We start from the raw sequence: 57,671 nt of genomic DNA on the forward strand, positions 1-57,671 counted from the left end.
TCTGTGGAAGTTGCTCGGCATTTCCGGCGGTTACCCGGTCACAGTCTGCGGAACGTGGAACGCGCTGGCTCTTACTCCGATCTCGGTTTTCACGGGAGGGCAGGTGATCGTGCTGTGAGTACATTGATCTCAGCGGCGCTCCTTGGGACAGCCAGAACAGCAACAACATTCGAGGAGCTGCCGGCTGAAGTGCGTGGCTACGCTCGCGAACTCGACGGCGATCCTGCCGAGATGCTTCTCGCAGGAGCAGCGTTGGAGAGGGCGTACCGCCGTGGCGGTGCGGGCTCCACCACGGCGGCGGTGCCGACACCTGCGCCAGACGATGTTCGATTCACGCTGCCGGAATCCTCATCGACGCATCTGCTGTCGATGCTCGCGGCCAAGGCGACCTTGCTCGACGAATGGTTCGCAGTTGCGTTGGAGCACAATTACCGTGCGCCTGATCATCTGGTCGCCGAGTTGCTTTCCTTTGCACGTGCAAGTGAAGCTCACCGGGAGAGCATCCTGCAGATGGTCGGCGAGCGTGGTCGATGGCTTGCCGCGCAAAACCCCGAGTGGAGCAAACTCGTCCGAACCAGGGATGCCAACCCGGACGTGTGGCGTCACGGAAGTTCGTCGCAGCGCACACAGTGGCTGATGGACACTCGTCGAACAGATCCCGCGCTGGCGCTGGCCGAACTCCGAAAGTCCTGGGCCACCGAGCGGGGCGAACAGAAGGCTGCCTTCGTCGCGGCGCTGGCAAACGGACTGAGCGCGGATGATCAACCATTGTTGGAGGAAGCCCTCGACGACCGTCGCAAGGACGTGCGACGCGCGGCAGTGGAAGTACTCGGACAACTCCCCGAATCGGAGTTCGGGGAGAGAATGGCTGCTCGGGTTCGGAAATGGGTGCGGGTGGAAAGGAAACTCGTTCGGTCCACGCTCGTCATCGTCCCGCCTGAGGAAGTCGATTCAGCGGCGAGGCGAGACGGCATCGAAGACCGGCCGAATCCACACACCGACTATCGTGCCGAGTATGTGCGTCAGGTGATCGGTTCTGCGCCGTTGTCTCTGTGGAACAACATGATCGGTGGACCAGGCAAGGTCTTGGGGATGAGCGTTGACGAAAGCTGGGAGCCGATCCTTCACGACGCGTGGTCCACCGCCGCAGTCGCGCAGAACAATACGGAATGGGCGCTGGAACTCTTTCGTATGCGCGGCACCGCCACCGATCGACGCGTGCTCCCGTTGGTGCCGGCCAAGGCGCTGGCTGATCTGTTGAGGTCCGGAAACGGCGACGCCAACGTTCTGCACCCGGGCCGGGCAGCGATCTACGACGCTCTGCGAGGTCCATGGCCCGAGGACATCACCCGGGCAGTGGTGGCCCAGTGGGAACGAGTTGCGGCCAGACGTGCCGACGGAGGCGCCAAGGCCGGCGAATTCTCACGCTACAAGTACGTCGCATCGCTGCGCCTGGCCGAGACTCGATTTCCTTACAGCGCAGTAACTTTGCTGGAGCGTGCGGCGGAGCGTGCTCGTGACCCCGACTGGCGGCAGACCTTCGCCAGAACTGCCAGCGCCATCACCCACCGCAAGACCCTGCTCGAGGAGCTCACATGACTGACAGCGTAACCGTGCCCACCACGGAACCGGAAAAGCTCGCGCAACCGGCAAAGCTCGCACAACCGGCAAAGCTGATGCGGCCCCACGCAGAGCAGGAGTACGCGCTCGAACTCGAAGCACTGGCCGCGCAGGACACCCGTCCGCGTCCACCGTCGTGGAACTTGTCGCCCTGGGCCGTGGTGACGTATCTGTTGGGTGGCACTCTCGACGACGGAACCGTCATTTCGCCGAAGTACGTCGGTCCACGGCGGTTGATGGAAGTGGCCGTCGCAACTCTTGCCACCGACCGGGCGCTACTGCTGTTGGGGGTTCCCGGTACGGCCAAGACCTGGGTCTCCGAACACCTTTCGGCCGCAATCTCGGGTGCGTCGACGCTCCTGGTTCAAGGCACGTCGGGTACGCCCGAGGAAGCTATCCGCTACGGCTGGAACTACGCACGTCTTCTCTCCGAGGGGCCGACCGCCGGTGCGCTGGTGCCTTCTCCCGTGATGACGGCGATGGAAACCGGGAAGATCGCCCGCGTCGAAGAGTTGACGCGTATTCCGGCCGACGTGCAGGACGCCCTCATCACCATTCTCTCCGAGAAGACGTTGCCGGTGCCGGAGCTGGGCATCGAGGTGCAGGCAGCCAAGGGCTTCAACCTGATCGCTACCGCCAACGATCGCGATCGCGGTGTCAACGACCTGTCGTCCGCACTGCGTCGACGGTTCAATACCGTAGTCCTCCCTTTGCCGGCCAGCGAGGAAGACGAGGTGGCCATCGTGGCACGTCGAGTCGAACAGCTGGGCGCAGCACTGGAATTGCCGACAACCCCCGCAGCAGCCGAGGAAATTCGCCGGGTCGTCACCGTGTTCCGGGAACTGCGATCAGGCACGACCACCGACGGCCGCACCAAGTTGAAGTCCCCGTCCGGAACTCTGTCGACGGCGGAGGCGATCTCGGTGGTCACCAACGGTTTGGCGTTGTCTGCGCATTTCGGGGACGGCGTACTGCGGGCATCCGACGTCGCTGCCGGAATCCTGGGCTCGGTGATCAAGGATCCGGTCGCAGACAAGGTGGTGTGGAACGAGTACCTCGAGGCAGTAGTGCGTGAACGCGGCGAGTGGTCCGACTTCTACCGGGCGTGCCGCGAGGTCACCGGGTGACCATCGTGATTCCGGACCTGCGTGTCCGGGTCTTCGGTATCCGTCACCACGGCCCGGGATCTGCTCGTTCGGTTCGGCAGGGCCTGGAAGAGTTCTCGCCTGACGTCGTCCTGATCGAAGGGCCTTCGGACGCAGACCCGTTGGTGATGCTGGCGGCGTCGGAATCGATGGAACCACCGATTGCGTTGCTCGCGTACGCCACTGGCGAACCGTCGAAGGCGGCATTCTGGCCGTTTGCGGTGTTCTCACCCGAATGGCAAGCGCTGCAGTGGGCTGCGAAGAACGGTGTGCAGCCACGGTTCTGCGATCTGCCCGCCTTCAACGTGTTGGCGGATCAGGGGATTCGTACTGTCCGCGAGGGCGATCCTCTGTCGGAACTGGCCGCGGCCGCGGGTTTCGACGATACCGAACGCTGGTGGGATTCGGTGATCGAATCTAGCTCGGGCGCAGATTCTTTCGATGCGATCACCGAGGCGATGGAGGCGCTGCGTGAGACAGTGCCGATCGACGAGGAGACAGCGCATCGCGAAGCGTATATGCGTCAGGTGCTGCGAAAGACGTTGAAAGATGGCGCTGAGCGGGTAGCGGTCGTCTGCGGAGCCTGGCACGCGCCGGCGTTGGTCGGAGCCTTGGGGCCGGCGGCACCCGATGCTCGCATCCTCAAAGGAATGTCCAAGGTCAAGACCTCGCTGACATGGGTTCCCTGGACTCACTCACGTCTGGCATCGGCATCGGGTTACGGCGCCGGAATCACCTCGCCGGGCTGGTATCACCACCTGTTCACCGCGAACGACAAGACGATCACGCGGTGGCTCACCAAAGTTGCGCGGGTGCTCAGGGACGAGGACCTTCCGATCTCGAGTGCTCACGTCATCGAAGCTGTCCGGTTGGCAGATACGTTGGCGGCACTGCGTTCTCGACCCTTGGCGGGATTGTCGGAGGTCACCGAGGCAACGAGGTCGGTGATGTGCGACGGGAACGACGTTCTTCTGGATCTGATCACGCGAAGATTGGTTGTGGGCGAAGCGCTGGGCGCGGTGCCCGAGGAAACGCCGACAGTCCCACTCGAAGCAGACCTGCGCGCACGCTCGAAGACCTTGCGGCTCAGACAACAAGCGGGAGCAAAGACTCTCGATCTGGACCTGCGACGCGATATCGACGTCGAGCGTTCCCAGTTCCTGCACCGACTGGGGATCCTCGAGATCGATTGGGGAACCCCGGCCGACAGTGAGGTCCGTTCCACCGGAACGTTCCGGGAGACTTGGGCGCTGCAATGGAAGCCCGAATTCTCGGTCTCGGTGATCGAGGCGTCGCTGTGGGGCACGACGGTGGCTGCAGCGGCAACATCACGTGTCGTCTCGAAGATCAACGAGCCGGACATCTCCCTCGCGTCACTGATCGGACTACTGGAGAACTCGCTCCTGGCGAACCTGCCGGCAGCGTTGTCCGCTGTGCTGGAAAGTGTGAAAACGGTTGCGGCACTGGATCATGACGTGTCGCACCTGATGGCGGCGCTGCCCACGCTGACGCGAACGCTGCGGTACGGCGATGTGCGCGGAACCGACGTGTCTGCCTTGGTCGACGTCGCCGACAGCCTGTTGATCCGCATTTGCACCGGCCTCGCAGTCGCCGTCACGGGCCTGGACGATCCCAGTGCCGAGGAGTTTCGCGAACACCTCGACAAGGTTCACTCGGCAGTCATGGTTCGTGACGATCGCGATGCGAGCGCACGGTGGCTGCAGGCCATGGCCGGCGTGATCGACCGTGACGACGTCAACGGATTACTCGTCGGACGGTTGGTGCGGCTACTGCGCGACAGCGGTTCGATCACGGAAACCGCTGCAGCCCAGCGCTTGTCTCGGGCCCTGTCCGTGGGAAGCACGCCGACCGGCAAAGCCGGGTGGGTCGACGGGTTTCTCGGTGGAGGAGGGCTTGTGCTCGTTCACGATCGAGCGTTGCTCACGCTGATCGACACGTGGGTTCGCCAACTTCGTGAGCAGGACTTCATCGACACGCTTCCACTGCTTCGACGTACGTTCGGAGCGTTCGAGGCGGGGGAGCGTCGAGCGATCGGTCAGGCGGTCAGAGGTGGACGACGCGTCGAAACGACAGTGGAGACCGATGCTCGACGCGGCAGAGCGGCAATGGCGGTCGTTGCGGACATCTTGGGGGTGGGCGCATGAGCGACGACGATCAGCGCCTTCGACGCTGGAGACTGATGCTCGGGGAATCCGCCGAAGAATCGACGGGTGGGCTGGGCCAGCCGGGCGAGCGTCGAATGGATGCAGCTCTTGCCGCACTCTACGATTCGTCCGGCCCGACCAAGGGGCGACGCCGCTCAGCCGGATTGGGGGCGTCGGCTCCGTCCGTCGCCAGATGGCTCGGCGATATCCGGACGTACTTTCCCAGCACGGTGGTGCAGGTGATGCAGAAGGACGCGATCGACCGACTGGGTTTGGCGCAGTTGCTGCTCGAACCGGAACTGCTCGATGCCGTCGAGCCCGATGTGCATCTGGTCGGGACGCTGCTGAGCCTCAACCAGGTCATGCCGGAGGCCAGCAAGGCAACTGCTCGAATGGTCGTCGGCAAGGTGGTTCGGGAAGTCGAAGAGCGAATCGCGCAGAAAACGAAGGCCGCGGTGACCGGGGCACTCAATCGTTCGGCCAGAACGTCGAATCCGAAGTTGCGTGACATCGACTGGGACCGAACCATCCGAGCAAATCTGTCGCACTACCTTCCGGAGTATCGAACCGTCGTCCCCGAGCGGCTCGTCGGATACGGCCGCAAGTCGAAATCCGTGCAGCGCGACGTAGTCCTGGCGATCGACCAATCGGGTTCGATGGCGTCCAGCGTCGTCTACGCATCCGTGTTCGGCGCGGTGTTGGCGTCGATGCAGGCGCTGAAGACTTCGCTCGTGGTTTTCGACACTGCCGTCGTCGACCTGACGGACAAACTGTCCGACCCAGTCGACGTCCTTTTCGGGACCCAACTTGGTGGGGGCACGGACATCAACCGCGCAATCGCGTACAGCCAGTCACTGATCTCGCGTCCTGCCGAGTCGATGTTCGTTCTGATCTCGGACCTCTACGAGGGCGGTATTCGCAACGAGATGTTGCGCCGCATGGCCGCCATGAAGAACTCCGGCGTTCAAGTCGTGGTTCTACTGGCACTCTCGGACGACGGGGCACCGTCGTTCGATCACGACAATGCAGCGTCGCTGAGTGCCCTCGGGATTCCCGCGTTTGCGTGCACGCCGGACAAGTTTCCGGAACTGCTGGCGGTGGCTCTGGAACGCGGGGACGTGTCGGCTTGGGCGGATCAGCTCAGCCTCGAACAGCACTGACCGGTCTGCTTCGAGAACCTGAACACCGGGTACACCCGCACGATGGGTGACGGACAGGTTGCTGGTTCGACGACGCAGGCGGGTTCAGGACTGGTTCTCACGGTGTTGGCATCGAGCCAATTCCTGATGACCTTGGACAGTTCGGTCATGAACGTTTCGATGGCAACCGTCGCCGAGGACGTCGGCACGAGCATCACCGGCATTCAAACCGCGATCACGCTGTACACCCTGGTCATGGCGACGCTGATGATCACGGGCAGCAAGCTGGGGTCGATGATGGGTCGTCGCCGGGCCTTCGCGCTCGGCTTGATCATCTACGGCGCAGGTTCTCTGACAACGGCGCTCGCTCCCAATCTTGCGGTCCTGCTGATCGGATGGTCGTTCCTCGAAGGCGTCGGTGCGGCACTCATCATGCCCGCGATCGTCGCGCTCGTCGCCACCAACTTTCCGGCGCAGAAGCGCCCGGCTGCCTACGGTCTGGTCGCTGCCGCCGGCGCGATGGCCGTGGCGGTCGGGCCGCTGATCGGCGGCGCCGCGACGACATTTGCGTCATGGCGTTACGTGTTCGTCGGCGAAGTCGTGATCGTTGTCCTGATCTTGCTGGTGCTCAGCAAGGTGGTCGACGTCCCACCGTCGAAGTCGCGCCTCGACTACGTCGGATCGATCTTGTCCGTGGTCGGGCTGGGCATGATCGTCTTCGGCGTACTGCGCTCGAGCGAGTGGGGTTGGGTGCAGGCCAAACCCGACGGACCGCAGCTGGTCGGGCTTTCCCCGGTGGTGTGGCTGCTGATCGCCGGGCTCCTGGTCGTGTACGGATTCCTGCGCTGGGAGGGACGCCTGGCCGCTGCGGGGAAGGAGCCGTTGCTTGATCCGGCGATGCTGCGAAACCGCGAGCTCAGTGGCGGACTTTCCATGTTCTTCGCGCAGTTTCTGGTCCAGGCGGGCGTGTTCTTCGCGGTCCCGTTGTTCTTGTCCGTAGTTCTGGAGCTCAGTGCCCTGGAGACGGGAGTTCGCATCCTGCCGTTGTCGGCGGCGCTCGTCGTGGCGGCGATCGGTATTCCGAAGCTACGGCCTACCGCGAACCCGCGACGCGTGGTCCGAGTCGGATTGTTGGTCATGGTCGTCGGCATTCTGATGCTCGTTGCAGGCATGGACCCCGGCGCCAATGCGGCGATCGTGATGATTCCCATGCTGTTCATGGGTTTCGGCTTGGGGTGCCTGTCTTCGCAGCTCGGAGCCGTCACGGTGTCCTCGGTCCCGGACGAGCGCAGCACCGAGGTCGGCGGGTTGCAGAACACCGCCACCAACCTCGGCGCTTCCTTGGGAACTGCCCTGATCGGATCGGTTCTCATTGCCACTCTCACGACGTCGGCGATCGCCGGAATCGAAGACAATCCGGCGGTTCCGACATCGGTGCAGCAGCAAGCGAGCACCGACATGGCCTCGGGCGTGCCGTTCCTGTCGACGACGCAACTCCGATCCGCTCTCGATGACGCCGGCGTCGCCGAGTCCACGGCGGATGCGATCGTGGACGTGAACGAAGAAGCCAGGCTGGACGCGTTGCGTGTCGCTTTTGCCGTGGCAGCGCTGCTCGCAATCGCCGCGTTGTTCCCGACCGCTCGAATCCCCCGCGTCGCGGTCGGCGACAAACGTGGTTCGAGCTAAGAATCAGCAATCGCGGATCGACCTGGACGATCGACGGAACGACCTCTGGATATAGTGATCTGCGCACAATCGATTCGTCAGATGGCTACCGTTGTGAAGGAAACAAGCAGCGAGTCTGAAACACTGACGTTTCACCGGATAAGGGTTCGGTGGGGAGCCAGGGGAGGTTCGGATGGCCAGGCGAGCGGATTCGACGCCCGCTGATGGCGCCTGCGCAGATGTCGGGATGCCTCGCTGATGAGCCGTCCGAGTCGATTGGGCAGGCAAGATCCTGCTTCGGAGGCCGACTGCAACAGCCTGTTTCGCCGTCAGATAGACGAAGCTGCAGCCGTCGCGCCGTTCGCCAATCTTGCGTACATGGCGAGTTTGGTCGTGATTCTGACCTACACCGTCCCGCCCGGACGTCAGACGCTCAGGTGGTTGGGTGGCGCCCTCATCTTTCTCGTCCTCGCGAATTCGATCCGAGTATGGATTCCCCTTCGCTGGCGGCCGTCGAAGCACACCCCGCGCTACGACTACGTGGGTCTGCTCGTCGAAGTGATCGTGGTCGCGACCCTCGACGTCACACTTTTCGCTCTGCTCTTTCACGACATGGACGTCTTCCGCGACTTGGTTCTGATCGCGACGATGGCCGGGATCATGGGCGCCGGGACCGTGACGTTCTCGAGTCTGAGATCGGTGAGCCTGACCTGGATCTACATTCACGGCCTCGGCGTCTTCACTGTTCTCGTCGTCCACGCCGAACCCCACTTTCGCATACTTGCGATTCAGTTGTGCATCTACATGTTTGCGCTCACCGTAGGGGCGGTCTATCTGTCGGCCTCTTTCCAGAGACGTTGTCTCGCAGAGTTTCAGGCGGAATCCGAGCGTCAGACTGTGGCGTTGTTGCTCGACGGTTTCGAGGGCGGTTCCCGCGACTGGCTGTGGGAGTGCGACACCAACGGCCGGTTCTCCCACACCTCGGCACGTCTCGCCGAGGTCGCAGGTATGACGGTGGACGAGTTGCAGCAACTCACCTTCGGACAGCTCCTCACCAGACTCCAGATCGCATCGAGTCCGGAGGGGCGTGCGGCCGCGGCCCAGATGATCGACAAACTCGAATCGAGTGCTCCCTTCCGGGACACTGTCGTGCCGGTGCATGTCGACGGTAGGCGACGCTGGTGGTCTCTTTCCGGCAATCCACGGGTCCTCGAATCCGGCGTGATTCTGGGTTGGCGCGGTGTCGGTTCCGACATCACGGAGAGGTATGTCCACGAGCAGGAGATCCTTCGCCTTGCGGCCACCGACTCGTTGACCGGGTTACCGAACCGTCGTGCGTTCGGAGTGGCGCTCGAGGAAGCGATCGATTCCCGCGTGCCGGAGAAGCAGGTTCTCGTCGGGATTCTCGACCTCGACAACTTCAAATCGGTGAACGACACCCTTGGCCATCCGATCGGGGACCAATTACTTCTCGAAGTCACGAAACGCCTTCGCGACGTGATCGGTTCGGACATGTGCTCGCGGATGGGCGGTGACGAATTCGGGCTGATCGTCTGTACGTCTTCGCGCGACGATCCCGGTGTGATCTTCGATCGGTACCTGGAAGTGCTGCACGAACCATTCTTCGTCGAAGGCAATCGGATCGAAGTGCGGGCCACGATCGGTTACTCGAGCGCGCCCGAGGATTCGACGGACGCCGACGGATTGGTGATGCTGGCAGATCTGGCTCTGTACGAGGCGAAGTCGACGGGACGCAATCGAGTGGGCAAGTTCTCACCGCTGCTGCGGGCGAGGGCATCGGCGCGGGCAACGGCGTTGCACGAGCTGGACAGAGGGATCGAGGAAGGGCAGTTCGATCTCCACTACCAGCCTCAGGTCGACACTCAGACCGGTGAAGTGGTGGCCTTCGAGGCTCTTCTTCGGTGGAACCATCCCAGCCGCGGCCTCATCGGGCCCAGCCAGTTCATCTCGGTGGCGGAGGAAACCGGAATGATCATTCCCCTCGGCGCGCAGGCAATGGCGATGGCGACCGCCGCTGCTGCGGGGTGGCCGACCGGAATTGGCGTCTCGGTCAACGTTTCACCAGTGCAGTTGGTGTCGCGAGAGTTCGGTGCGATGGTGAAGAAAGCGCTGACGGATTCGGGCTTGCCTCCGCAACTGCTGCAGCTCGAAATCACCGAGACAGGTGTTGTGGACGATCGCGCGATCCGGGATCTCTACAAGCTGCGTGAGCTCGGGGTTACCGTCGCACTCGACGATTTCGGCACCGGCTATTCGTCCTTCGCCACGCTCCAGAGACTTCCAATCGACGTTCTCAAGATCGATCGAATGCTGGTCACCGACTCGGACGATCCGAAGATGTCCGTGGTGAAGTCCATCGTCGAATTGGCCGCGGCCCTCGGTATGAAATCGTTGGCCGAGGGCGTGGAGACCATCGAGCAGTTCCGCCGCGTCCAGTGGGTCGGGTGTGACCTGGTCCAGGGTTACCACATCAGCAAGGCTCTGACCGCTGAGCGCGTCGATGTGTATCTTGCCGCGACGGACACGGAAACCGGGCGCAGCGTCCACCCACTTACGTGGCTGTGAATCAGATCTGAGCCGAGCGGATCGTATTACCGCCTGCCGCCTTCGCTTGATACATCATCGAATCCGCGACATTTGTCGCCGCCAGGATTGCGGAAGCACCGCCGCTCCACGCCTTCGATTCGGCGGTCATCATCACCGCTCCGACGCTCACCGTTGTGGGGATCGCGTCGGAACAATCCGACAGCGCCGCGTTTATCCCTTCGATCAACAGGGTTGTCGATTCGGGATCGCCGGCGATGACGGCCAGGTATTCTTCCCCGCCGGTTCGAGCGATGACTCCGCGTTCGCCGAGATGTGTGCTCAATCGGTTCGCGGTTCTCCTGATGACATGATCGCCTTCGGCATGACCGTGAAGATCATTCACCGTTTTGAATTTGTCGATATCGACGACGATGAAGGCGAGAGATGAAGAATCGTCTCGGGCGCTCTCGAAGAGATCGCCGACTGCCCCTTCCAGTCCCCGACGGTTGAACAGTCCAGTGAGGGGATCCCGGTCCGAATACTGGGCATCGCGGTAGAGAGTGCGCCAAGTCAGGTGCGCAAAAATGGGAACGAGTGTGACAGCTCCGAAAAGAACGGTGCCGCGGGCCAGAAGCGTCGTGATATCGACGTCGCCTTCCATATATGCAAGAACGAAAACGGTAGTCGTGACGGTCGTCGACCAAACGACATGAGCGACAAGCCACTTTGCGCTGACAAAAAGCGTCGCAAAGGTTCCGGTGACCGCAAAGACGATGCAACCGAACGTCCCGGACGAGCGATCCGGCACCAGGAGGACGGCAGCCGCGATCCCGAGATCTGCGAATATTCCGAATGCAAGCAACCCCCGGCGTCCGGGAAACGGTTGTGTGAACCAGCATGCGGCGATTCCCACACACGTACAGATCATGAAAATCGAAAGAGCTTTGCCGGGTGTGGTCGGCGGCGTATCCGGACCGATCAATTTGTAGAAAGCGGACAGTCCGAAGATGATCGTCATCATTCCGAGCAAGGTTCGGAAGATCGGAATGATTGCCCGGCCGGATCTCTGGTGCTTTATCCACTCGTAGTCGTGTGGTTCGTTGAACCATTCGTGAAGTGTTCGCCAAGAACTGTGCCCCTCGGAGGCGATGACAGGGCTCGGCATGCTGTCCATTTTGCCTTGAATTTAGGTAAAGAGAAAATCTATGTTCGACAGCTTCCATCGGATCGACTCTTTTCGGGGAAGAGGTTCAATTATCGAGTCGAGTGCTTACTCGATGCTTGTTTCAAGCCTTCTTCGAACTGCTGTGTGCGTTGTTCGAGCCGGTCGCGAACGATACGACTTTTCGCGTACGAGACTTTCTCACGCCGTAAGCGGCGAGGATGACCCCCAGCGCGACCAGGCTTTGGACGAATTCCGCGCGCGTGGGTTCGTTGAGCCCCATTCCCACCAGGATCACGAGAATCAGACCAGTGACCACTATCGGCAGGCCGGGATACAACCAGACACGGAATTTCAGAATCTCGGGGCTTTCGCGTTCCCATCGGCGTCGGAGGCGTAGTTCGGATACACAGATCAGGATGTAAACGAACAAGCAGATCGCGCCCGACGAATTCACGAGGAACAAGAAAATCGTATCCGGCCAGATGTAGCCGGCCGCGATACAGAAGTACCCGGCCACGGTGCAGGCGAGTACGCCCTTCACCGGCACGCCGCGGCTGTTGGTCCGTGTCATCCAGGCCGGCGCGTCGTTGTAGACGGAGAGTGCGAAGAGCATCCGTGACGCCGTGTACAGGCCGGAATTGAGGCAGGACAGCACCGCGACCAGAACCACGAGATTGAGAATGTCGGCGGCGCCGGGAATTCCGAGCAGGTCGAGTGCGGAGATGAACGGAGAATCGCCGACGACGAACGAATCCCACGGCAGCATCGTCACGAGGAGGAAGGTGGCGACAACGAAGAAGGCGAGAATGCGGAAGACGACCGTGTTCGTGGCCCGCCTGATCGCTCCGGCGGGTTCGGCGGATTCCGCTGCGGCGATCGTGACCAGCTCGGCTCCGGTCATGGAGAAGATCACGGCGACAACGCCCACCAGTACGGGGGTGAAGCCGTTCGGCAGAAATCCTCCGTGGCCGGTCAGATTGCTGAAATCGACTTCACTGCCGGGCCAGATGCCGAAGACGAACAGACTGCCGAGCACGATGAAGCCGATGATGACGGCGACCTTGATACCCGCAAACCAGTATTCAGCCTCGCCGAAGTTGCTGACGGAGAGAAGATTGACCCCGGTCATCACCAACAGGAGTACCGCTGACATGAGCCAGAGCGGGACACCATGGATCCACCGGGAGAGCAAGGTTGCTCCGACGACGGATTCGATGCCGACGACGATCACCCAGAAATACCAGTAGAGCCAGCCAGTGGTGAAACCCGCCCAGTCGCCCAACGCCATGCGCGCGTATTCGGTGAACGATCCCGTACACGGCTTGGCCACGGCCATTTCGCCGAGCATGCGCATCACCAGGAACACGATGATGCCGCAGATCGCGCACGTGATGACTGCGCCGGGGCCCGCCTGGTTGATGATTCCGCTCAGCCCGACGAAGAAACCGGCGCCGATGACGCCGCCCATGGAAAGCATGGTCAGGTGACGCTTCTTCAAGCCTGTTTTGAGTGTCGAATGAACGCTGGCGGCTTCGGCTGTTTCGGTGCTGCTGTCGGGCATCTGGGCTCAGCTCCTATTGCATGACGCGATCAGTTCTTTCGGAGAGACGCTAAGCTCATCGTGTGATCCAGAACATGGACTTGATGTACAAATCTGAACTGGAAACTGTCAGTTCTGTCCACTGCCTTTCTATTCACTGCCTTCGGAGGTTCCGGTAATGCCGATGACTGTCCGGCGCCTGGCTGCCACCACCTCGCTCGGCCTCACGATCGTTGCCGGTCACGACGACGTGGATCTGTCGATCAGCTGGGCGCACGCAATCGAATTGCAGGATCCGACCCGTTGGCTCGCCGGTGGAGAGCTTGTCATGACGACGGGGCTGCATCTACCGCGTTCGGCGACAAAGCAATACGAGTACGTCGAGCGCATCGCGCAGACCGGTGCGGTGGCACTGGCGTTCGACACCGGCACCGTGCACGAGAGGGTGCCGGACGCGATCATCAGGGCCGGCGACGAACTGGGTTTTGCCGTGCTTTCCGTCGCCAAGGAGACGCCGTTCATCGCCATTTCGCGGGCCGTGATCGACGAACTGACCGCCGACCAGATACGAACGGTGCAGGCAGTGGTCGACGCGCAGGAGAAGTTGGCGCGTGCCCTGCTCGACGGGGTGCCGACTCTGATCACTGCCCTGGGTCGAGCCGTTCACGCAGCAGTCTGTGTTCTCGATCGGGACGGCGCGGTGCTGGCTCTGACGGAAGGTGCGAGTTCGTCTCTGCCCGAACGCATCAGGGAGCGATCAGGTAAGGAGCGCAGCCGGATCGTGGTGGACGACGACGGCCACCTGGCCATTCACCGCCTTGCTGTGAGCGGCACGCTGGCCGTGGCGTCCGAGGCCGCCTTGGATCAGTCCGAGCGATTGTTGGTGGGCCACACGGTGTCGCTGTTGACCATCGAGCTTGCCAAGCCGTTGCGGGTTGTCGATGCCGAACAGCGGCTGAGGTTGGCCGTTACGACGATGGTGCGCCAGGCCGGCGGTGACGTCGACGAAAGTCTGTTGCGGTACTTCGGATTCGAATCCGAAACCACGGTGGTGGCAACTGCCTTGACCGATGTCGGACCTTTGCTTGCGGCCACCGACATCACTTCAGCGGCCCTGGAAGAAGAGTCGGTGCCGTACCTGTTGGCCCCGCTGACTGACGGAACCGGTGTGTGGTTCGTCGTGAAAAGTGAAGTTGCGGAGAAGGTCACGCGCAGTGTGTATGCGAGAGTACGGGAGAATTCACGCCGGAGTATCAACGGTGGAATCGGTGGCGTCCGGCCGATGAGCGGTGTTGCGGCCAGTCTGCGCGAGGCCGTCTCTGCTGCCAAAGTGGGGCAGGTCGAAGGACACACACTCGTTCCGTTCTCGGAACTCGGGACTTTCAGTCTCTTGTTGAGTGTGCAGTCGAGCGATGTTCTGCAGTCGATCGCGGCCAGCGGTCTCGGTGTGCTGGAAGGCTACGACGCCGAGAACGGTTCCCGTCTGGTGGACTCGATCGAAGCGTTCCTGCACCACAATGGTCAATGGGAATCCGCTGCAGCGCAATTGGGTGTTCACCGGCACACGCTGCGTAACCGCATGGACAAGGCTGCCGAGTTGATCGGGAGAGATCTCGATTCCGCCCACACCCGGTCCGAGTTGTGGATCGCACTCAAAGCTCGTGAACTGCTGCAGGCGGAATCGAATTCAGATCACGCTCGGCCGCCCCTGAGATAGACGGTGGTGGTGTGAGTGAAGAACTCTCGCGCCGCGTCGCCTTGTTCCTTGGGTCCGTATCCACTCCTCTTCGCGCCACCGAAAGGTACGTGGGGATCAGCGCCCGCCGATTCCGAATTCACGTGCAGGATCCCCACGTCCAGATCGTCGATACCGGCCAGTGCACTGGTCAGGTCTTGCGTGAACAATGCTGCGGACAAACCGAATTCGCCCTCGTTCGCCAAGCGGAATGCGTCTGCGGTTGTTGCTGCCCGCTGCACCGCCAGTACCGGGCCGAAGAGTTCCTCGAACCACAGTTCGGTGCTCGACGGTAGTTCCAGCACTGTCGGTTGGACGTAGTAGCCCGACTGCGGCGCTTCGGCGGTGGCCACAACCCTGGCGCCGCCGTCGACGGCTCGATTGATCCCCTCGATGATCGACTGCTGCGCGTATGCGCTGACCACGGGACCTGTCGTGACGTCGGGATCGAGTGGATCTCCGACTCTCAGTTGCTTGACTTCAACGGTCAGCCTGGCCAGGAATTCCTCGGCGATGGATTCATGGAGCACCAGACGTGAAGTGGCCGTGCATTTCTGGCCGGTTGACCGAAATGCGCCCAGCATCACCTGCTCGACCGCAAGCTCGAGATCTGCGTCGGCAAGTACGACGGCTGCGTTCTTTCCACCCATTTCCGCCTGTACCGGAACTCCGCGCGCCGCAGCAGATCCCGCGATCTTTCGGCCGACGCCGGTGGAACCGGTGAAGGTGACGGCGTCGAGGTCCGGGTGATCGACCAGCGCTTCACCGGCCGCGCTGTCGGCGAGGATCATGTTCAGGACTCCGTCGGGTAGGCCCGCTTCGGTCAGTGCCTGCGCGAGACGGAAGGCCAGAAGGGGCACCGCGGCAGCCGGTTTCCAGACGACGGTGTTTCCGTACACCAAGGCAGGCGCAATCTTCCATGCCGGGATCGCGATCGGGAAGTTGAACGGCGTGACGACGCCTACCACGCCGAGAGGTTTGCGAGTGACGAGAATCTGCTCGCTGCTACGTGGGGAGGAATACACCGTTCCGGTCTCGCGGTCGGCGGCGTTGCCGTGGTAACGCAGAATCTGCGCTGCGCGGCGCACCTCTCCGATACCCTCGGCCAGCGTTTTCCCTTCTTCGCGGGTGAGTTCTTCGCCCCAGGCCTCAGCGTTGGATTCGATGATTTCCGCTGCGCGAGTGAGGTATGCGCCGCGTGCGGACATCGGCAGGCGGGCCCAGTCGTTCGCGGCGATGCGGGCGACGCGAACACCGGTCGCCATTTCGGAGGCACCGGCGCGGCCTCCGGTGGCGACAACCTCGTCGGGACGGGCCGGGTTGGTGTCCGTCAGTGTGCCGTCGCTGCCCGTGACCCAAGCTCCGCCGATCAAGCTGCGCACTGCGACGCTCATCGGACTGCGGCCACAGCGTCGCGAAGAATACCGAGTCCTTCGGTCAGCAACTCGTCGGAGATGCTCAGCGGCGGGAGGAAACGGACGACGTTTCCATAGGTGCCGGCGGTGAGCAGAAGGAGACCGTGCGTGTGGGCGTAGCTGACGATCTGGGCGACGGCCTCGCGATTCGGAGCCTTGTCCTCGTCGTGGACGAGTTCGATTGCAATCATGGCGCCGCGTCCACGAATGTCGCCGATTATGTCTGTGTCCGAAGCGATTTCGGACAAACCTGTGGTCAGAATGTCGCCGATGTCCTTGGCGCGGTCGAGGAGCCCTTCCATCTCGATCGTCTCGAAAACTGCCAGGGCGGCCTCGCAGGCAACGGGATTGCCGCTGTACGTACCGCCGATACCACCGGGATGCGCGGCGTCCATGACGTCGGCACGGCCGGTCACGGCGGCGAGTGGCATTCCGCCGGCGAGACCTTTTGCGGTTGTGATGATGTCGGGGACGAAGTCCTCACTCTCGCTGGCGAACCAGGCTCCGGTTCGTGCGATACCGGTCTGGACCTCGTCCGCGACGACGAGAATGCCGCGCTCACGGCAGAATTCCGAGATTCGCTTCAGGAATCCCGGAGCGGGAACGATGAAACCGCCCTCACCCTGAATCGGTTCCACGACCACAGCGGCTACCGATTCGGCGCCGATCTGAGTGTCGATCGCAAGACGGAACTGGGCGAATGCTTCGTCGGCCGCGTTTTCGGGGCCGCTCGGCCAACGGTAGGGGTATGCCATCGGAACCCGGTAGACCTCTGGTGCGAACGGGCCGAATGTGGCCTTGTACGGCTGGTTCTTGGCTGTCATCGTCATGGTCATCAACGTGCGACCGTGGAATGCGTGGTCGAAGACGACAACTGCCGGGCGACCGGTGGCGGCACGTGCGTATTTCACGGCGTTCTCGAGCGCCTCGCTGCCGGTGTTGAACAGCGCTGTTCGCTTCTCGTGATCTCCCGGGGTCAGGCGGTTGAGCGCTTCGCAGACCTCGAGGTACCCCTCGTAGGGGTTTGCGAGGAAACACGTATGGGTGAACTGACCGAGCTGGCGCGTGGTGCGTTCGACCACGCGCGGCGCACTGTTTCCGACGGTGGTCACGGCGATGCCGCTGCCGAAGTCGATGAACGAGTTGTCGTCGACGTCGACGACAACTCCTCCGCCCGCTGCGGCAACGTAAATGCTGGATCCGCTGGTCAGCCCGGCCGGCAGTGCGGCGCTCCGGCGCTTTGCCAAAGCGCGCGAGTTGGGGCCGGGCACTTCGGTGACGAGGCGTCGTATCTGGGGAAGGGTCGGTCCACCGATGCACGTTTCCGTGCCGTGCTCGAGAATGGTCATCGCAGTGCCTCCAGTCGTTTTCCGAACTGTAGGACGGCGATGAATGATCCGGACATGGCCGGATTGTCGAGTGGCTTCTATCTCATAGGACGCCGCGTCCAGCAGGTTGTCCAGCAGGTTACTGTGCGAAACTGCCGAGGAATCGTTGCAACAGTGGGTTGTACACCTCAGGGGCTTCCCAGAACGCTGCATGCCCCACACCGGGAATTACGTGATACGTGCCCTCCCAGAGATTCGCGAAGGTCAACGACGCGACATACGACGTGTTCACGAACGGGTCCTCGGCGCCGTCGATCACCGCGAGAGGCACAGACGCCGTTGCAACCAGAGCCTTCTGATCCGATTCGCGGCCGGCGCCGAATGCGTCGAACATGATCTTGCGAGCGCGTCCGTCCGTGCGTATCGCGGCGTCGAGGGCAGCCTGCTCGAAGGGAACGGCGGTCATTCGTGCGTAGAGTTCGGCTTCTTGCGCGGTGATGACCTCGGTGCCGCCGATGGACAATCCGTCGCCGGCATTGAAGGCGTCGCCGAGCGTCTCGGGATTTGCCGGCGGCGTACCGGTGATGACGATTCCGGTAAGCCCGGGGAATTTCGCGATCAACTCGAGAGCGATGTGTCCGCCGAGCGACCAGCCGACGACAACGGCTCTTTCGACGCCGAGTTCGGTCAGAACATCGACGATGGCGTCGGCGTAACCGTTCTGCGTGTATGCGGCTTCGGGATCGCTCGCGTCCTCGGAGTCGCCGTGGCCGAGTAGGTCCAGAGTGATCATGCGGTAGTCGCCGGCCCAGTCGGCGTCGACCTGATGACGGAAGATGGAGCGGCTGGCCGAGTTCCCGTGGATGAAGACAACCGGAAAACCGTCGGTGGCACTGTCGTCGACTGCCATGACGCCATGCCGGGTTTTGATCTTGGTGGTTGTCATCGGAATCCTCATCGTTCGAAGTGCACGGTCAGCGGGTATCCACGCTACCGGGCATATGCGGCATAGAGTTCACCCGTGGACTTCGCATTGCGCTCGTGCAGTTGGCACGGTCACGAGACCTACGCTCCGGACGAACCTGAGCTGCGGGATCGACTACATGTGGATACTGCGGTGGGTCAGGCGTGGCGGTGCCTACGTTGCGGCAACTTCGTCCCGGGAGCGCCCCGAGCATCGGGACCGGCGGACGCCGCCCCCGAGGTTCCGCGGGGGAGGCTGCTTCGCGACCGGTTGATCATGCGACTTCTCGCCACCGAGAGAATGTTCCGCGCTCTGGGTTTGGTTCTTCTGGCGATCGGTGTGTTCGAACTGAGATCGTCGAAGGGTCGCGCCGAGGACGCCTTCGAGAACGAATTGCCGTTGATCAGGCCACTTGCCCGTCAATTGGGCTGGAACATCGACGATTCCAAACTGGTCCATCACATCGAGCAGGCGTTTTCGTTGTCCGCTACGACGCTCACCTGGATCGCAGTCGGGCTGTTGGTCTACGCCGGCCTTCAAGTGATCGAGGCAGTCGGCCTATGGATGGTCGAACGCTGGGGCGAGTACTTCGCGGTGGTGGCGACCAGCTTGTTCCTGCCCCTCGAAATCTACGAATTGACCGAGAAGATCACGTGGTTGAGGGCCGGGTTGCTGCTGGTGAACATCGCTGCCGTCGTATGGCTGATCTGGAGCAAGCGACTCTTCGGTGTCCGCGGCGGCGGCGCGGCGTATCACGCCGAACATTCGGAGGAGAGCTTGCTGACGGTGGAGAGGGCCGCGGTCAAGCAGGCTTCGTGAGACCAGCTTTCGACGCGGCAGCACCCGCCAGCGTTGCTGCACCGATCGTGATCATGGCGGCGAGGAGGATGGCTGCGGGTTCACCGTCGCCCATCACCCCCAATTGAGTGCCCACCGTAACTGCGGCAACCGGTACTCCCAGTTGTGCGGCGGACAGCACGCCGAGAGGGAGCGGGAGACCGAGGGCGCGTATCGCGGCGTGAACCACGAGAGTTGCTCCGCCCAAGACCAATCCGAGCCAGATGGCGGACGGATGGGTGACGAGGTCGCGCAGATTGATCGCCGCTCCCAACCAGACGAAGAAGAGGGGAGCGAAGAAGCCGTCGGTGATGGCGAAGAGCTGTTTGGCGAGGCGGCGGGGTTCACCGATCGCGGCAAGAACGAGCCCGAAGGCGAAGCCCGCGAGCATGATCGACACGTGAGTGCTCGACGCCAGCGCTGCCAGAGAAAAGAGGATCACCAGATTGATCCGGAGTTCGAGTGCAAACTTTCGTTTCTCCGAGAATTTGTGGAGCCTTCGCCAATGGCCGGACCGGTGGAAGGCTCGCAGTACGAAGAACAAGGCAACCGCACACGCCGCCACAGCCAGTGCGCCGACACCGGCACGAGGGGCATTGTCCGGATCGATCACCAAAGGCAGCGCAACAATGCAGACGGTGTCCGCGATCGCGACCTGGGCAGTCATCTGCAGAACCGAGGTTCCACCGAGCCCCAGCGAATCGACGATGGGGAGAATCAACGCCGCGGACGACGACGCGATCAGGACCGCGTACAGCGCGGCGTGACCGGTGCCGAATGCCGTCGCCGCACCGTAGCCGGCAACAACCGACAGAAGTCCGACGACAACCGAGCGAACGGCACCCTTGCCGATTGCCGCACGGACTGCCGGATCGCGGACCGGGACGTGTGAGCCGGCCACCATCATCGTGAGCGCGAATCCGATATCGGCCAGGAACGTGAAAGTCTGGTCCGAAGAGTCGAGCAGCCCGAAACCGGTGACACCGAAGACGACGCCCGCGGCAAGTTCGCCGACCACCACGGGGACATGCCAGCTGACGCGAGCGCCGAGCAGCGGGCCGAGAATGCCGGCCAGCGCGACGAGGGCAAGGATGCCGAAGGTCATCGACGACCTACGAGTTAACTGTCGAGGGTGCGATCTTCGCGGGGATGGCGGTGTTCTCGTCCACGTGGTAGCTCGCACAGACACGGTGGTAGCCGTCGGCGATCTGCGCCGGTACTCCGGCGCGGAAGTCTCCCTGCACCAGCAGGATCGGCGACAGCGCGATCCCCTTGCGGATCTTCAACAGGTCGGCAGCAACGTGTGGGTTGTCGACCGGAAGCAGAGGGAGCCCAGCAGCCCGCAGGATGTCTTTGGCCTTCTTCGAGACCAGCGTCGCCGTCTTGAGGGCGTACACGAGAGCTTGGACCTGAACCGGCGTCGCGCCCAACTGGAGGTAATCGCGGGCTGCCGGGTAGTCGTGCTCGTCCGGCAGGTCCTTCCAGAGAACGGCGGGAGCCTTCTCGGCTACCTTCGGCTCTGCTGTCTTGGGAGCCTTGGGCTGCGCTGCCTTCGACGCCTTCGGCTGGGCTGCCTTCGACGTTTTGCTCTTGGCCATCTGTGCTGTTTCCTTCAGTGTCGGTCCGCGAGTGGAGCTGGTGCAGAAATCGTGCACTATCAGCGCCGCAGGCACCACATCGGAGCTGTTTGGCCCCCTAGGCGGCGGGTAATCAGCAGACTGCGGGGGAACGAGCAGGAGGCGAAGCAATGAAGCGGATTCTCGCAGTGCTCGCAGCGCTGATCCTGGCGGTGTTCGCACTGACCGCGTGCAGTGACAACAACGATTCGTCGGACAACGATTCGGCCGATCACGACGGCATGGGGATGACCAGTATGCCGATGACCAGCATGCCGACCAGTATGTCGATGCCGAGCATGCCTCTGGGTATGTCGACGCCGGGAGCGTCGTCGATGGGAATCGTGATCAGCGGTTTCGAATATTCGACGCCGGAGTCGGTGATGCCCGGACAGGTACTGACCATTCAGAACAACGACACCGTCGAGCACTCGGTCACGTCCGATACCGCGGGGTTGTTCAACGAGGACATCGAAGCGGGTGAGACGGAAACCATCACGGTGCCGAACGAGCCTGGAACGTACACGTTCCACTGCACCTACCACCCGAGCATGCACGGCACCTTGACGGTCAAGTAGAGGTCGGCTCGGTCTGGCGTGACTTTCGCGAGAAAACGTTGGCGGCACGCGCCGGATTGAGCTGGTGGAGAACAGATCCGGGTGTACGGTTTTCAGGTGCGCCGGAGAACAGCGATCAGTGTCGTCACGCTCGTGGTTTGCGCCCTCGGCTTTTCGCCGCCGGCGCTCGCGGATTCACCGAACGGCTCGTATTCGTCACAGCTGCTGTACTTCTCGGTCGATGTCGGGCCTGAACTCTCGACGCCGTGCACCGTCGTCGGTGAACTCTTTGTTCCCGATGGTGTCGACTCTGACAACCCAGCTCCCGCGATCCTGACCACCAACGGGTTCGGCGGTTCGTACAAGGACCAGATTCCTGCCCTGCAGAACTTCGCCGAGAACGGGTATGTCGGACTGACGTATTCGGGATTGGGTTTCGGCGGCACGAGTTGCAAGATCACACTCGACTCTCCCGCATACGACGGTGTCGCCGCTTCCCAGTTGGTCAGCTTCCTCGGCGGCCAAGAAGGGATTGCCTTCACGGATCAGGCTCTGACGCAGCCCTATCCGGCGCTCACCACGGTGGTTCAGGACTCCGTCGATCACACCGGTGCACCGTCGACGAACGACCCGCGAGTCGGAATGACGGGTGGCTCTTACGGCGGCGGCATTCAATTCGCCGCCGCGAGTGTCGATCCCCGCATCGACACCATCATCCCCATGATCACCTGGAACGATCTCTCGTATTCTCTGGCGCCCAACAGCACGGGAATCATCTCCGGTGTGTCGACTGCGGAGCCGGGAGCAGCGAAGGTGCTCTTTGCATCGCTGCTCTTCGGCGCGGGCATCGCGAATCCCGGTGTGGACGGTTACATCGCAGATCCCGCACGGCTACCCGGCTGCCCGAACTACGTCCCTTACATGTGCAACGCGATCGCCGAGGCAGTGGTGACCGGCGACATCGGACCGCAAGTAGTGAGTGAGCTACGAGCGTCATCGGTCTCGTCGTTCGTCGACCGGATCAATATCCCGGTACTGCTTGCTCAGGGGCAACAGGACACCCTGTTCGATCTGAACGAGGCAACCGCGACTTACGACGCGCTGAAGGATCGTGGCGTCGATGCCAAGATGATCTGGCATTCGTGGGGGGCACAGCCACTTGGCCGCTGCGCCGGGCGAGTTCAGCTTCTCCGCACCCGACGAGGATACCCAGTACGAGACCGGTCGCTTCATGGACTGGTTCGATCACTACCTCAAGGACGAGAACACCGAGACCGGCCCGGAATTCGCGTATTTCCGCAACTGGATCGACTACGAGGGAAACGCGGCACCGGCCTACGCGACGTCCGACACCGTCGATGTCGGGACCGCTCGCGCCTTCCATCTGTCCGCTGACGGGGGACTGCTACCGGACGGCACGCCGGTGATACCGGGTTCGAAGACGATCGTCACCGCACCGGCTGGGCTGCCGACGGGCGTAGAGCCACTCAATATCAATCCGGCCGGAAACATTCCGAATGCACAGATTCCGGGAACCGAGGCGCTCTGGACCACTGCGCCGATGACCGAGGCTATGGACGTGGTGGGAGCCCCCACTGTGACGCTGCGTGTTGCGGCGCCCGGACAGCCGGTGGTGTTCGCGAAACTCTACGACGTGGCTCCGGACGGAACTTCCTCGCTGATCAATGGACTCATCGCGCCCATACGCATCAGTGATCCGTCGCAGCCGGTGCCGGTGACGATGCCGGCGATAGTGCACCGATTCGAGCCAGGGCATTCCGTGCGTCTCGCGATCACCGGTGGCGACATCAGTTTCCGTGGGGGACTGCAAGGTATGCCGGTGACGATCTTTGCCGACGGTTCCGGCCCCCTCGAACTTCCCGTCGTGGGCTGATACACCGTGGGCTGAATTTCAGCGGGTGATGGTTCGACTGTCGCCGCGGAACTCGGCCACGACGGCGTCGCCATTGCGAACGGTCACGTCGTAGATCCCACTTCGGCCGCCTCGAGCCTTCTCGGTGGCGACCGCGGTCAAGGTGTCGCCCAGACGGGTCGGACGCAGAAATCTGATGTCCGCGCGCACTGCAACGGCTGAATCCTCGTAGCCGTTGCAGGCGAGCGCAAACGCGGTGTCCGCGAGCAGGAAAACATAACCGCCGTGTGTGATTCCGTGACCGTTCACCATGGTTTCGCCCACGGTGACGGTCACGGTTGCGCTACCGGGCGCCAGCTCGGAAATCTCGATACCGAGTGCCTGCGATGCCTGGTCCGCGTCGAACATCTCTCTGGCGGTGATGCTTCCTGTACTCACGAGACAACTCCTGTGTGATCGGGAAATTGCAGGGGTCTAGAGGACCGAGACAACTTCCTGGACATACATGTCGACCGTGCCGGTGGCAAAGTTTGCGACATCTTTTCCAGCGGCGCCCATCTCCGGGGACTTCAGGCCGCTCTGCATCGTCTCGAGATCGGGAAACACGAGGTTGGCGACGGCATAGAAGACTGGATCGGAGCCGTCCAGCGTCGAGCACTTGCTGAACGTGAAGTCCGAGAGCCCTGGCACTGCGCTGGCGAGCGGGACGTGGATCTCGTTGTAGTACTTGTCGAAAGCCTCCGGATCGGTGGGGCGTCCGTAACACACTGCTACTCGATAGGTCATGTGCTTTCAATTCCCTTCGGGGCGAGTCTTGGCTACCAGAGTCAGGACGTCGTATGTCGCGACCGGATCGTTGTCCTGGTTCGTCACCACGGCGTCCCAACGAACCTCACCGTAGTCTGCGCTGCTGCGAGGTGTGATGGTCTTGGCTGTGAGGGTGACCGTCAGGCTGTCTTCGGCTTTGACCGGAGTCAGGAACCTGAGGCTGTCCACGCCGAAGTTCGCGAGAACCGGGCCGGGAGCCGGGTCGACGAACAGGCCCGCAGCGAGTGAGACAACAAGATAGCCGTGCGCGACGATGCCGCCGAAGAGTGGATTCGCCGCAGCGGCCACCGGATCGGTGTGAGCGTAGAAGGTGTCACCGGTGAACTCTGCAAAATGATCGATGTCTGCGAGTGTGACCTGGCGCGGACCGCCGACAACAGTGTCACCGATCTTCAACTCGGCGAGACTCTTTCGGAATGGATGTTCGGATCCGGTCGTGCGCTGCGATCCGGTGAACCAGCGCTCGCCGACTGCGGTGAGGGCGTCGGGTGTGCCCTGTACGGCGGTCCGCTGCATGTGGTGCAGAACTCCGCGGATGCCACCCAGCTCCTCACCGCCGCCGGCACGGCCGGGACCGCCGTGTACGAGGACTGGAAGGGGAGAGCCGTGGCCGGTGGATTCCTTGGCGTCGTCGCGGTTCAGCACGAGCACTCTGCCGTGAAAAGCTGCGAGACCCAGCACCAGTCGACGTGCGATGTCGGTGTCGGCAGTGACCACCGAGGCGACGAGGCTTCCCTCGCCACGGGCCGCGAGTTCGATCGCATGATCGATGCCGTCGTATCCGATGACGGTGCTGACGGGTCCGAAGGCCTCCAGTTCGTGTACCTCGTGCGCATTCTCTTCCGCCCGGAGAAGGACTGGGGAAAGGAAGGCTCCTGACTGGCCGTCGGCACCGACCACGTCGACGTTGTCCGGGTCTCCGAATACGATAGTTGCCGACTTCGTCAGACCGCGAATGGATTTCAAGACCTCGTCACGCTGTTCGATGCTGGCGAGAGCTCCCATAGTGACGCCATCAGCATCGGGGTGTCCCACGACCACTTTGTTCAGTCGCTCGGATGCGGCATCGACAACGGCGTCGACCAGCGAGAGCGGGACCAGGGCGCGCCGGATCGCCGTGCACTTCTGGCCCGCCTTGACCGTCATCTCGGTGACGAGTTGTTTGACGTACAAATCGAATTCGGGCGTTCCTGGTACGGCGTCCTCGCCGAGGATCGACGCGTTGAGTGAATCGGCTTCGGCATTGAAATGGACGCCCTTGCCGACGACGTTCGGGTGAGCACGCAGCGTTGCCGCGGTGTCGGCGGATCCGGTGAATGCCACTGAGTCCTGCCCGCCGAGGTGATCGAGGAGGCCGCGTGCACTACCGGAGAGCAGTTGGACGGAACCCTCTGGGAGCAAGCCTGACTCGATGATGCGCCGGAAGACGAGTTCGGTGAGATATGCCGTGGAACTGGCAGGTTTGACGATGGACGGCACCCCCGCGATGAATGCCGGTGCCAGCTTCTCCAGGAACCCCCACACCGGGAAATTGAAGGCGTTGATCTGCACGGCGACGCCGCGACGTGATGTATAGATGTGTTGCCCGAGGAAGGTTCCGCCCTTGCCGAGAGGCTCGACGTTTCCGTCCAGAAAGACTGTGCTGTCGGGCAATTCGCGCCGAGCCTTGCTCGCGTAGCTCAGCAGGGTCCCGAATCCGCCGTCGATGTCCACCCCGGAATCTCGCGTCGTCGCACCGGTGGCAGTGGAGAGTGTGTAGAACTCGGCTTTTCCTGCCATCAACGTGAGGGCGAGAGCCTTGAGCGCGCCGGCACGTTCGTGGAAGGTCATCGCGGACAGTGCAGGCCCGCCGACCTCGCGTGCGTACGTAACCATCTCGGCGAGGTCGATGCCGGTTGCGGAGATCCGGGCCACCTCCGATCCGTCCACTGCGCTCGGCAACGGGGTACCTGCGTCCGGTGCGGCGTACCACTGACCGGCCACATAGCTTTCCAACAGTCTGCTCACGACAACTCCATCTCACCGTACGTTCGGTCGGTAATTACGATCGCCCGGTAACGCCGCGTTGTCAAGGATTCGGCAGAACTGCCTGGAGTCAGGCCTTGCGAAGTCCGTCGAAAGTGACGGCGACGACCGCGTCGGCGATGTCGGAGACGGACTCACCCGCTCGGGGTTTGTACCACTCGATCAGTGAGTTGACGGTGCCGAACATCAGCTTGCTGGCGAGGGCTGGTTCGATGTCCGGGCGCAAGTCTCCCTCCGCTGCGGCGGACGCGACGAGACCTCCGACGAAGTTGTCGAATTCGCGTCGACGAGCTAGCGCGGCGCGCTCGACCGTCGTGTTGCCGCGGACGCGCAGGAGCAGGGTGACGTATGGAAGCTCTGCGACCAGCACCTCTACGCTGCGCCGGACCAGGTATTCGAGCCGGTCGATGTACGGACCGGTGGTGGCGCCCTCTTCGGTCGTGACCGCAAACAGGGCGTTGAGTGCACGCGAAAGGGCGAGTTCGAGAAGTTCTGACTTTCCGGACACATGGTGGTAGATCGAGGACTTCGTGATGCCGAGTTTCTTGGCGAGCACCTCCATGCTGGCGCCGTCGTAGCCCTTGTCGTTGAACACCTTCACGGCCACGGCCAGGAGCGAATCGAGGTCGTAGCCGGGACGTCCGGGGAGGCCGGTGCGTCGAGTGGGGCGTGCCGTAGTCATGTCCCCATCTTCTCAGTTCGGGCAAAGCTGCGCACCATCCTCGTTCTCACCCTTGCCAAACGACCGAATGTTCGGTTACTAATGGAGAAGAGCGAGAAGGAGCGAATGTGAACACCCTGCACGTGGACGAGCGCGAGGATCGCGTCGTGGTCACCCTCGACAGGCCCGCGCAACGCAATGCGATCAACGCGGAAATGATCGACGAACTGCATCAGGTTTGTGGACGCCTCGAACGGGATCCGAAGCTGCTCCTGCTTGCGGGGCGCGGCGACCACTTCGCAGGCGGCGCTGACATCGCGGAGCTCCGAGAGCGCGGACGAGAGGAAGCGTTCGCGGGTATCAACCGCACGCTGTTCGACCGATTCGGAAAGCTCCCGCTTCCCACCGTGGCCGCCGTGAGCGGCTACGCGCTCGGCGGTGGGGCAGAGTTGACCTACGCCTGCGACATTCGCATCGCGACAACGACGGCGGTCTTCGGGAATCCGGAGCCCAATCTCGGCATAATGGCAGCCGCCGGCGCCAGCTATCGATTGCCGAAGCTCGTCGGCGTCTCGATCGCGAAGCAGGTGCTCCTCGGTGCCAGGAACCTCGACGCCGAGTTGGCGCTACGAGCGGGCCTGGTTGTCGAGGTAACCGAACCGAACTGCCACGTCGACGCAGCGCATCGGCTGCTCGACCGCATTTCCCGACTGTCCCCGCTGGCACTGCGATTGACCAAGATCATCGTCGATGCGCCGGGATCGCATCCGTTTGCCGACGACATCGCCCAGGCCGTCCTGTTCGAGAGTTCGGACAAGCGCGATCGCATGACGGCCTTCCTGGAGAAGAAATCATGACTGAAGCAGTTGCACCGAAGACCGTCGGAGTCATCGGCGGTGGACGCATGGGTGCGGGTATCGCCCAGGTGTTCGCCAGTCTCGGCGGGGCGGTCACCATCGCGGAGAGTGGCGACACCGCGGCCGCGTTGCAGCGTGTTTCCGCCGGCCTCGACAGAGCTCACGAGCGAGGGAAACTCGACGACCAGGACCCCGCGACGGTGCTGGCGCGCGTGAGCACCGTGGACGCAGTGACCTCGTTGCCACCGTCGCTCGACCTGATCGTCGAGGCGGTCCCGGAAATTGCGGCCCTCAAGGTCGAGGTGCTCGCCGCTGCGGAAACCGTTGCCGGAGAAAGCACCGTGATCGCCAGCAACACCAGTTCCATGTCGATCGCCGAACTCGGCGCAGCGCTGACGGATCCGGGCCGGTTCATCGGTATGCACTTCTTCAATCCAGTCCCGGCGTCGCTGTTGGTCGAGATCGTCCGGGCGCCTCAGACCCGCCCCGAGGTTGTCGACTCGGTACGAGCATGGGTGTCGATGCTCGGCAAAGCCGAGGTGCTCGTCAACGACTCACCTGGTTTTGCAACCAGCCGGCTTGGTGTCGGTCTCGGGCTCGAAGCCATCCGCATGCTCGAAGAGGGTGTGGCGGACGCGGAATCGATCGACCGAGCAATGGAATTGGGGTATCGGCATCCGATGGGCCCGCTGCGTTCGACAGATCTGGTCGGGTTGGATGTGCGCCTGGCGATCGCCGAACACCTCGCGAGCACGCTCGGTGATCGATTTGCACCTCCAGCACTGCTGCGAGAGAAGGTGGCTCGCGGCGAGTTGGGGCGCAAGACGGGACAGGGTTTTCACACATGGAGCTGAACCGAACTTCCTGCGAAAGGAACATCGATGACTGACGTGATTCGCTTGGAGATCGAGCGAGGTTTGGCGACAATCACTCTCGACCGACCCAAGGCCGCCAATGCCGTCAACGGCGAAATGAAGTCTCAGATGCTCGAAGCGTTGCTGCAGGTCCACGCGGACGCAGAGGTTCGAGCGGTGTTGATTCTCGCCGAAGGCAAGAACTTCTGCGTCGGTCAGGATCTGGGCGAGCACGCCGCAGCGTTGGATGCTGATCCGGCGCACGCGATGGATACCGTCGAGGCGCACTACAACCCCATCGTCACGGCGCTGTCGACGCTCTCTGTCCCGGTGGTGGTGGGTATCGGCGGAGCCTGCGTCGGGGCCGGGTTGGGAATCGCGTTGGCCGGAGACATCCGTGTCGTGGGGGCTCGCGCGAGCTTTGCGACGGCATTCACCGGCATCGGTCTGGCCAGTGACTCCGGGCTCAGTCATGCGCTCGTGCACGCGCTCGGACCTAGCCGCGCCAGTGGCCTGATGTTGCTCGGCGACAAGTTCGACGCGCAGAGTGCGCTGGAGTGGGGCTTGGTTCATCGCGTGGTGGCCGACGAGGACGTCGCCGCTGAGGCTCGGGTACTCGCGCGTCGGCTTGCCGACGGACCCACCGCGGCCTTCGCCCACGTGAAATCGCTGATCCGTGCCGTTGCTCCTGGGCTTTCCCAGACGCTGGCGGCCGAGGCGAACGCACAGGTGGAGCTGGGTTCCACGGCAGATCATCGAGGCGCAGTCACGGCTTTCCTGTCGAAGCAGAAGCCGGTTTTCGAGGGCCGCTGATTTCTGGTGCGGCGAAAGATTCTCTTGTGTGCTGGGACACCTCGGTGCATACTAGTTACCAACCGATCATTCGGTAATAAAAGGTAGGTACGATGACCAACGTGGAAGCTCCACAAGATCTGCAGAACCTGTTCGACGAGACGATCGCGGCAGACCAGCGCATCGAGCCTCGCGACTGGATGCCGGACGGCTACCGCAAGACTCTGATCCGTCAGGTTGCCCAGCATGCGCACTCCGAAATCATCGGAATGCAGCCCGAGGGAAACTGGCTCACCCGTGCGCCTTCGTTGCGACGCAAGGCGATCTTGATGGCGAAGGTCCAGGACGAAGCCGGGCACGGTCTGTATCTCTACTCCGCGGCCGAGACGCTCGGTGCCGATCGTGGCGATCTGACCACCAAACTGATCGAGGGAAAGCAGAAGTACTCCTCGATCTTCAACTATCCGACGCTGACATACGCCGACGTGGGTGTGATCGGCTGGCTGGTCGACGGAGCTGCTATCTGCAATCAGGTTCCGCTGTGCCGCAGCTCCTTCGGGCCGTATGCGCGCGCGATGATCCGTGTGTGCAAGGAGGAATCGTTCCATCAGCGGCAAGGCTTCGAGCTGTTGGCGACGATGATGCGCGGCACGGAAGCTCAACGGGCAATGGTGCAGGAAGCCGTCGACCGATGGTGGTGGCCCGCTCTGATGATGTTCGGACCGCCGGACGACGAATCGCCGAACACCGAGCAGTCGATGAAGTGGCGCATCAAGCGGCACACGAACGACGAACTGCGGCAACGATTCGTGGACATGTCGATACCGCAGGCCGAGATACTCGGTGTGACCTTCCCTGATCCCGACCTGCGCTGGAACCCCGAGCGTGGCGCACACGATTTCGGCGAGCCGGACTGGAGCGAATTCATGGACGTGGTCCGCGGCAACGGAGCGGCGAGCGTCGAGCGGATCACCAATCGGAAAGCCGCACACGACAACGGGGCCTGGGTTCGCGAGGCCGCGTACGCCTTTGCACAGCGCGAGAGACTCGCGCACGATCGCACGACTGGGGAAACATCATGAGCGAGAACGATCAGGTACAGCGCGATCAGGTGCGGGGCGAATGGCCTTTGTACGAGGTATTTCTGAGGGGAAAGCGCGGACTGAACCACGTGCATGTCGGATCCCTGCGCGCGGCAGACGATCAGATGGCCCTACGCCACGCGCGCGACGTCTACACCAGACGTAACGAAGGCGTGAGCATCTGGGTCGTGCCGTCAGCGAACATCGTGGCTTCGAGTCCGGCAGAAAAGGATCCGTTCTTCGCGCCGAGCGGCGACAAGGTCTACCGGCACCCGACTTTCTACGACATCCCGGACTCCGTTCCGCACATGTGAGAATCACTTCGACTTCGAGGACCAACAGATGAACGATCACGACAGTGCCTACGACGGCCTGGTCGACGGCGACGGCCACGGTCAGTGGGCGTTCGGAACCAGCTTCGACGACCCCCTCGCCGGAGTCGACACCACGGTGCCGGATGACGTCGATCTCGGTGCGCTGGCGCGCTACTGCCTCATGCTCGGCGACGACGCGCTCGTCAGTTCGCAGCGCCTCGCCGAATGGTCGACGCGGGCACCGGAACTCGAAGAAGAGGTAGCTCTCGCGAATGTCGGTCTGGATCTGATCGGACAGGCCAGGCTGCTGCTGGCTCGCGCGGCAGCAGCCGATTCCACTGTCGTTCCGTTCATCTCGGACACGTCGCCGGTGCCGGCTGAAGATGCGCTTGCCTTCTTTCGTGATCAGTTCGGTTTCCGCAACGTGAGACTGGTGGAGCTCGCCAACGGCGACTTCGCGCACACGGTCGTTCGGCTACTCGTGTTCTCGACCTGGCGGCTGGCGCTGTTCGATCGGCTCCGCACATCGCGGGACCCGGTCCTCGCGGCCGTGGCGAACAAAGGCGTCAAAGAACTGACCTACCACCGCGACTACGCGGCAAGATGGGTCGTCACGTTGGGCGCCGGCACGGCAGAATCCAAGCGTCGGACTGCCGCGGCCCTGCTCGAGATCTTCCCGTTCGTGGACGAACTCTTTGTTCCCACCCAGGACGAACTCGTTTTGGCAGAAGTTGGCGTCGGAGTGGATCCGCGTACTGTTCGGCCGGAGTTCGACGCTGTTCTTGCCCAGGTCCTCCATGCAGCCGAAATGGAAGAGCCCCCTTCGCGTTTCTCCGGTTTCGTCGGCGGCCGCGGCGGGCGTGCCGGACTGCACACCGGGGCACTGGGGCTACTTCTCGCCGAAATGCAGAGCGTCGCTCGGGAGCATCCGGAAGGGGTGTGGTGACCGTGACTGCCGCTACCGTCTCTTCCGCTACTGTCTCTTCGGCGCAGGAGATCGTCGCCTCGGTGATGGATCCGGAGATGCCACTGTTGACCTTGGCCGATCTCGGCGTCATCCGATCGGTCGACGTCGAAGCGAACTTGGTCTATGTGACAATCACTCCCACCTATTCCGGGTGTCCGGCGATGGCGACGATGCGAGACGACATCGAGCACAAGCTGACCGACGCGGGGTACGGCAGCGTCCAGATCAAGACTCAACTGTCGCCGCCTTGGAGTTCGGATTGGATCAGCGAAGAGGGGCTCGCGAAACTTCGGACGGCCGGGTACTCGGTGCCGGGGGCCGCGCCGCGTCGCACCTCCGGCCCGATCGCCTTGACCTTGACGGCCAAGCCGCGCGACATCCTGTGCCCCCAGTGCGGTTCGGCAAACACCAGACTGAGTTCGGAATTCGGTGCGACCCTGTGCAAAGCGCTCTATCGCTGCCTCGACTGCCTCGAGCCGTTCGATCACGTGAAGGAGATCTGAACAGATGAGTACCGCAACGACGAACCGGAACAAACCATTTCACCCGTTGACGGTCGCCGGTGTCGAATCACTGTGCGACGACGCAGTTGCCGTCACCTTCGACGTGCCTGCCGATATTGCCGATCAATTCGACTTCGGCGCCGGGCAGTCACTGACACTGCGGCGGATGATCGACGGCGTCGAACACCGTCGCTCCTACTCGATCTGTGCACCGGTAGGGGCGTCTCCACGGGTGGGGGTTCGCGAGGTGGCAGACGGACTCTTCTCCTCCTGGTTGGTGCGAGACGTCAAGGCCGGGGATCGAATCGACGCCCAGGGCCCATCTGGCAATTTTGTCGCCGATCCGGCATTGGGTGGACGGCATGTTCTGATCGCGGCGGGCTCCGGAATCACGCCCATGTTGTCCATCGCTGCAACACTGCTGGTGAACCCCGAGGCCGATGTCACCCTGCTGTACGGGAACAGGCGCACCCGTTCGGTCATGTTCGCCGAAGAGATCGCCGACCTAAAGGACCGGTACGGTGCGCGCCTGGACGTTATTCATGTCCTCTCTCGCGAGCCGCGCGAGGTCGAGTTGTTCTCGGGCCGTCTCGACGCCGACCGGTTGCGTGAGATCTTCACCTCTCTCGTTCCGTGCGACCAGGTCGACGGCTTCTGGTTGTGTGGTCCGTTCGGGATGGTCAACGACGCCCAGGAAGTACTGGCCGGCTTGGGAATTGCCAAGGATCGCATCCATCACGAGCTGTTCTACGTCGACGACGTCGCTCCGCCGGTTGCAGTGCATCGTGAGCCCGGAATTGTGGGACCAGGCAGCGAGGTCACCATCACGCTCGACGGTCGATCGACCACCGCGACACTTCCGCGAGACCAGTCGATTCTCGATGCAGCGGAACAGTACCGATCGGATCTGCCCTTCGCGTGCAAGGGCGGGGTCTGTGGAACGTGTCGCGCCAAGGTCACCTGCGGTGACGTCGAGATGCGCAGGAACTACGCACTCGAAGACTACGAAGTCGACGCGGGTTTTGTACTGACCTGCCAGACCTTCCCTGTCGGTGAACAGATAACAGTCGATTTCGACGCCTGACCGCCCGCACAGCGCCCTCACTGAGCCCACCGGAGACAATCATGACCGAACTCGTCACTGCTACTTCGCAAGAAATCGAATTTGCCAGTCGGGACCGCATTTCGACGCTCCAACTCGAGCGGATGCAATGGTCCCTGATGCACGCGTACACCAATGTTCCGCACTACCGCAAAGCTTTCGACGACGCCGGCGTCCACCCGAGCGACTTGAAGGATCTGAGCGATCTCGCGAAGTTTCCCTTCACCACCAAAGCGGATCTACGTGAGAACTATCCGTTCAAGATGTTTGCGGTGCCCCAGGACCGGGTCTCGCGAATTCACGCGTCTTCGGGGACCACCGGTCGCCCGACGGTGGTGGGGTACACGAGCAACGACCTGAACAACTGGGCCGATCTCATCGCGCGCAGTCTCTCGGCCGGCGGCGTGCGGTCTTCGGACAAGGTTCACGTGGCTTACGGGTACGGTCTGTTCACCGGTGGGTTGGGAGCACACTACGGTGCGGAGCGCTTGGGCTGCACGGTCATTCCCATGTCCGGTGGCATGACCGAGCGGCAGATTCAACTGATCGAGGACTTCGAGCCCGACGCCATCATGGTGACTCCGTCGTACATGTTGACCATCGTGGATGCGATGATCAAGAAAGGCATCGATCCCGCGAAGACCTCACTGAGGGTGGGAGTTTTCGGAGCGGAGCCGTGGACCGAACAGATGCGTACCGAGCTGGAACAGCAACTCGACATGCATGCGGTCGACATCTACGGACTCTCCGAGATCATGGGCCCGGGTGTGGCAATGGAATGTGTGGAAACCAAAGACGGGCTGCATATCTGGGAAGACCACTTCTACCCGGAGATCATCGATCCGGTCACGGGCGAAGTGCTGCCGGACGGTGAAGAAGGTGAGCTGGTTTTCACCTCTCTCACCAAGGAAGCGCTGCCCATCATTCGCTACCGAACCAGGGACCTGACCCGACTGTTGCCGGGTACGGCGCGCTCGATGCGTCGGATGCAGAAGGTCACCGGCCGGACCGACGACATGATCATCCTGCGTGGGGTCAATCTGTTCCCCACACAGATCGAAGAGCTGATCTTGACCGTCCCCGCCCTGGCACCCCAATTCCAGTGTGTGCTGGAGCGTCCGGACCGGATGGATACTCTGACAGTGCGCGTCGAGGCTCGCCCTGACGCGGCAATTTCCGATCATGCGGCAGCGTCTTCGGCGTTGCAGAAGCTGGTGAAGAACAAGATCGGTGTCACGGTCGAGGTGAGCGTTCTCGAACCCGGCGGACTCGAACGCTCGATCGGCAAAGCGCGTCGTCTGATCGACCAACGTCCGAAGGACTGAAACTACTCCAGGGCCATGCGGGTGGCGAAGATTCCGAGAATGCCACCAGCTAGCCATTTCTGAGCCCGCATCCACACCGGACGCGCCATGAGGAAGGTCGACACGGCTGCCGCACAGCACACGATCAACGCGTTGACGGTGACTGCGACCAGGATCTGCACGCCGCCGAGTACGAGTGCCTGTTGCCAGACCGGACCCGCAGTGGGATCGACGAACTGGGGGATCAGGGCCGCGTACATCAGCGCAATCTTGGGATTGAGCAGATTGGTGGTCAACCCCATCCCGAACAGACGGCCGCTACCGTGGCGGTCGACCTCGCCCACCTCGAAGGCGGACTTCCCACCTGGTCGGAGTGTCGACCAGGCGAGATAGGCCAGGTACAGGGCACCACCGATTTTCACCGCGGTGAACACCGTTGGTACGGCGAAGAGAACCGCCGTCAGCCCTGCACACGTGGCGGTGAGGTAGACCAGGAAACCGGTTGCGACTCCGCCGAGCGAGATCAAACCCGCCCGGCGGCCCTGGCTGATGCTGCGGGACACCAGATAGATCATGTTGGGGCCCGGTGTCAGAACCATCGCCAGGGCGATCAGCGCGACTCCCGTCATCGACGCTGACGTGATCATGTCGGTCTCCCACTACTCGATGCGTATGTTTCGTCGAGTACACAAGGGTTTGCAGTCGCGCGCCAAGGTCCAGTTCGCAGGCAGTGGTCCGCTCAGGTGTTGGCCCAGCTGTCGGGCCCGAAGACCTCGTAGTGGATATTCTGTGCCGGGACGTCCCTTTCGAGCAACGATGCGCGCATCGCCAACATGAACGGCATCGGCCCGCAAAGGAAAGCTTGGGTATCGGGCTCCACTGCAATACCTTGCAAATCCGCCCGTCCTTCGTGAACCGATCCGAACGCAACGTGCGTGCCGAGATCCTCGTACCAACGGTGCAGGGTTGCGGCGGGAATCTGGTCGACGAGTGTGCTGAGTTCTGCGCGGTGCGCGTGATCCGCAATGGATCGATCCGCATGGATGACAGATACCGAACGGTCAGCGCCGGTGTCCACGAGATGATTGAGCATCCCGATCATCGGTGTGCAACCGATTCCGGCCGACGCGAGCAGGAGCGGTGAGTTGTCGTCCGGCATGGTGAGATCGCCGAAAGGTGTGGTGACGGAGAGTTCTTGACCTTCGAATACGTTGTTGTAGAGGAAGTTCGACACTTCGCCATCGGGAGTTCCGGAGATTCGCTTGACGCTGATCCGCCAGTCTGCGCTGCTCGGTATCGAACACAGGCTGTATTGGCGGATCTGGCGGGCGCCGTCGGGCAGTGTAACCCCGACCGAAAGGTACTGTCCGGGAGCGAAGGTGGGGAGTGCGCTACCGTCGAGCGACGTGAGTGTCAGTGAGACGGTGTCGGCGGACTGAAGAACTCGTTCACTGATCCTGACTGTGCGCCAGACGTCACCGGCGTCCACGCCGGCGAGTTGGTAGAGGCCACGCTCCATCGTGATGAGGGTTTCCGCCATCAGCCAGTAGACCTCGTCCCAGGCTGCTGCGACGTCGGGAGTGACTGCATCGCCGAGTATTTCGACGATCGCGGCAAAGAGGTGTTCGTGCACGATTGCGTACTGGTCGGGCGTGATTCCCAGCGACGCATGCTTGTGGGCGATACGTGAAAGTATGAGATCGACCTTGGCGCTGTCCGGCTCGAGCTGAAGCGTCGCGAATGCCGCGATGGCGCCGGCGAGAGCCTTCTGCTGTTCGCCCTGCTTCTGATTGCCGCGATTGAACAAATCGCGTTCGAGTTCAGGATGCGCGTCGAACATCCTGCGGTAGAACAGGGTTGTGATATCGCCGATGGCAGCGCCGACCACGGGAAGGGTGGCGCGAATGACCTCGGTTGACTGTGGGGAAAGCATGAGCTGCTCCGTTCGGTCGAAATTCGATTGATCAGCCTGCTTCGTCGCTCCGGGTGGTGAGGCGTAGCAGGACAGTTTTGGACGGCTGCCGGATGACGTCTTCGATCGTGACCGCGTCGAGTGAAACGAAGAACGCTTCCTGTGCTTCGCGCAAAGCGCTCCGAAGGAGGCAACCTCCGCGCAGTGGGCACGGTTTGTCGCCTTCGCAGTCGACGACTTCACCCGGGCCTTCGAGGCGTCTGGCCAGCCAGCCGATGGTGGCGGTGCGGCCGAGTTCGGTGATGGAAAGCCCACCGCCGCGGCCGCGCCTGGTTGTCACGATGCCGAGCTCACCGAGCCGTGTAACCACCTTGGTGGCATGGGAATACGACACGTTGAGCTGCTGCGCAACATCCCGAGTGCTGGGGGAGGCATCCGCGTCGAGTACGGCCAACCGCATGACGACGCGCAATCCCAGATCGGTGAACTGCGTCAGTTGCATGATCTGAACCTACATAATTCGCATCTGAGATGACTATTTATGTGAGGGGGATCTCGAGGTGCCCCAACCAGGGCGAACGGTACGTTCGGCACCTCCAGTGCGCTGAACGTGCCGTTCGCTCAGAGACGGGCGGCCGAACCCCCGGCAACGACGCCGAGAAAGTGTGGTGCTCGCCAACCTCGCGCCGCAAAGTCGCGGCTCACCGACGCGATGACCTCCGCTCCGCTTCCTTCCGGAACCAGCGCGATGGCTGAGCCTCCGAATCCGCCGCCGGTCATCCGCGCACCGATCGCGCCGCCGCGTCGTGCTGCGGCAACGGCGACGTCGAGTTCATCGCACGAGACCTCGAAGTCGTTGCGCAACGAGGCGTGCGAGTTGTCGAACAGTTCGCCGACGTCACTGAATCTGCTGCTGCGCAGAAGTTCTGCGGTCTTCCGCGTCCTCTCGATCTCGGTCACGACGTGCCGTGCCCGCGCCCGGAGGATCGGGTCTCGCACTGTCTCGGCCTGGTCTGCTGTAGCCTCTCGCAAGCTGCCGACGCCGAGAGCTGCTGCTGCAGCGACGCATTGAGAGCGCCGCATTCCGTACTGTCCGTCTGCGAGCGAGTGTTTGACCCGGGTGTCGATGGCGATCAGTTCGTACCCTGCACCGTGGAGTTCGAAAGGTATGGGTTCGGTGGATCCGTCCTGGCAGTCCAGCAGGAGCGCGGTCGAGGGCTGAGCAAAGAGGGCAATGGTTTGATCCATCCCTCCGGTCGGTGCGCCGACGCCGTCGTTCTCGGCCTGGATGCACACCTGTACCAGCTCATCGCGGGCGAAAGGTGAATCATGAAGTTCATTGACGGCCAACGCAACCGAACAGGTGAGGGCAGCGGAACTCGACAGTCCGGCCCCGACCGGTACCGACGAGTCGACGGCAAGATCGATTCCTCCGATCGGGAGGCCTCTGCGCGCAAGAGACCACAGAACGGCTGTGGGGTAGGCGGCCCACCCTGTGGCGATGTCGCCGAGGGGCCCGGTGTACGTCTCGGCGGATTGCCGACTGTGCACGCGGACGACCCCGTCGCTGCGCAGTGCGACGGCAACCAGTGTTCGCTGCTCGAGAGCGACCGGTAGGCACAATCCACCGTTGTAGTCCGTGTGTTCACCGATCAGGTTGACTCGACCGGGTGCCGCCCACACTCCGGTTGCCGGATAGCCGTAGGTGGCGTGAAACTGTTGGAGCACAGAATTGTTCGAGACCGTATCCACTATTTCAACTCCCGTAGGCGGGCCGCGACTGCCTCGGGAACGGTGTCGTTCACCCAGGCGCCCATGGCGGACTCGGACCCGGCGAGGTATTTGAGTTTGCCCGGTGCGCGCAAGATCGAGAACAGCTGAAGATGCAGTCGGCCCAGAGGTCGGTTGATGCGGACGGGAGCTTGGTGCCAAGCCGCGATGTACGGTACCCGGTCGACGCCCGGATAGAAGCGATCGATACGGCGTAGGAGATCTTGGTAGACGACCGCAAGCTCTTCGCGCTCTTGGTCGTTCAGCGAGGGGAGGTCCGGGACGTCTCGGTGCGGTGCCAGGTGAATCTCGATGGGCCATCGTGCGGCGGTCGGGACGTAGGCGCTCCAGTGATCGCCGTCGTAGATCAACCGGGCCTTGTCCTCGCGCTCGAACGCCAGAACATCGGCGAGTAGTGAGCGACCGGTGCGCTCGAAGTGTTTGTGCGCCTGCGTCAGCATCGATCGGGTGCGTGGCGTGACATACGGGTATGCGTAGATCTGTCCGTGTGGATGGGTGAGTGTCACCCCGATTTCTTCGCCGCGGTTCTCGAAGCAGAACACTTGTTCCACAAGCGGATCCGCCGACAACTCTTCGGTCCGAGAAATCCAGGCACCCACAATCGTGCGCATGCGTTCGAGTGGAAGCTCGGCGACGGACGCCGTGTGATCGCTCGAGAAGCACATCACTTCGCAGTGACCGGCCGCTGGGCGATCGCCCGCACCGTCTCCGGGACTGTCAATGGCTTCCTCGGGCGCCGCGGCAAAGCTCGGAAACCGATTCTCGAACACCGCGACGTCGTAGTCTCCGTCGGGTATCTCTGTGGGCGTGCGTGTTTCGTCGGTCGGGCACAATGGACATTCGGCGGCGGAGGGGAGATGTGTCCGTGTCATGCGATGCGAAGCCATGGTGATCCACTCCCCGGTGAGAACGTCGAATCTCATCCGAGACGAGTGGTCGAGAGCCGGCAATTCGCGGGAATCTCGCGCAGAGTGGGTGCGGGTACTGCCGGCATCGTCGAAGTAGAAGATCTGACGCCCGTCGGCGAGGGTGCGACGGGTCGGATCCTGCTTGGGTGTCATGCGTCGACTTCCCATTCCAGAACACCCTTGCTGACAACGGGTTTCCACACTCCGATCGTTGATCCTGTTTCCAGCGCTACGGCATGGGCGGCCAGCATTACCGAGATGGACGCCCAGATCGGACCGCCGTTGTCAGTGGCGTCCGACGCATACTCGGTCACACAATGGTGGAGTGCGCCGCTGCGGGTGTCCACGAAGTAGTGGTACTCGTCCAGTCCGGCGAAGGGAACGAACGAGGGGATGAACATGGTTGCGGCAGTGCCTGCGTCGCGTTGATCGTGTCGATCCATCTCGTCCTCGGCGTAGAGGTCTGGATTCTCGTAGATCGTCTCATCCCACGTTTCGAGCAGAGTGAGACGAACTTCTGTTGCGACGTCGATGGGGTAGAAGAATTTGTCCGGGAGCACGCTGCCGAGAAAGAGGCCGGTCCGGTCGTCGTGGGTCAGGCTGCCGTTGTGGACCCGATACAGGTCGCGAAGTTCCTGGGGCCACGTGACGCCGGTCGAGGCTTCGAATTCCTCGATAACGGCGTCACCGAGTCCTGGTTGAAACGCTGCAGCCGTCACCGGTGCGTGTGTACGGCACCACGCTTCGATTCGGCTCCATTCGTTTGCAACGCTCATGGGCTTTACGATACGTCCGAGTCAGGACCCGTGAATCAGGTACTGCAGTGTGTCCACGAGCTTTCGGTCCGAAGCCTCGGACTTTCGGCCGGTGATTCCCGATCGGAGAATTGCGGAACCCTCGAGCAGGCTCACGATGGTCTGCGCTGTCGCGCCAAGTTCAGTCGCATCCAGCTCCGGTTGTGCACACGCGACTGCGCGCTCTACGTGTGCGATGTACTGGGCGTAGAAGTCTCGAAGCACGACCGCGACTTCTTGGTCCGCCGCTGCAATGGCCCATACTTCGACGTACAGACGCACCGTGGCCTGGTCGTCCTGTTCTCCGAGCAGGACTCCGATGAAGTGTTCGGATTCCTCGCGGGAAAGGCTCTGATCCGTATCGGGGACGACGGCAAGGCGATCCAGTGAGCGGGTCAATGCACGTGACATCACTGCGCGTATCAGATCTGCACGGGTGGGGTAGTAGTGCTGCAGATGTCCTACCCGCACTCCGGCCGCGGCTGCGAAATCGCGCATTGCCGAGTTGGCATTGCCCTGAGTAGTGAGGACCTGTTCTGCTGCGTCGAGAAGTGCTGCCGCACGGGCGGCGCCCTTGGAGAGGGTCATGGTCGCAATACTGCCACCCCGAAGCTCTCCAACTCGGAGACGGTGCGGCGAGGGTTCGGAAGCGATTCGGGGAAAGTGACTCCAGGCCGGGCATCGTCGGCCAAGGCTCGTCTGACGGCCAACGCGCCGCCCACCGCGGTGAGGTGAGCCTGGCCCTGCCGGTCGACGATTGTCGCGCTTGTCGTGCCGCTCGGGCCGGTGACATCGATGCGTACTTGCGCGCTCCCGCCCTTGCCCGGCGAGTACAGGAGTCCGCGTCGTAGCGGTGTGAAGCGGTCGCCGCGACCCCAACGGAACAGTCCCACCTTCTTGGCGGCGAGCAGCGCAGTTGTGGATGCATTCGAACTGAAACCTATTCGAGTGCTGGCAGTTTCGGCGCCCAAGGTCATGGGGAACGTGAATTGTTCCGGAGTGTCGATTCTTCCGACCTTGGTGCGCGATCCGGGGAAGTCGACCCAGCGTGTATCCGTCAACGGGCTGACGGTGATCGGGTTTCCTTGCTGCATCACCTCGAAATCCTGCCCGAGCCGATCGATGAAGTCGACGGAGTCCAGCCCGGCAATGTCGTTGACGTCGTAGCGAATCGAGACGTCGATCGTGCTCGCGCCACCCAGTTCCTCGGCCAGCGCTGCGGCGACGATATTGGTGACTCCGCCCATCCATCCGGACGACAGGTACACCGGTGCGCTCGGCGACTTCTGACCCGCCAGAGTGGCGGCGCGAGCGACGCGGGTTGTCCAGCGGGTGATGTCCACGTACGGAATGCCGGCCTCGACGGCGGCGGACAGGACACGATCGTGGGGATCGTTGACCGTCGACACGACCGCGCGTACGGACGCGTCGAAGGGTGTCGGGTCGAGGAGGTCCCAGCGGCGGACGGAAGCGCCGTGACGGCCGGCCAGTTCGTCGCCTCGCTCGGGGGTGCGTCCGGTGAGGAGTAGTGGGAAGTCGGGGGCGAGCAACGCTGTCAGGGCGCTGCCCACGGTTCCGTATCCGCCGGCCACGAGGATCGGGCCGTCGGCTGAATACTGCAATGAATCGGTCATGCACCTAACTCTAGGTCAAATGACCTAAAACGTCGAATGGGGTTCTTTCCGCTGCTCAGTCCCGGTGTCGCACGATGTTGACGACGTTGCCATCGGGTGCCCGGACGAGGAATCGGCGAACACCCCACTCTTCGGTCGTTATGGGGTGCACGATTTCGTAGCCGAGCCTGCGGGCCTCTTCGTAGGCGCCGTCGACGTCGTCCGTGTGGACTGAGATGACCGAGTCCTCGGTCGCAGTGGCGTCGTGCGTGACGAGCTGTACGTTCGCGCCGGTGTCGGGAGAGGTGTAGCGAGCGACCCACCCCATGTTGAACTCTTCGGTGCTCAGGCCGAGAAAGTCGGAGTAGAAGCTCTTGGCGGTTCCGACATCGGCGACTTTGAGATTGGCGGTGATGCGTCGAGCGCGCATGTGGTTCTCCTACCCTCGGTAACAGATGCGCTCGATGATCGTCCGAAAGCGGAGCCATGTCGACTGTGCCGTCCGAAGATGCGGGTCGCCTGGTTGATTCGATCTGTCACTGCGGATCGAACGAGCTCACAGTTCCCCACCGTGAGAAGGGAAGGACGATCAATTGAACCTTGCCGATGACATTGTCGATCGGCACCGTTCCACTGTGTTCGTCATCGAGATGGAAACGTGAATCCTTCGAATGGGCGCGGTTGTCGCCCATCACCCACAGGTTCCCGTCGGGAACCGTGACCGGCCCGAAATACCTTCCTTGACAAGAGGTATCGTTGCCCGGAATGCGCTTGTCGAGGTACGGTTCGGTCAGCGGCTTGCCGTTCACCCGAAGCCCCTCTTCCTCGGACAGGCACTGTACGGTTTGGCCACCGACCGCGACTACCCGCTTCACCAGGTCGTTTTCGTCCGGCGGGACCAAGCCGACGATGGACCCGAGTCCCTGAAATGCGCGAACAATCGAATTGTCGGATCGAATGGATTTGTACTCGTCGTTCCAGGACTCGGGTCCCTTGAACACGACCACATCCCCAGGCTGTGGATCCCCGAATCGATAGCTGATTCTGTCGACGAAAATTTTGTCTCCCGTGCAGCCGGTGCATCCGTGAAGTGTCGGTTCCATGGACTCCGACGGGATCAGAAAAATGCGTCCGACGAAGTTCTGAATGACAACACTCAGGACGAGTGCGACGACAAAGAGGATCAGAATCTCACGCCACAGTGGACGTTTCCTCGGGTGACCGGCCACTTCCGATTCAGTGGAGTCGGTCGAGTCCTCGTGGGCGTCGGATTCCGTCACATTCCCGACAATAGATGGCGCAACCACTCGTCGGCCCGATACGAGTCTTCTCGGTTCGTGGGTCTGTCTGTCGGCTGACATGCTTCGGAATTGGATCACATCACGCGCGAAGATCCGGTCGAGGTCGGCAATCCGCGCAGTCCTGACCCAAACATCTTGCCGACGAATACCTTTCGCAGAAGCAGGTTGAACAACTCTCGGAGATTCAAGCGTGCAGCACGCCCGCGCCTCTGTTGATCGATTGGCACAATCTTTTGCGAGATGGGCATTCTCCCACTGAAGCGTCGGTGCGAGACAGCGCCTCGTAAGGACGACTGTACTTCCGGGCATTTTCTCTCGAACTTGGATTGACCGCACGAAAACCTGATGTTTGGGGGACAATCATCTGGGGCGATCACCTGGGGCGACAAGTCGAGGAGATGCAAATGTCCGAGGCCAAATCCGAAAGCACTGAGTCTTTTTCTGAGACGACACCGCCGGCGGAGCCGTCGAAACAATCGGTGCTCAGGCGGTACTACCCGGCTGCGGTGCCCGTCGTCCTCGGCTTGATCATCTATTTCATGCCTGTTCCGGACGGTGTGGATCCCAAGGGCATGCACATGCTCGGAATCTTCGTCGGCACCATCGTGGCGTTGATCTTGCAGCCTCTGCCGACGGGTTCTGTGGCGCTGGTAGGCCTGTCGATCGCCATGATCACCCAGACCGAGACGCCGACGGAAGCGTTGTCCGGCTTCAGTAACACCACGATCTGGCTGATTGTCGCATCGTTCTTCATTGCGGAGGGCTTTCTGGTCACTGGACTCGGCAAACGGGTTGCGCTCATGTTCGTGACCAAACTCGGCAAGTCGAGTCTCGGATTGTCCTACGGAATGGCGTTGACGGACTTGATACTTGCTCCGGCGACGCCCTCGAACACCGCCCGTGCGGGTGGCGTCGTCTATCCGATCATCGTCTCGCTGAGCAAGTTGGAGGACTCCAATCCCGAGCCCGAGGACTCTCGCAAGAAGCTCGGAGCATATCTGCTGCTCACGTCGCTGCAAGTCAACGTCGTGACCTCCGCGATGTTCATCACCGCCATGGCGGGTAACCCTGTGGCCGTCGATGCGGCTGCCAAGATCGGCATCGACATCTCGTGGGGCAAATGGGCGCTGGCAGCATCGGTTCCGGGAATTGCGAGTCTGATCGCGATCCCGTGGGTGATGTCGAAGATCTTCCCGCCCACGATGTTGAAGACTCCGAAAGCACCCGAGCAAGCCAGGGAGGAACTGCGCAAGGCAGGTCCGATCAGCCGCAACGAGAAGATCATGGCCGCCACCTTCGTTCTGCTGCTGGTGCTCTGGTGCCTGGGTTCGCAGCTCAACGTCAATGCCACTACAACAGCATTCGTCGGAATCGGCATCCTGTTGGTGACCAAGGTGCTGACGTGGAACAACCTGGTCCACGACACCGGGGCGTGGCAGACGCTCGTGTTCTTTGCCGTTCTGGTCGGTATGGCAAGCCATCTCGAAGAACTCGGCGTGATCTCGTGGATCGGAACCCAGGTCTCCTCGAGCGTCGACGGTTTGCCGTGGATCTGGGCTTTTGCGATCCTGACCTTGGTGTACTTCTACGCGCACTATCTGTTTGCGTCGAACACCGCGCAGATCGTCGCCATGTACGCGGTGTTTCTCGGCGCGGCGGTGGCAACCGGTGCGCCGCCGCTGTTCTCGGCCCTGGTATTCGGCTTCATCGGCAGCCTGTTCGGCGGTATCTCGCACTACGCGTCCGGTCCGGCCGGAGTGATCTACGGTTCCGGATACATCAAGACCTCGGAGTGGTTCCGAATCGGTTTCGTGATGAGCGTCGTGATCATCCTGATCTGGACGATCATCGGCGGCGCGTGGATGAAGCTGATCGGCGCCTGGTGACGATCAGTTGTCCTTGCGCCGCAATCCGAATCGCATCGATTCCTTGTTGACAGCGGCAATCGCGGTCAGCGGTATCTCCGCGGGACACACCTGCGCACATTCACCGTAGGTCGAGCACGGCCCGAAATCGGCCTCCATCTGGTGCGACATCGCTCGGGCCCGCTTGCCACGTTCGTTGCGGCCCTGCGTGACGAGAGACAGGTGGGTCAGTTTGGACCCGGTGAAGAGGTGCGCGGCACCGTTCGGGCAGGCTGCCACGCAAGCGCCACAGCCGATGCACGCGGCGAAGTCCAGTGCAGCTTCGGCACTTTGATGCGAGAGCGGCTGACTGTCTGCGTCCGGCGCGGTTCCTGCATTGACCGAAACGTATCCACCGGCTTCGAGCACCCGGTCGAGCGCAGAGCGATCGACGACGAGGTCTCGGACCACGGGAAAGGCCGCGGAGCGGAACGGCTCCAGTTTGATTCGGTCACCGTCGGAGAAGCTGCGCAGGTGCTGACGGCACGTGGGAGTGTTCGCAACCGGCCCATGGGGAACGTCGTCGACGGTGATGCCACAGGACCCGCAGATCCCTTCTCGGCAGTCGGAATCGAAGGCGATGGGTTCGTTGCCGCTCTCCACGAGTTGGTCGTTGAGTCGGTCGAGGAGCTCCAGCAGCGACATCTCCACCGTCGCGTCGTCTATTTGGTAGGTGTCGAATGCGCCGGACGACTCAGGTCCGGATTGGCGCCACACGTCCACGGTGATTTTCATACGTAGTTCCTCGTCTGCAGTGGAACAGCGGTGAAGGACAACGGCTCGTCGTGTCGAACGTGTCTGCCGTCCTGGGCGGTTTCCCACGCGGAGACGAAGCACCAGTCCTGATCGTTTCGCTGCGCTTCGCCGTCGGGAGTCTGATGTTCGGCACGAAAGTGCGCTCCACAGGACTCGTCACGATCGAGAGCATCGACGCACATCAGTTCGGCGAGCTCGAGGAAATCGGCTACCCTGCCGGCCCTTTCCAACTCCTGGTTGAACTGGTTTCCGCTGCCGGCAACTCGCAGGTTCGACCAGAAATCGGTTCGCAGTGCGCGGATTTCGGCGATCGCCTTGGTCAAGCCCTCGGCCGTTCGGGTGACACCGCAACCCGCATAGAGGATCTCTCCCAGTTGTCGATGGAACCTGTCGGGGCCGTGTGTTCCGCCGACCGAGAGCAGCAGGTCCACCCGACCCCTCACGTCAGTGAGCGTCGACGTCACAGCGGGATCGGACAGTTCGAGTGGAGTGGATCCGAGTAGCGGCGCAAGATAATTCGGAATCGCGTACGGGAGGGTGAACCAGCCGTCGACGCATGCCGAGAGCAACGAATTGGCGCCGAGGCGGTTGGCCCCGTGGTATCCCCAGCCTGCCTCACCACCGACGAACAAGCCGGGGATGGAGGTCATCTGGTCGTAGTCGTTCCACAGTCCGCCCATGGTGAAGTGGGCTCCGGGGGCGATGCGCATCGGCACCGTATAGGGGTCTTCGCTGGTGGCGTCGCGATACATCGAGAACAGATTTCCGTATCGCTCCTCGATGGTCTTGCGGCCGAGCCGTGCCAATGCGTCGCGGAAATCCAGGTACACACTGTTTTTCAGAGGGCCGACGCCGTGACCGGAGTCGATTTGCTCGCGGGCGGCCCGTGAAGAGACGTCGCGGGGAGAGAGGTTCCCGAACGCCGGATATTTGCGCTCGAGGTAGTAGTCGCGTTCGTTTTCGGGAATGTCGCCGGGCTCACGATCGTCTCCGGGCTTGGCCGGTACCCAGATCCGGCCGTCGTTGCGCAGGGATTCGCTCATCAGAATGGTTTTCGACTGCCACTCGGAGTTGACGGGAAGTGCCGTTGGATGGAATTGGATGAACGAGGGTGAAGCCATCAACGCACCGCGTCGGTGCGCTCGCCAGGCGGCCGTGGCGTTGGAATTCTTCGCAAGTGTGGACTTGTGGAATACGGTTCCGTAGCCGCCGGATGCCAGTACGACGGCATGGCCTGTGGTGGCGCCGATCTCACCGGTCACGAGATCGCGTGTGACTATCCCTTGTGCTCGCCCGTCCGAAACGATGAGATCGAGCATCTCGGTTCGGGTGTGGAGGTTGACCGTTCCGGCTGCGATCTGACGTTGCAGTGCCTGCGACGACGCTATCTGCAACTGCTGGCCTGTCTGCCCGCGCGTGTAGTACGTGCGCGACACCTGAACGCCGCCGAAGGATCGGGTGGCCAGAGTGCCGCCGTACTCGCGAGCAAACGGTGCCCCGATGGCATTCATGTGATCGATGACGCGTACGGATTCTTCGGCGAGACGGAAACAGTCGGCCTCACGGCCCCGGAAATCACCGCCCTTCACCGTGTCCTTCACGAAGCGGGCGAGACTGTCGTTGTCCACTTTTCGAGCGCGAGCGGCGTTGATGCCTCCTTGCGCGGCGACGCTGTGTGCACGGCGGGGTGCATCGTGGAAGGTGAAGGACTCGACGTGGTAGCCCAGTTCACCGAGGGAGGCGGCGCAGGCCGCGCCGGCGAGGCCGGTACCGACGACGATGACCGTGAACTTGCGCCGGTTGAGTGGGCTGACGAGCTTGTAGTCGAGTTTGCGAGTGGGCCAGGCCGTCGCCGGATCGCCGGCCGGGACCTTACCGTCCACCGGTGTCCCGATGCTGCGCAGATCATCGAGTTCGAAGCTGTTCACTTATGACGCTCCTGTCTTCGAGATGGCGCCGGTCATGACCGCGATGGGGATCGACATGTTTCCGACCATCACGACGAGCGCAAAGATTCCGGAGAGTGCAACGCCAATCTGGCGCAGTCGTTGGCCGGTCACGCCGAGATCGTTGACCGCGCTCCAGAGTCCGTGCGCGAGGTGCATTGCCAGCAGAGCCATCGCGACGATGTAGAACGCTGCCACCAGCGGACGCTCGAAGCTGGCAATCAGATTGTCGTATGCGTAACTCTGTGTGCGCGTGGCCGCTTCGTACTCGCTGCTGCCGATGGGTCGGGTTCCGGTCGTGAGGTCGAGTATGTGGAAAATGACGAATAGCAGCAGCACAGCTCCGGTGACGGGCATCGTGCGCGCTGTAAAGGACTTGATTCCCAGACCTTTACGTCGAAATTTTCCTCGAGCTCGGCGTCCGCGGACGGTGAGCAGCCAGGCACACCAGACGTGTGCGACCAATGACGCGAGCAAGACGATGCGAAGAATCCACAGAAGTCCCTCGTAGGGCAGGAAGGGTTCGAACACCGTTCGTAGCCAGTGTGCGTAGTCGTCGAAGTGATCGGCACCGGTGTAGACCTTCAGGTTTCCGATCATGTGAACGAGAACGAAAGCGGCGAAGATCAGTCCTGTCACGGCCATCAGAATCTTGCACGTGATGTTGGACGGCCGCGCTCGAGCTTGGAGTGAATCGCCGGTAGCTCGCGATACACGGGTCGGAGCACTCACAGACAAACCTCCCACGCCAGACTTGCCGGACAGGTGCCGTCAGCCTAAGCCCGATCGAGGTTTTCGGCCAACGGATGGGTGCCCGACTTGTCTGTTAATGCAGGTGAATGGGAGTGTAGGGGTGCTCATTACCCGAAAGTAAGGAACTCGTGAACGATGTTTGACTCGACGTGGCGACGGTGGTCATGGCGCGCCGGAACGGCATCGGCCCTGGCAGTGGCCTTGTTTGCGGTGGGGTCGCCGGCTGGCGCGCAGGAGACCGTCGACCTGGCCGACGTGTTCAACCCGTTGGTCGTGAAGGCACTCCAAGGCGCTGACATTTCCACCGAATTGACTCCACTCGGGCTCTCGTCCGGTGATCCGTGGTTCGACGAACCTGAAATCGAGCCGGGTACCGCCCCCGGCACACTTCTCAAAGCGCGTCCGGTCAGCGTGCAGGTCTACCAGGTCCGTCCCGACGTGGTCTCGGCTCACCAACTCATGTACACCACCACTGATCACTTCGGTCGGCAGGTGATCAGCACCGGAATTCTGATGATTCCCGAGGACGGAACTGCGCCAGGTGATCGCAAGATCATCGGATACGCCGAGGCGAACGACAGCCTCGGCGCGAACTGCGCACCAAGTCACCAGTGGACCGGCGGCAATCAGAGCGACCCGGCGATGTTCTCGGCGCTCGGCCCGGTGGCTCAGATGTTCGGCCACGGCTGGGCAGTGATGATGAGCGACGTCGGCAACGACGGCGACACTGCTCCCCATCCGTTCTCGATCGGACAGTTCTCAGGGAAGGCAACGCTCGACGGCGTTCGGGCAGCACTCGCGCTTCCGGAAGGTGGCCTCGAATCAGACACCCCTGTCGGCATCTACGGTGTCGCCGGAGGCGGTGTCGCAGCGGGCTTTGCCGCGGAACAAGCCCATGATTATGCGCCGGAACTGAACGTCCAGGCCAGTGCCATTCAGGCGATGATGATCGACCCCGCAACGTTCGAGGAAACAGCGGCCGGTGGGATCGGTTCCGGATTCGTCTTCTCGAGCATTCTCGGATTCGACGCGGGCTACCCCGACGTTCGGCTCGACGATCATCTGACTCCGATCGGTCACAACGTCGCCGCAGCCTTCCGCGCGTCCTGCCAGGCGCTCTACCTCGGACTCCCATTCGTTCCATTCGACGTCCTACTCACCAACCCTTCGCCCCGAACGATCCCTGCGCTGGCCGCGGCGTACGCGGACAACACGTTGGGAAAGCAGGCGCCGGCTTCCAAGCTTCTGATTTCTTCCTGTGAGGACGACTTTCTCATTCCCTTCAGTGAGGCAGAGCACTTGGCGCAGACATATCGAGCAGACGGCGGCAACGTGGACCTGCTCCCGTCGCAGTGCGGGCCGCTCGATTACGTGACCAACCTGTACAAGACGGTGACCGATCAGCTGGGTATGCAGGACATCGCCTGGCTGGCAAAGACGTTCGACGAAGCCGAGGGGCGATGAGCTTGCGGAAGTCTCTGACGCGCAGGGATTTTGCGCGCACGGTTCTCGTTGCTTCGGCAGGTATCGGCGGTGCCGTCGTACTGGGAGGCAGGGCGTCCGCGGGTACTGGTGAGCTCGACAGGTACCTCGACCTGGAAGCAGTGAACGCAAACGCCGAAGCCACGGGCGGTCTGCATCCTTCTCTGCCATCGGATTCCGCGACGCTGCGGTCTTTGGTGGATACCGCCCGAGCCTCGGGAGTGGATCCGCATCGCTATCAGACACTGCTCAAGCAGTACTGGCTCGCGGTCGGGACGGAGTCGGCAGGTATCGATCTCGCTTCGTGGACTCCGTTCGACGGTGTGCACGCGAATCTCGGAAACCTCACCAACACTTTCCAATTCTACGAGCGACTCCAGCTCGAGCATCGAGAGCTGCAGTGGGCAGGTATGGGAGGAATGGTCGGGCCCGCTTTCGCCGGTGGACTCCTCGACTTGGACTACGGGCGGGTTGTGCTGGAAGTCCAAGCGATCAGCGAGGCGATGGCACTGGTGTGGCGAGAGATCGACCGCATCGGGGCGCCGGTTGCATCGTCGATGGGAGCGCCCGAGGACATTGCGGCACTTGTCCAGGTCGGCCACGAGATTCGCCCCGAGGACGTGATGTGGTTCCAGGGGAAAGTGATTGCAATGAGCAAACACATCTTCTCGGACCTGATTCCCATGCACATGGCGTGGGTTCACGACGGTGTCGACGGCATCGCCGAACTCGATCGCGCAGGGCTGCTCGACGAGAACGCCCGTATCGCGTGGAACAACATTGCTTCGGGGACACCGGAATCGGTCTTCGACGGCAATGTGCGTCTGCTGCGAAGGGAGCAGTACCAGTCGGTGGGTGATCAGTGGGACGAGGCGAAGGCCTACCGCGGTAGCGTTGGTCGCTCGTTGACTTACCTGACCACCTTCGCCGCATCACCGTCGATGCCTGGCGTCGTGCCGCCACGCGAGTCGAACCCGCTCTCGTTCGCGGTGGGAAATGATGTTGTGCAAACGCCGCTTCCGGACTTCAACTGGGCGGACCGGGATGGTCGTTGGACCTACATCAACGATCAGTTGCTCCCGGACTACAACAACCTGATGAAGAATCAACCGGAACTGTGGCGAGCGACGCTGGCCGCGCCCGTCTCCGTTCGGATAACCGAGCAGCGAATGATCGCTCGCTTGCCGGACATGTTGCGGTCCATGTTGTCGACTCTGGCGATTACGGTCAACTGAACTCGGCGGTGGCGGGGCCTCAGGGTCCCGCCACCGCCCGTGAACTTGTCGGTCAGGCCTGGCTCAGCTCCGCTTGCATGCGCGCGGAGTCCTTGCCGACAGTGCGGGTAGCCAGGTAGATGAATACCGCGGTGAGTGCCAACATGATCGGCACGAGATACATGGCCGAGTTCAACCCGTCGCCGGCGTACTGAGCCAACTTCCCGGTACCGGCATCTGCAAGTGCACGCTTGGCGAACCAGTCCGAGATCGCTCCAACGGCAACCGGTCCGGAGAATCCGCCGAGAAGGTACATGGCAGCGAAGAACAGCGCCGTCGCAGTGCCGCGGAGCCTGGGAACCACGACGTCGTGAATGGCAGGGTAGACGCTGATGTAGAAGCCGTAGGCCAGAAGCCACCCGGCCGAGAACAAGAGCGTGAACATCACGACGTTTCCGCCGTGTTGCAACAGTGCCAGCGCCGTCAAAGGTGCCGCCAATGCCGAGGTTCCGACACCGATCATCAACCGTGCGCGCGGTGAGCGTGCGCTGGCCTTGTCAGCGTAGCGAGCGCCGAGAAGCAATCCGATCAGGCCCGTGATTCCGACGATGATGCCCGTGACCGATGCCGCCGCAGTCAGTTTCAGGTGGTACTGGCGCATGAGCAGCGGGACGACAAACGAATTCACTGCGTAGGCGGCGAAGTTGAACGTCAGCCCGGCAAGGATGAGCCAACGAAGCGTGGGAATTGCGAGCAGACGACGGATCGGGCGGGTGATCGGTGCCTGTGAAACAGCGGCTGCGCGGGCCTCCGGACTTTCGGAACCACCACGAACCGGATCTGCCATGCGGTAGAGCACGACTGCCAGCAGGACACCGGGAATCGCCGCGAGGAAGAACGGTGCACGCCAGCTGTCGAATGCCTCGGCGATCTTGCCGACGGTGAAGTAGGCGAGCATGAGGCCAATCGGCAAACCGAGCATGAAGACACCAAGTGCGCGTGAGCGTCGTTCCGCCGGGTAGATATCGCCGATCATCGAGTTTGCTGCGGGTGTGAAGGTCGCTTCGCCCACACCGACGCCGAGACGCGCGAGGATGAACAGCACGTAGCTGCCGGCGGCACCGGTTGCTGCCGTCAGTCCGCTCCACACCAGGAGTCCGATCCCGATGATCTTGGGACGGTTCTTCGTGTCGGCCAACCGGCCCAGAGGCAGTCCTGCGACTGCGTAGACGAGGGTGAATGCAGAGGTGATCAATCCCAATTGCAAGTCACTGAGCGAAAACTCGTTCTTGATCGGCTCGGCAACGACCGAGGGGATCGCCCGGTCGAAGAAGTTGAGCATGTTCGCGAGAAACAGGGCGACGAGTGTGCCGCCGAGAAGTTTGTCACGTGTTCCGACAGGGGCGCCGTCGACGGACGGCAGCGGCGGAGCGTCTCGTTGAATTGACATGATTGTTCCACCCTTTTCGCGAGTGCTGAATGAATTGTGCTGGGGGAGAAGCTCAGGACAGAGCGTCGGCGACCGTTTTCCCGATCGCCTGCATCCCGGCCGCAGTGGGATGCAGTGGAACCGCCGGCTGGGTAGGGACGATTCCCGTGTAGTAAGCAGTGGCGGGGTCCGTGCAGATGTCATGCCCGGCAGTGGTTTCGGTGATGTCGATGTACTCGACGCCGTGACGGGCCGCAGTTGCTGCCATGACCGTGTTGCCGTAGTCGATCACACTCTGGAGATAGTCGGCGTCGCGCGGCCAGAACGGCTGAGTGCCGGGGCAGCCGCCACCACGGATGTATGTTCCGTATCCGACCACGACGATGCGCGCCGACGGTGCTCGATCCTGCGCGACTTCGATCATGGAACTCCAACCTGTGGACGCATTTTCGATCATCTGTCGCTGTTGATCGACGCCACCGGAGGTGAACTTGTCACGGCAGGACGTTCCGGTGGGTTCGGGGAGTGGATTGACGCAGCTCAGAACTGTCGGGAACAACGAGATGTCGTTGGCACCGATGGTGATGGTGACGAGGTCGGTATCAGGCCCCAATGCTGTTGCCTGCGGTGATACTTGACCGGAGAACGTCGATTGTGCGGTGTCCGTGACGTTGGCGGATCGCGCCGACGAGCAGGTCATATCCGTGAGTTGAGCGCCGAGTTCTCGCGCCACCACGGACGGGTAGTTGTCGAGTGATCGTAGACAGCCCGGTGACGACGAGTCCTGCGCGGTGACCAGTGGGCCGGCCGCCGCGGAATCGCCGAGCGCGACGTACTGGATAGTGCTGACCGCTGTCTCGGCACTCGACACACCGGTCCCGAGAGCCGCGATCGAACCGGCAGCCACGACGCCTGCCAGAATGGCTGCGCTGCGCGTTTTCCACGTCACTCGAGGCTCCTCTTGGTCGAAGGTGGGACTTCCAGTTACGCCGCTGATTGTGAATTCGTGAGTGGCGTGGGTTACATAGTGATAGGAAAAAGGCAGGTCGGCCTTGTGGTGGCAATTCAATTCTGTGGAGGGTTTTGTGTCAGGAAACAAAGATCTGCCGTTCGAGCCGATCCTGGTTGGTGGCAGATCTCTGGCCGACCGACTGGCGCAACGCACCCATCCACTGGTCATTGAGACAGTCGATCTGGTCCACCGCGACGTCACCTTCTACCGGTTGCTCCCTGACGAGGCATTGCGTAACGACGTCACCACCATCGTGAGGCGCAATCTGGAACTGTTCATTTCGATGCTGCGGACCGGCGCCGATCTGGCGCCCGAGTTGCTCGCCGACATCAGCGAATCGGCTCGCCAACGGGCTCAGGAATTGGTTCCGCTCGGTGAGGTGCTGCGGGCATATCACTTGGCTGCCGGGCTGTGGTGGGAGACCATCAGCGAATGGGCGGTCCCGGAAGACGGTGTCGCACTTGCCCGCACCGGACGACTCTTGAATGCATACACCGCGGCTTCCGCGTCGGCGGTTCTTGCCGGCTACGGTTCCGACCATGTCACCCAGACGGACGAGGATTCTGCGCGAAGGTCATTGTTCGTAGCACTTTCGACGGGTGTCGATGTTGATCGGGTCTCCGACGATGTGGGCATCAGGTTGGCGCGCCTGTACTGGGTGGTGGCGCTGCACGTCGAACGGAATGACGACGAGTCCTCGACCGAGGTGGACACTGCCGTCGCCGAGCGGAGAAAGGTGCGCCACCTGCAACGAGAGCTTGATCAGGTGGGGCGTGACAAAGCGCTCGGGGTGCTCGGGAGCAGTGGCGGAGCCGTACTGATTCCTATTGTGGAATCGGAACCCGCTGAGGGGAACTGGGCGTCGAGTCCGCAGTATCTTTCATTGTGTCGACGATTGGGTGATCTCGAGAAGGTCATCGGTGCATCGACGGTTGCCGCCGTACATGTCGCGGCACCGCCGGCAATTCCCGCAGCGGTGTCGCAGGCGCGCGAGGTGCTGAACGTTGCCCGAAAGTACGGCCGTACAAGTGGGGTCGTGCGTCTCGAGGATCTTGCAGTCGAGTATCAACTGACCCGCCCGAGCGCTGCGCTGCCGATCCTCGCAGATGTGTTGTCGCGGTTGGAGTCCGATCCTGCCGTGCTCGAGACGCTCGAATCTTTCATCGACTCCGGATTCGATCGAGCTACCACCGCTCGGCAGTTGCACGTACACCCGAACACGGTCGTGTACCGCCTGCGTAAAGCGAGTTCCCTGACGGGACTTGACCTGTCGTCACCGAAAGATCTTGTACAGGTCACCATGGCGCTGGGAGCGCGTCGCGCGCTCGGAATGGAGGCGGACTCTTCCCAAACGTGATGCGTCTGTGGTTCTCTGTGAACGTGTCTGATTCTCGGATTGGCAATCCGGCCGGGAGACATGGCCAGACTGGGTCAGCTGATGGTGCAACGAGGCGCGTGGCGTGATCAGACGTTGATCGGCTCCGCCTACCTCGACGAGTTGTCCGCGCCCTCTCCGTCCAATGGGGGGTACGGCTTCTTGACCTGGGTGAACGCGGGCGAGGACTTCTACTCCGTGAATGCGCCGGTGAGCAAGTATGTTTCGCATCCGGTGTGGCAGAACGCGCCTCGGGATCTCTATCTCCAGGAGTTCTTGCGGCTTGTCGTCGCTTCGATCGTGGACGTTCCACCGCCGCCGTACGTCGAGCCTCCCGTGCATGGGTCGGGTGGTCCGCTCATCGACGATCCGTCACAGCTCGTCGGCTTCGCGAACCCCGAATTGATCTTCGACACGATGGTCGGGACGGGGCGAGCAGGAACACCCGGATGCAACATCGTGATCTGCAACAACGAATTGTTGCCGTTCAGTGTCGCCGGCCTGCTCGGGGATGCTGCAGCTCAGATCGGTAACGCGGCAGGCGCGTCGATTCGAGATGCTGGTAGATGACGGTTTCGAACCCGAATTGTTGCCCAATATTTATGTTTAATCTGTGTGACGGTCAGTGAACAGTAAATTTGAGTCAAATGATGCAATCGCGACGAAATGTTCGTTACCGTGGGCTGGACAATCGACAATCTGGGGGTTCGGCTACATGGCAAATGTTCGTAGGTCTCTGACGAAGGGATTGATTGCTGCTTCGGTAATCGCCGCAGCCGGAGTGGGATTGTCGCCGGCGACAGCGAGTGCCGACATCACTCCGACGACGGTCGTCAACGGCATCCTGTCGACGGTGGGCGGCTGCCAAACACCGGTGCGGTCTCTCATTCTTGCGTGCACGAGTGCTGAGACGCTGACACGCCAGTCGCCCGTGCTGCTCGACCTCAACCCCGTGGGCACGAACATCGTCGTCTTGGGTGCCGGCCTCTTCGACGACGGCACGATGCGTCCGATGTTGGTCGACCGGCTTCAGGCGGCGCTCCAGCTGGCCCGTCAGTACCCGCAGTCTCCGATCATCACAAGCGGTGGGGCTCCGAAGGCCGGAGTAACGGAAGCCAGGGCGATGCGCGAATGGCTCGTTGCCAACGGCGTCAACCCGGGCCGGATCACCGAAGAGGGAACTTCGTGGTCGACAGTCGAGAATGCGATCAACTCTGCGCGGATTCTCGCCGATCGAGGCGCGACCGGCGTGGTTGTGGTCTCGAGCGCCAATCACGTGGAGCGCGCGATGGTGGACTTCCGCGTTGCAGTTCTCGGCCGGATCCCGGTCGCAGGTGTAATCGCTGCGACCTGACGTCAGTGATTGTGGGAGTTGGACTTTCGCCAGTTCAACGGCGAGGCGTCGAATCGTCGACGGAAGGCGCGGCTGAACGCGGCATCGGATTCGTAGCCGACAGTTATCGCAATGGTTCCGACCGGCTCGGTGGTTTGCACGAGTAGTTCGGCGGCACGGTCGAGTCGGCGCTCGGTGATGTAAGCGCCGGGCGTCTGGCCGACCAGTCGCGAGAAGCGCTCCGCAAAAGACGATCTCGACAGGGTGGACAGCGTCGCCAGTTCGTCGATGGTCCAGTTGCGTGACGGGTCGTTGTGGACGGCCTCGAGGGCCTGCCCGATTCGTGGATCCATTGCTGCGGTCAACCATCCGCCGTTCGATCCGTCCGCTCGAGCCCACGCTCTGAGGATCTGGACGAAGAGAAGGTCGAGAATCCGGGAAACCATCACGGAGGAACCAGGTTTCGGATCGTCCACCTCGGCGCCCAACAGTCGGCTGCTCACATCGAGCCACTCGACCGGGGTCCCTTGTGTCGCGCGCAGTTCGACGAAGTCCGGCAGAACGGACAGCAGTCGCTGCGCTGCGACGTCGTCGAGTGTGAAAGTACCGAAAAGCCAACATGTTTCGTTTTTCGGGTGCATCGGCATCGCATTCTCGATCGTATGAGCATGCCCATGGGGTAACAGTACGAGTTCCCCGGGGCCGAGTTCGATCGGGGCTTTGCCCTGCGTTCTGATCACGATGTCACCGTGCTCGGCAATGTGAAGTGCTCGCACCCCAGTGGGTACCTCCACGGTGAAGTTCTCGCCGTGGACGCAGCGATGAATCTGATCACCGCGAAGGTGGACGACTTCGAGAACGTGCGAGAGGGTGTCCCGGGTTCGAGTCTCGTCGGTGGTGGGTACGTACCGCTGTGATGATGTTGTCCTCATGGATCGATCACTCCGATGGTCTCGAGCATTCGGCGTTTCTGCACAAAAACTTGGCAATCTGGTCATGGTTATTGATCCAGGATCCCCTTAACGTGGGTAACAGGCAAGGTCTGGGTTTCGAAGGCTTGCCGATCGTCGGAGTATTCGTCGCACTGCGTATCTGGAGGAGTTGGTCATGGCAGAGAAGGTAAACATCGTTCTGGTGCATGGAGCCTGGGGAGACGGTTCTCATTGGCGTCACGTCATACCCACCCTGCACAACGCCGGGCATCGAGTGGTTGCGGTCCAGAATCCACTTACTTCGCTCGCCGACGACGTGGACCGGACCAGGAAGTTGGCCGAATCGATGGACGGCCCGACCCTGCTGGTCGGACACTCGTACGGCGGCGCGGTGATCACAGGCGCGGGTCATGCGGAAAACGTTGTGGGACTGGTATATATCGCTGCCTTTGCGCCGGACGAGGGTGACAGCCTGGGAAGTATCTTCGCCCGCACGGATCAGCCGGCGGGCGCGGCGAACATCGCGCCGGACGCCGAGGGCTTCTTGTGGATCGCCCCGGACAAGTTTCAGGAGAGTTTCAGTCAGGATCTCGACGACACCGAAGCATTGGTCATG

At 62.1% G+C, this 57,671-nt stretch carries 54 protein-coding genes and 1 pseudogene (2 of these 55 cut by a window edge); 28 read left to right on the top strand and 27 right to left on the bottom strand.

Annotated features, from left to right (window positions below):
• From YH3_RS13955 to YH3_RS13985, 7 genes are all read left to right on the top strand, one after another.
• Positions 1 to 118, top strand: the final stretch of a protein-coding gene (locus YH3_RS13955) for an SWIM zinc finger family protein (RefSeq protein ID WP_064443604.1). The gene continues 1,190 nt to the left of window position 1, outside the view; only the last 118 of its 1,308 coding nucleotides appear in the window; the start codon falls outside the window, past its left edge; its stop codon occupies positions 116 to 118.
• Positions 115 to 1,599, top strand: coding sequence for a DUF5691 domain-containing protein (locus YH3_RS13960; protein ID WP_064443605.1), 1,485 nt, complete (start codon positions 115 to 117; stop codon positions 1,597 to 1,599). Before YH3_RS13955 ends, YH3_RS13960 begins: the two co-directional genes overlap by 4 nt.
• A gap of 77 nt (positions 1,600 to 1,676) precedes the next feature.
• On the top strand, positions 1,677 to 2,747 hold the full coding sequence (locus YH3_RS13965) for an AAA family ATPase (protein WP_031330719.1): 1,071 nt from the start codon (positions 1,677 to 1,679) through the stop codon (positions 2,745 to 2,747).
• Positions 2,744 to 4,930, top strand: a complete 2,187-nt coding sequence (locus YH3_RS13970) for a DUF5682 family protein (protein ID WP_064443606.1) — start codon at positions 2,744 to 2,746, stop codon at positions 4,928 to 4,930. Before YH3_RS13965 ends, YH3_RS13970 begins: the two co-directional genes overlap by 4 nt.
• Complete coding sequence (locus YH3_RS13975) at positions 4,927 to 6,090, top strand: VWA domain-containing protein (RefSeq protein WP_047269390.1); 1,164 nt, start codon at positions 4,927 to 4,929, stop codon at positions 6,088 to 6,090. Before YH3_RS13970 ends, YH3_RS13975 begins: the two co-directional genes overlap by 4 nt.
• Positions 6,091 to 6,132: 42 nt before the next feature.
• Positions 6,133 to 7,755, top strand: coding sequence for an MFS transporter (locus YH3_RS13980; protein ID WP_042446444.1), 1,623 nt, complete (start codon positions 6,133 to 6,135; stop codon positions 7,753 to 7,755).
• 237 nt (positions 7,756 to 7,992) lie between these two features.
• Positions 7,993 to 10,320: a bifunctional diguanylate cyclase/phosphodiesterase gene (locus tag YH3_RS13985; protein ID WP_007730571.1), complete on the top strand. Its 2,328-nt coding sequence runs from the start codon at positions 7,993 to 7,995 to the stop codon at positions 10,318 to 10,320.
• Between the two features lies 1 nt (position 10,321).
• Here the strand turns inward: YH3_RS13985 and YH3_RS13990 are convergent, their stop codons facing one another.
• Both YH3_RS13990 and YH3_RS13995 read right to left on the bottom strand, forming a co-directional pair.
• Positions 10,322 to 11,446 (bottom strand): GGDEF domain-containing protein, encoded by a 1,125-nt coding sequence (locus tag YH3_RS13990; protein WP_063836244.1) that lies wholly within the window; start codon positions 11,444 to 11,446, stop codon positions 10,322 to 10,324.
• A 121-nt stretch (positions 11,447 to 11,567) separates the two neighbouring features.
• Entirely contained in the window at positions 11,568 to 13,007 is a 1,440-nt protein-coding gene (locus tag YH3_RS13995; protein ID WP_054187531.1) for an amino acid permease, read from the bottom strand.
• A gap of 163 nt (positions 13,008 to 13,170) precedes the next feature.
• Here YH3_RS13995 and YH3_RS14000 point away from each other — a divergent pair, with 163 nt between their 5' ends.
• Entirely contained in the window at positions 13,171 to 14,703 is a 1,533-nt protein-coding gene (locus YH3_RS14000) for a PucR family transcriptional regulator (protein WP_238592616.1), read from the top strand.
• Here YH3_RS14000 and YH3_RS14005 read toward each other — a convergent pair.
• The 3 genes from YH3_RS14005 to YH3_RS14015 form a co-directional block, all read right to left on the bottom strand.
• Positions 14,679 to 16,115, bottom strand: a complete 1,437-nt coding sequence (locus YH3_RS14005) for an aldehyde dehydrogenase family protein (protein ID WP_064443608.1) — start codon at positions 16,113 to 16,115, stop codon at positions 14,679 to 14,681. The two genes, YH3_RS14000 and YH3_RS14005, sit on opposite strands and share 25 nt — an antisense overlap.
• Positions 16,112 to 17,485, bottom strand: a complete 1,374-nt coding sequence (gene gabT, locus YH3_RS14010; protein WP_064443609.1) for a 4-aminobutyrate--2-oxoglutarate transaminase — start codon at positions 17,483 to 17,485, stop codon at positions 16,112 to 16,114. The genes YH3_RS14005 and gabT overlap by 4 nt, the downstream gene beginning before the upstream one ends.
• Positions 17,486 to 17,603: 118 nt before the next feature.
• On the bottom strand, positions 17,604 to 18,410 hold the full coding sequence (locus tag YH3_RS14015; RefSeq protein ID WP_064444192.1) for an alpha/beta fold hydrolase: 807 nt from the start codon (positions 18,408 to 18,410) through the stop codon (positions 17,604 to 17,606).
• Between the two features lie 75 nt (positions 18,411 to 18,485).
• On the opposite strand from YH3_RS14015, the gene YH3_RS14020 reads away from it, so the two are divergent.
• Positions 18,486 to 19,247 (top strand): DUF2127 domain-containing protein, encoded by a 762-nt coding sequence (locus YH3_RS14020; protein WP_003943067.1) that lies wholly within the window; start codon positions 18,486 to 18,488, stop codon positions 19,245 to 19,247.
• Here YH3_RS14020 and YH3_RS14025 read toward each other — a convergent pair.
• Entirely contained in the window at positions 19,231 to 20,370 is a 1,140-nt protein-coding gene (locus YH3_RS14025) for a cation:proton antiporter (RefSeq protein WP_030536077.1), read from the bottom strand. The genes YH3_RS14020 and YH3_RS14025 overlap by 17 nt on opposite strands.
• A 7-nt stretch (positions 20,371 to 20,377) precedes the next feature.
• Positions 20,378 to 20,740 carry a hypothetical protein gene (locus YH3_RS14030; protein WP_042446474.1) on the bottom strand — a complete coding sequence of 121 codons (363 nt, stop codon included), beginning with the start codon at positions 20,738 to 20,740 and terminating at the stop codon, positions 20,378 to 20,380.
• Positions 20,741 to 21,012: 272 nt separating this feature from the next.
• Here YH3_RS14030 and YH3_RS14035 point away from each other — a divergent pair, with 272 nt between their 5' ends.
• Complete coding sequence (locus tag YH3_RS14035; protein ID WP_042446430.1) at positions 21,013 to 21,459, top strand: cupredoxin domain-containing protein; 447 nt, start codon at positions 21,013 to 21,015, stop codon at positions 21,457 to 21,459.
• Between the two features lie 81 nt (positions 21,460 to 21,540).
• Positions 21,541 to 23,332 (top strand): annotated as a pseudogene (locus tag YH3_RS14040) (CocE/NonD family hydrolase).
• A gap of 18 nt (positions 23,333 to 23,350) precedes the next feature.
• On the opposite strand, the gene paaI reads toward YH3_RS14040, so the two are convergent.
• The 4 genes from paaI to YH3_RS14060 form a co-directional block, all read right to left on the bottom strand.
• Entirely contained in the window at positions 23,351 to 23,719 is a 369-nt protein-coding gene (gene paaI, locus YH3_RS14045) for a hydroxyphenylacetyl-CoA thioesterase PaaI (RefSeq protein WP_064444193.1), read from the bottom strand.
• A 66-nt stretch (positions 23,720 to 23,785) separates the two neighbouring features.
• Positions 23,786 to 24,097: an EthD family reductase gene (locus tag YH3_RS14050; protein WP_003943191.1), complete on the bottom strand. Its 312-nt coding sequence runs from the start codon at positions 24,095 to 24,097 to the stop codon at positions 23,786 to 23,788.
• 6 nt (positions 24,098 to 24,103) lie between these two features.
• Entirely contained in the window at positions 24,104 to 26,146 is a 2,043-nt protein-coding gene (paaZ, locus tag YH3_RS14055; RefSeq protein ID WP_064443610.1) for a phenylacetic acid degradation bifunctional protein PaaZ, read from the bottom strand.
• 88 nt (positions 26,147 to 26,234) lie between these two features.
• Positions 26,235 to 26,846 carry a TetR/AcrR family transcriptional regulator gene (locus YH3_RS14060; RefSeq protein ID WP_007730612.1) on the bottom strand — a complete coding sequence of 204 codons (612 nt, stop codon included), beginning with the start codon at positions 26,844 to 26,846 and terminating at the stop codon, positions 26,235 to 26,237.
• 107 nt (positions 26,847 to 26,953) lie between these two features.
• Between YH3_RS14060 and YH3_RS14065 the strand changes: the two genes are divergently transcribed.
• The 9 genes from YH3_RS14065 to paaK all read left to right on the top strand — a co-directional run bounded on the left by YH3_RS14065 (position 26,954) and on the right by paaK (position 34,621).
• Positions 26,954 to 27,682 (top strand): enoyl-CoA hydratase/isomerase family protein, encoded by a 729-nt coding sequence (locus tag YH3_RS14065; RefSeq protein WP_064443611.1) that lies wholly within the window; start codon positions 26,954 to 26,956, stop codon positions 27,680 to 27,682.
• A complete protein-coding gene (locus YH3_RS14070) occupies positions 27,679 to 28,536 on the top strand; it encodes a 3-hydroxyacyl-CoA dehydrogenase family protein (RefSeq protein ID WP_007730617.1) in 858 nt (285 codons plus the stop codon). The genes YH3_RS14065 and YH3_RS14070 overlap by 4 nt, the downstream gene beginning before the upstream one ends.
• A 27-nt stretch (positions 28,537 to 28,563) precedes the next feature.
• Positions 28,564 to 29,349 (top strand): enoyl-CoA hydratase-related protein, encoded by a 786-nt coding sequence (locus YH3_RS14075; protein WP_030536073.1) that lies wholly within the window; start codon positions 28,564 to 28,566, stop codon positions 29,347 to 29,349.
• Positions 29,350 to 29,441: 92 nt separating this feature from the next.
• Complete coding sequence (paaA, locus tag YH3_RS14080) at positions 29,442 to 30,410, top strand: 1,2-phenylacetyl-CoA epoxidase subunit PaaA (protein ID WP_029256502.1); 969 nt, start codon at positions 29,442 to 29,444, stop codon at positions 30,408 to 30,410.
• The gene (paaB, locus tag YH3_RS14085; protein WP_007730622.1) at positions 30,407 to 30,724 is read left to right on the top strand and encodes a 1,2-phenylacetyl-CoA epoxidase subunit PaaB; all 318 of its coding nucleotides are present in this window, start codon (positions 30,407 to 30,409) and stop codon (positions 30,722 to 30,724) included. The genes paaA and paaB overlap by 4 nt, the downstream gene beginning before the upstream one ends.
• A 28-nt stretch (positions 30,725 to 30,752) precedes the next feature.
• On the top strand, positions 30,753 to 31,670 hold the full coding sequence (paaC, locus tag YH3_RS14090) for a 1,2-phenylacetyl-CoA epoxidase subunit PaaC (RefSeq protein ID WP_029256501.1): 918 nt from the start codon (positions 30,753 to 30,755) through the stop codon (positions 31,668 to 31,670).
• Positions 31,671 to 31,735: 65 nt separating this feature from the next.
• Positions 31,736 to 32,194 carry a 1,2-phenylacetyl-CoA epoxidase subunit PaaD gene (gene paaD, locus YH3_RS14095; RefSeq protein WP_051636608.1) on the top strand — a complete coding sequence of 153 codons (459 nt, stop codon included), beginning with the start codon at positions 31,736 to 31,738 and terminating at the stop codon, positions 32,192 to 32,194.
• A gap of 4 nt (positions 32,195 to 32,198) precedes the next feature.
• A complete protein-coding gene (gene paaE, locus YH3_RS14100; protein WP_030536072.1) occupies positions 32,199 to 33,278 on the top strand; it encodes a 1,2-phenylacetyl-CoA epoxidase subunit PaaE in 1,080 nt (359 codons plus the stop codon).
• A 41-nt stretch (positions 33,279 to 33,319) separates the two neighbouring features.
• A complete protein-coding gene (gene paaK / locus YH3_RS14105; protein WP_030536071.1) occupies positions 33,320 to 34,621 on the top strand; it encodes a phenylacetate--CoA ligase PaaK in 1,302 nt (433 codons plus the stop codon).
• 2 nt (positions 34,622 to 34,623) lie between these two features.
• Here the strand turns inward: paaK and YH3_RS14110 are convergent, their stop codons facing one another.
• The 10 genes from YH3_RS14110 to lepB all read right to left on the bottom strand — a co-directional run bounded on the left by YH3_RS14110 (position 34,624) and on the right by lepB (position 42,898).
• The gene (locus YH3_RS14110) at positions 34,624 to 35,247 is read right to left on the bottom strand and encodes a LysE family translocator (protein WP_007730629.1); all 624 of its coding nucleotides are present in this window, start codon (positions 35,245 to 35,247) and stop codon (positions 34,624 to 34,626) included.
• Positions 35,248 to 35,339: 92 nt separating this feature from the next.
• Positions 35,340 to 36,533, bottom strand: a complete 1,194-nt coding sequence (locus tag YH3_RS14115; RefSeq protein ID WP_003942968.1) for a globin domain-containing protein — start codon at positions 36,531 to 36,533, stop codon at positions 35,340 to 35,342.
• Between the two features lie 31 nt (positions 36,534 to 36,564).
• On the bottom strand, positions 36,565 to 37,014 hold the full coding sequence (locus YH3_RS14120; RefSeq protein WP_003943059.1) for an Rrf2 family transcriptional regulator: 450 nt from the start codon (positions 37,012 to 37,014) through the stop codon (positions 36,565 to 36,567).
• Between the two features lie 119 nt (positions 37,015 to 37,133).
• The gene (gene galK / locus YH3_RS14125; RefSeq protein ID WP_064443612.1) at positions 37,134 to 38,264 is read right to left on the bottom strand and encodes a galactokinase; all 1,131 of its coding nucleotides are present in this window, start codon (positions 38,262 to 38,264) and stop codon (positions 37,134 to 37,136) included.
• A complete protein-coding gene (galT, locus tag YH3_RS14130; protein WP_054827207.1) occupies positions 38,264 to 39,364 on the bottom strand; it encodes a galactose-1-phosphate uridylyltransferase in 1,101 nt (366 codons plus the stop codon). The genes galK and galT overlap by 1 nt, the downstream gene beginning before the upstream one ends.
• A complete protein-coding gene (locus tag YH3_RS14135; RefSeq protein WP_042446400.1) occupies positions 39,361 to 39,987 on the bottom strand; it encodes an SMI1/KNR4 family protein in 627 nt (208 codons plus the stop codon). The genes galT and YH3_RS14135 overlap by 4 nt, the downstream gene beginning before the upstream one ends.
• Positions 39,988 to 40,008: 21 nt before the next feature.
• Positions 40,009 to 40,593, bottom strand: coding sequence for a TetR/AcrR family transcriptional regulator (locus tag YH3_RS14140; RefSeq protein WP_007730752.1), 585 nt, complete (start codon positions 40,591 to 40,593; stop codon positions 40,009 to 40,011).
• A complete protein-coding gene (locus YH3_RS14145) occupies positions 40,590 to 41,639 on the bottom strand; it encodes a saccharopine dehydrogenase family protein (RefSeq protein WP_042921555.1) in 1,050 nt (349 codons plus the stop codon). Before YH3_RS14145 ends, YH3_RS14140 begins: the two co-directional genes overlap by 4 nt.
• 55 nt (positions 41,640 to 41,694) lie before the next feature.
• Positions 41,695 to 42,048, bottom strand: a complete 354-nt coding sequence (locus YH3_RS14150; RefSeq protein WP_058226881.1) for a glyoxalase superfamily protein — start codon at positions 42,046 to 42,048, stop codon at positions 41,695 to 41,697.
• Positions 42,049 to 42,154: 106 nt separating this feature from the next.
• Positions 42,155 to 42,898: a signal peptidase I gene (gene lepB, locus YH3_RS14155; protein ID WP_064443613.1), complete on the bottom strand. Its 744-nt coding sequence runs from the start codon at positions 42,896 to 42,898 to the stop codon at positions 42,155 to 42,157.
• Between the two features lie 425 nt (positions 42,899 to 43,323).
• On the opposite strand from lepB, the gene YH3_RS14160 reads away from it, so the two are divergent.
• Entirely contained in the window at positions 43,324 to 44,805 is a 1,482-nt protein-coding gene (locus YH3_RS14160) for an anion permease (protein ID WP_042446385.1), read from the top strand.
• A 3-nt stretch (positions 44,806 to 44,808) separates the two neighbouring features.
• Here the strand turns inward: YH3_RS14160 and YH3_RS14165 are convergent, their stop codons facing one another.
• From YH3_RS14165 to YH3_RS14175, 3 genes are read right to left on the bottom strand one after another with little or no spacing between them, the layout of a single operon-like run.
• On the bottom strand, positions 44,809 to 45,558 hold the full coding sequence (locus YH3_RS14165) for a succinate dehydrogenase/fumarate reductase iron-sulfur subunit (RefSeq protein ID WP_042921559.1): 750 nt from the start codon (positions 45,556 to 45,558) through the stop codon (positions 44,809 to 44,811).
• Positions 45,555 to 47,507, bottom strand: coding sequence for a fumarate reductase/succinate dehydrogenase flavoprotein subunit (locus YH3_RS14170; RefSeq protein WP_007730764.1), 1,953 nt, complete (start codon positions 47,505 to 47,507; stop codon positions 45,555 to 45,557). Before YH3_RS14170 ends, YH3_RS14165 begins: the two co-directional genes overlap by 4 nt.
• Positions 47,508 to 48,257 carry a succinate dehydrogenase cytochrome b subunit gene (locus YH3_RS14175; RefSeq protein WP_007730765.1) on the bottom strand — a complete coding sequence of 250 codons (750 nt, stop codon included), beginning with the start codon at positions 48,255 to 48,257 and terminating at the stop codon, positions 47,508 to 47,510.
• Positions 48,258 to 48,413: 156 nt separating this feature from the next.
• Between YH3_RS14175 and YH3_RS14180 the strand changes: the two genes are divergently transcribed.
• Together YH3_RS14180 and YH3_RS14185 are read left to right on the top strand one after the other, a co-directional pair.
• Positions 48,414 to 49,742: a lipase family protein gene (locus tag YH3_RS14180; RefSeq protein WP_064443614.1), complete on the top strand. Its 1,329-nt coding sequence runs from the start codon at positions 48,414 to 48,416 to the stop codon at positions 49,740 to 49,742.
• A complete protein-coding gene (locus tag YH3_RS14185) occupies positions 49,739 to 50,995 on the top strand; it encodes a hypothetical protein (protein WP_064443615.1) in 1,257 nt (418 codons plus the stop codon). The genes YH3_RS14180 and YH3_RS14185 overlap by 4 nt, the downstream gene beginning before the upstream one ends.
• Before the next feature lie 52 nt (positions 50,996 to 51,047).
• Here YH3_RS14185 and YH3_RS14190 read toward each other — a convergent pair whose 3' ends face one another.
• Positions 51,048 to 52,424, bottom strand: coding sequence for an MFS transporter (locus tag YH3_RS14190; RefSeq protein WP_003942962.1), 1,377 nt, complete (start codon positions 52,422 to 52,424; stop codon positions 51,048 to 51,050).
• A gap of 52 nt (positions 52,425 to 52,476) precedes the next feature.
• The gene (locus YH3_RS14195; protein ID WP_003943089.1) at positions 52,477 to 53,352 is read right to left on the bottom strand and encodes an SGNH/GDSL hydrolase family protein; all 876 of its coding nucleotides are present in this window, start codon (positions 53,350 to 53,352) and stop codon (positions 52,477 to 52,479) included.
• Positions 53,353 to 53,488: 136 nt separating this feature from the next.
• On the opposite strand from YH3_RS14195, the gene YH3_RS14200 reads away from it, so the two are divergent.
• Genes YH3_RS14200 through YH3_RS14210 form a run of 3 tightly spaced genes read left to right on the top strand, consistent with a single transcriptional unit; the run spans position 53,489 to position 56,144 of the window.
• A complete protein-coding gene (locus YH3_RS14200; protein WP_007730774.1) occupies positions 53,489 to 54,772 on the top strand; it encodes a CdaR family transcriptional regulator in 1,284 nt (427 codons plus the stop codon).
• 60 nt (positions 54,773 to 54,832) lie between these two features.
• Positions 54,833 to 55,360, top strand: a complete 528-nt coding sequence (locus YH3_RS14205; RefSeq protein ID WP_047269406.1) for a hypothetical protein — start codon at positions 54,833 to 54,835, stop codon at positions 55,358 to 55,360.
• A 55-nt stretch (positions 55,361 to 55,415) separates the two neighbouring features.
• Positions 55,416 to 56,144 carry a YdcF family protein gene (locus YH3_RS14210; protein ID WP_030536059.1) on the top strand — a complete coding sequence of 243 codons (729 nt, stop codon included), beginning with the start codon at positions 55,416 to 55,418 and terminating at the stop codon, positions 56,142 to 56,144.
• 2 nt (positions 56,145 to 56,146) lie between these two features.
• On the opposite strand, the gene YH3_RS14215 is transcribed toward YH3_RS14210, so the two are convergent.
• Entirely contained in the window at positions 56,147 to 56,950 is an 804-nt protein-coding gene (locus YH3_RS14215; protein ID WP_228402304.1) for an AraC family transcriptional regulator, read from the bottom strand.
• Here YH3_RS14215 and YH3_RS36680 point away from each other — a divergent pair.
• Both YH3_RS36680 and YH3_RS14220 read left to right on the top strand, forming a co-directional pair.
• Positions 56,873 to 57,040: a hypothetical protein gene (locus YH3_RS36680; protein WP_225320434.1), complete on the top strand. Its 168-nt coding sequence runs from the start codon at positions 56,873 to 56,875 to the stop codon at positions 57,038 to 57,040. The genes YH3_RS14215 and YH3_RS36680 overlap by 78 nt on opposite strands.
• A 190-nt stretch (positions 57,041 to 57,230) precedes the next feature.
• Positions 57,231 to 57,671: the 5' portion of an alpha/beta hydrolase gene (locus YH3_RS14220; RefSeq protein WP_047269408.1), read on the top strand. The gene runs 252 nt beyond the window's last position; 441 of the gene's 693 nt are visible here — the first part of the coding sequence; its start codon is at positions 57,231 to 57,233; its stop codon lies off the right edge, out of view.

It is taken from the genome of Rhodococcus sp. YH3-3, assembly GCF_001653035.1.
Lineage (GTDB): Bacteria > Actinomycetota > Actinomycetes > Mycobacteriales > Mycobacteriaceae > Rhodococcus_F > Rhodococcus_F qingshengii.

Excerpts from the sequence above, each read along its gene's own strand:
- YH3_RS13965 (WP_031330719.1), top strand. The coding sequence starts at position 1,677 with ATGCGGCCCCACGCAGAGCAGGAGTACGCGCTCGAACTCGAAGCACTG.
- YH3_RS13975 (WP_047269390.1), top strand. The coding sequence starts at position 4,927 with ATGAGCGACGACGATCAGCGCCTTCGACGCTGGAGACTGATGCTCGGG.
- YH3_RS13980 (WP_042446444.1), top strand. The coding sequence starts at position 6,133 with ATGGGTGACGGACAGGTTGCTGGTTCGACGACGCAGGCGGGTTCAGGA.
- YH3_RS13985 (WP_007730571.1), top strand. The coding sequence starts at position 7,993 with ATGAGCCGTCCGAGTCGATTGGGCAGGCAAGATCCTGCTTCGGAGGCC.
- YH3_RS13990 (WP_063836244.1), bottom strand. The coding sequence starts at position 11,446 with ATGCCGAGCCCTGTCATCGCCTCCGAGGGGCACAGTTCTTGGCGAACA.
- YH3_RS13995 (WP_054187531.1), bottom strand. The coding sequence starts at position 13,007 with ATGCCCGACAGCAGCACCGAAACAGCCGAAGCCGCCAGCGTTCATTCG.
- YH3_RS14000 (WP_238592616.1), top strand. The coding sequence starts at position 13,171 with ATGACTGTCCGGCGCCTGGCTGCCACCACCTCGCTCGGCCTCACGATC.
- YH3_RS14005 (WP_064443608.1), bottom strand. The coding sequence starts at position 16,115 with ATGAGCGTCGCAGTGCGCAGCTTGATCGGCGGAGCTTGGGTCACGGGC.
- gabT (WP_064443609.1), bottom strand. The coding sequence starts at position 17,485 with ATGACCATTCTCGAGCACGGCACGGAAACGTGCATCGGTGGACCGACC.
- YH3_RS14015 (WP_064444192.1), bottom strand. The coding sequence starts at position 18,410 with ATGACAACCACCAAGATCAAAACCCGGCATGGCGTCATGGCAGTCGAC.
- YH3_RS14025 (WP_030536077.1), bottom strand. The coding sequence starts at position 20,370 with ATGACCTTCGGCATCCTTGCCCTCGTCGCGCTGGCCGGCATTCTCGGC.
- YH3_RS14035 (WP_042446430.1), top strand. The coding sequence starts at position 21,013 with ATGAAGCGGATTCTCGCAGTGCTCGCAGCGCTGATCCTGGCGGTGTTC.
- paaI (WP_064444193.1), bottom strand. The coding sequence starts at position 23,719 with ATGTTCGACGCGGACCAGGCATCGCAGGCACTCGGTATCGAGATTTCC.
- YH3_RS14050 (WP_003943191.1), bottom strand. The coding sequence starts at position 24,097 with ATGACCTATCGAGTAGCAGTGTGTTACGGACGCCCCACCGATCCGGAG.
- YH3_RS14060 (WP_007730612.1), bottom strand. The coding sequence starts at position 26,846 with ATGACTACGGCACGCCCCACTCGACGCACCGGCCTCCCCGGACGTCCC.
- YH3_RS14070 (WP_007730617.1), top strand. The coding sequence starts at position 27,679 with ATGACTGAAGCAGTTGCACCGAAGACCGTCGGAGTCATCGGCGGTGGA.
- YH3_RS14075 (WP_030536073.1), top strand. The coding sequence starts at position 28,564 with ATGACTGACGTGATTCGCTTGGAGATCGAGCGAGGTTTGGCGACAATC.
- paaA (WP_029256502.1), top strand. The coding sequence starts at position 29,442 with ATGACCAACGTGGAAGCTCCACAAGATCTGCAGAACCTGTTCGACGAG.
- paaB (WP_007730622.1), top strand. The coding sequence starts at position 30,407 with ATGAGCGAGAACGATCAGGTACAGCGCGATCAGGTGCGGGGCGAATGG.
- paaC (WP_029256501.1), top strand. The coding sequence starts at position 30,753 with ATGAACGATCACGACAGTGCCTACGACGGCCTGGTCGACGGCGACGGC.
- paaD (WP_051636608.1), top strand. The coding sequence starts at position 31,736 with ATGGATCCGGAGATGCCACTGTTGACCTTGGCCGATCTCGGCGTCATC.
- paaE (WP_030536072.1), top strand. The coding sequence starts at position 32,199 with ATGAGTACCGCAACGACGAACCGGAACAAACCATTTCACCCGTTGACG.
- paaK (WP_030536071.1), top strand. The coding sequence starts at position 33,320 with ATGACCGAACTCGTCACTGCTACTTCGCAAGAAATCGAATTTGCCAGT.
- YH3_RS14110 (WP_007730629.1), bottom strand. The coding sequence starts at position 35,247 with ATGATCACGTCAGCGTCGATGACGGGAGTCGCGCTGATCGCCCTGGCG.
- YH3_RS14115 (WP_003942968.1), bottom strand. The coding sequence starts at position 36,533 with ATGCTTTCCCCACAGTCAACCGAGGTCATTCGCGCCACCCTTCCCGTG.
- YH3_RS14120 (WP_003943059.1), bottom strand. The coding sequence starts at position 37,014 with ATGCAACTGACGCAGTTCACCGATCTGGGATTGCGCGTCGTCATGCGG.
- galT (WP_054827207.1), bottom strand. The coding sequence starts at position 39,364 with ATGACACCCAAGCAGGATCCGACCCGTCGCACCCTCGCCGACGGGCGT.
- YH3_RS14135 (WP_042446400.1), bottom strand. The coding sequence starts at position 39,987 with ATGAGCGTTGCAAACGAATGGAGCCGAATCGAAGCGTGGTGCCGTACA.
- YH3_RS14140 (WP_007730752.1), bottom strand. The coding sequence starts at position 40,593 with ATGACCCTCTCCAAGGGCGCCGCCCGTGCGGCAGCACTTCTCGACGCA.
- YH3_RS14145 (WP_042921555.1), bottom strand. The coding sequence starts at position 41,639 with ATGACCGATTCATTGCAGTATTCAGCCGACGGCCCGATCCTCGTGGCC.
- YH3_RS14150 (WP_058226881.1), bottom strand. The coding sequence starts at position 42,048 with ATGCGCGCTCGACGCATCACCGCCAATCTCAAAGTCGCCGATGTCGGA.
- YH3_RS14160 (WP_042446385.1), top strand. The coding sequence starts at position 43,324 with ATGTCCGAGGCCAAATCCGAAAGCACTGAGTCTTTTTCTGAGACGACA.
- YH3_RS14165 (WP_042921559.1), bottom strand. The coding sequence starts at position 45,558 with ATGAAAATCACCGTGGACGTGTGGCGCCAATCCGGACCTGAGTCGTCC.
- YH3_RS14180 (WP_064443614.1), top strand. The coding sequence starts at position 48,414 with ATGTTTGACTCGACGTGGCGACGGTGGTCATGGCGCGCCGGAACGGCA.
- YH3_RS14185 (WP_064443615.1), top strand. The coding sequence starts at position 49,739 with ATGAGCTTGCGGAAGTCTCTGACGCGCAGGGATTTTGCGCGCACGGTT.
- YH3_RS14190 (WP_003942962.1), bottom strand. The coding sequence starts at position 52,424 with ATGTCAATTCAACGAGACGCTCCGCCGCTGCCGTCCGTCGACGGCGCC.
- YH3_RS14205 (WP_047269406.1), top strand. The coding sequence starts at position 54,833 with ATGGCCAGACTGGGTCAGCTGATGGTGCAACGAGGCGCGTGGCGTGAT.